Genomic DNA, 57671 nt, shown 5'->3' on the forward strand with positions numbered 1-57671 from the left:
ATAGACCGGGCGGGCGAGCTGGACGAGCGTGCGGCGGTGCGCGGACATGCGACGGGACCCCCTCTTTTCGATATACCTCGAATCGAGGTATATCGAAAAGAGGTAGCATGGGGGCCGGTCCCACGACAAGGGCGGGCGAGGCGAAGGAGGGCGGACGGTGCTGGAGCTGTCGATCCTGGGCTTCCTGTACGAGAAGCCGCTGCACGGGTACGAGCTGAAGGAGCGCATCCAGGGCCTGAGCGGCCACGTCCGCCCAGTCAGCGACGGCGCGCTCTACCCGGCGATCACCCGCCTGGTGAAGAACGGACTGGTCGACAGCCGTACGGAGCCCGGCGCGAGCGCCGCCCCGCGCCGCACGCTCTCGCTCACCCCGGAGGGCCGCCGGGAGCTGCTCGCCCGGCTGCGCACCCCCAAGGACGCCGAGATCACCGACGGCCAGCGCTTCTTCACCGTGCTCACCTTCCTCGGCCAGCTCCCCGACCCGGCGGACCAGGCGGCCGTGCTCCGCCGCCGCCAGGAGTTCCTCTCCGCTCCGGCCAGCTTCTTCTACGAGGGAGGGAAGCCGGTACGCGCCGAGGAGGAGCCGGACCTCTTCCGGCGGGGCATGCTGCGGATCGCCCGCGCGACCGGCACGGAGGAGAAGGCCTGGCTGGCGGAGGCCCTCGCCGAACTCGACGCGCGCCGGCCCGAGCGGGCAAACAGGCCCTAGCGGCCGGACAGGCCCTAGCGGAGCCGCTCCCCCAGGTACGTCCGCCACGCGGCCGTGAACTCCTCGGGGGTGGTGTCCAGGACCTCCTGGAGCGCCTTCTCCACCGCGCCCTCGCGGCCCGGGTGCGCTCCCACCGCCCGGTAGAAGTCCGCGAGCTCCGTCTCGCCCCAGCGCTCCGCGATCAGCTCACAGGCCAGCCAGCCGCCCTCGTAGGCCCGCGCCAGCGCCTCCGCGTCGCCGCCGAAGCCGAAGTCCGCGTCCTCCGGGAGCCGGGCGGGCAGCTCGCCCGCCTGGACCGCGCGGCGCAGCTCGGGGGCCGCCTGGGCGGGGGTCCGGCCGCTGCCCCGGTAGGCGACCCGGTCGGCGAAGCCCTCGGAGAGCCAGACCGGGGTGGCCGGGGAGGTGTGGGCCCGGGTGGCGACGTGGACGGTCTCGTGGGTGAGGACGAGCTGCCGGCCGAAGGAACCGAGGACCCCGTACGCCTCCGGGTTGACGATCACCCGGTCCGCGGGCGCGTCCGCCCCGCCCTCGGTCTCCCCGGTGGTGACGGCCGCTATGCCCCGGTAGGAGGCCCCTGGCCTCCCGAGGAGCCCGCCCATGGCGTCCAGGGAGCCCGGGACGAGGACGACGACCTCGCGGGCCCACTCCGAGGGCCAGGCCGCGCTCACGGCGGGGACCGCCCGGTCGGCGGCCGCGGCGATCTCCCGGAGCCGCTCGGGGTCCTGGCCGACGCCGAGGACGAGCGAGCGGGCGCCCCGTACGGTCCGCACGTCGCCCTGCTCCCACAGCTGCCGGGGCGCGCCCTCCGCGGGCCGGTCACCGGTCACGTACCAGCGTCCGTCCCGTTCGGCCAGGTCCAGGATCCGGCCGCTGGTGACGGGTCCCCTGTCGTGGCCCCGGAGCCGGTACCCCAGCTCGGCGCGGGCGGTGACCCGGTCGTCGCCGGTGCGGTCGACGCCGGTGACCCGGTAGGTCCAGCCGTCGAGCGGCACCTCCGCGAGCCGCCGGTACTCGGTCAGGGCGGTCGGCGCGTACGCGGGGTCGAGGGCGGCCCGGTAGCCGGGCTCGTCGCGGCCGAGGAGGGCCCGGGCGTGCCGGTCGAGGAGCGTCTGTATCTCCCGGACCTCCCGGGACGCCGTGTCGGCGGGCTCGGCCGCCGTGCAGCCGACGAGCCCGGTGAGGACGAGCAGGAGGGCGAGCAGGCAGGCCACGGCCGGTCGCCGCGCTCCACACCCCTGACCTGCCACGCCTTAGATCGTACGGTCGGACCGGCCGGTACCGCGTCCGGTACCGGGGGCCCGGCGGCGGCCCGGCCGTCGCCGAACCCGGCCGGGCCCGCGTCGGCACCGCGTCGGCACCGCGTCGGACCGGCGCCGGGCGACCCGCCCGGCCCGTGCCCGGCCCTTCTCAGACCCGCGTCACCGTCACGTTGGACATCATGTTCACCGGGTCGTAGCGGACCCGCGCACCGGGGTAGGGGGCGTGGATGACCTGCCCGTTGCCCGCGTAGATCCCCACGTGGCTGGCGTCGCCGCGGTAGGTGACCAGGTCACCGGGCTGCGCCTGCGAGAGCGGCACCTGGCGGCCCGCGTACCGCTGCGCCGAGGAGGTGCGCGGCAGGCTGACCCCGGCCTGCCGGTACGACCAGACCATCAGCCCCGAGCAGTCGAAGCCGGAGGGCCCGGTCGCCCCCCACACGTACGGCTTGCCGATCGCGCTGCGGGCGGCGATCACCGCGGCGGAGGCCCGGGAGGAGCCGGGGCCGAGGTCGGCGAGGGGCGGCGGCTCCTCCGCGCGCCCGCCGGAGCGGGAGGCGCGGTCGAAGTCGGCGCGCTCCTCGACGGTGAGGGAGGCGAGCACCCGGCGGGCCTCGGCGAGCTTGCGCTCGACGGTGCGCTTGTGGCGGGCGACGTCGGCCCGGCTGCGCTCCAGCTCCGCGAGGGCGGTGCGTGCCTCGTCCCGCTTCTGGTTCAGCCGGCGCTGCTCCCGCTGGAGTTCGCGGAGCGCGGCGCCCTGGCGGGCGGTGACCCGGTCGAGGGCGGAGGCGCGGTCGAGGTAGCTGTCCGGGTCGGAGGAGAGCAGCAGGGCGAGGGCGGGGTCGATGCCGCCGGAGCGGTACTGGGCCCCGGCGACGGAGCCGAGCGCGCCCCGCATCCGGTTGATGCGGCCCTGGCCGCGGGCGAGTCCGTCCTGTGCCCGGGAGACGGTCCGGCGCAGCGCGTCCGTCTTCTCGTCCGCCTTGTTGTAGCTCTCCGTGGCCTTCTCGGCCTCCTCGAAGAGGCGGTCGACCGTGGCCCGGGTGGACGCCGGGGTGGCCCCGGGGTCGGCGCTCGCGGGGACGACCCCGAGGGATGCGGCCGCGGTGGCCGCGGCGGCTGCGGTCAGGACGGTGACCCTCGCGGGTCGGCGGTGGGACGCCACTAATCGCGCTCCGTTCGGCTCGACGCAGACTGGCGCGGCAGACAGTAGCCGCTGATCACTCCGCGTCCAACGAAGCCGTCGGACACACAAAGTGACGCCCCGCCGGAGACCACAGGTCACCGGCGGGGCGTCAGGTCAGCGAGCGTCCGGGCGAACCACCCGTTTGGGCGGCATACCGGAGCGGGGCGTGTCAGCCTCCGATGCGGACGCCGAACTGGAACGTGCCCATGTAGCTCATCGACTCGTAGCGGACGTTGGCGCCCGGCTTGGGGGCGTGCAGGATCGTGTTGTTGCCCGCGTAGAGGCCCACGTGCGACAGGCCGTTGAAGAAGACCAGGTCGCCCGGCTTGAGCTGGCTGCGGCCGATCTTCGTGCCGTCGTTCTGCTGGGTGTAGGTGGTGCGGCTGAGGCCGGCGCCGGCCTGGCCGTAGGCCCACTGGGTCAGGCCGGAGCAGTCGTACGCGTTGGGACCCTCCGCGCCGGACACATACGGCTTGCCGAGCTGGGTGGCGGCGGCGCTGAGCGCGGCGGCGCCGAGGCCGCTCGCGGGGGCCTCGTTGCCCAGGTCGATCCGCTCGCCGGCGGCGCGGCTGGCGCGCTGCTCCTTGGCCCGCTCCTCCTGCTCCAGCTTGGCCTTCTCGGCCGCCGTGAGGGTGTTGAGGAGCTTCTGCGCCTCGGCGAGCTTGCCCTGGTACTTCTTCTTCTTCGCGCCGAGGGTCTTGCGGACGTCCTCGAGGTCGGCGAGCTTCGTGGTCGCCTCGGCCCGCTGCTGCGCGAGCGTGCGCTGCTTGGCCTGGATCGAGGTGAGGACGTCGGCCTGCTGGGCGCTCAGCTGGTCGATCGCGGACGCCTTGTCGAGGTAGGTGTCCGGGTCGGCGGAGAGGAAGAGCTGGAGCGCCGGGTCGATGCCGCCGGAGCGGTACTGGGCGCTGGCGACGGAACCGATCTGGTCGCGCAGGGTGTTGAGCTCCTGCTGACCGCGGGCGACCTTGTCCTGGAGGTTGCCGATCTCCGTCTGCAGCTTGCCGCGGCGCTCCTCGGCCTGGTTGTACTGCTCCGTGGCCTCTTCGGCCTCGTGGTGGAGCTCGTCGACCTTCGACTTGACCTCGTCGATCTTGGGCTTGGGGGCCGCCTGGGCACCGGTCTGGGCGGAGAGCGCTACGGCGGCGGCCGCAGCCGCGGTGAGCACGGTCACGCGGGTACGGCTCGGCTGCTTGGGTCGACGGTGGGACGCCACGAAGGCGAGCTCCTTCTTCCTCAGAGCCGCCCAACCGGTGAGGGGCAGGCGGTTCCTCCGCCGCCACCCCGGATGGGTGATCAACCGCGCGAAGGTTCGATGCCCGACCCTAGTGACCAAGTTGTGATCAGTTCAAATCCCACCGGCAAAATTATTGCCCGCGAGCCACTTTGTTTACACGTACCGCACGGGCAGTGATGGCCACTTGACGGTCCGCCATCCAGAATTCGGGCATAACGCCCGGGAGTTACGAGACGCTACGAGAGCCGCGAAAGCCGCTTAAGCAACAAGGCGGACGCCACGGGACGCGCACCCGCCTTCGCCACCCCGTCGGCCACCTCGCGGTCGGTCGAGACCACCACGACGGGCCGCCCCGGCGGCTCGGCCCTCACCAGCTGCCGGATCAACTCGTCCGCCGTGACACCGGGCTTCGAGAAGAGCACCCGCACCCCGCGCGGCGGCGCGAGCAGCACCGGGGCCGCCAGCTCCGCCCCGTCGAAGACACAGGTGACCTCGGCGCCCGAACGGGCCGCGAGCGCCGAGAGACCGCCGAGCAGCCGCAGCCGCTGCTTCTCCAACGGCATCGTCGGATAGCCGGTCTTGGTGACGTTGTACCCGTCCACGACGAGATGGGTCTGCGGCAGCGTGAGGAGCTGGTCGAGCAGCGCCGGGTCGGTCTCGGAGAGCGCCCGCGCCGCGATGTCCTTCGGCGACATCCGCCCCGGCTCCACCGCCTCCACGGTGTCCGCCGGATGCACGGAGACCGGTGGCAGCGCGAGTTCGCGGCGCAGCCCCTGGGCCGCGTCGAGGACCGTGTCGAGCAGCAGCCGCAGCCGCATGTCCTCCACCGAACGACCCTCGCGGACGGACCTGCGGCTCGCCTCCAGGGCCGCCTCCACCTCGCCGAGCCGGGCCTTGGTCCGCCGGTTCTCGCTCTCGACGGACGACAGCTGGGCCGCCGCCTCCGCCCGCGCCGTCTCGAACTCGGCCTGCGCGCGGCGGAGCGCGGCCTCGCCGCGCTTCACGTCGCTCTGGGCGCTGCGCAGCTTGCGCTGAAGCGATTCCGCTTCCTTCCGGGCCGCTTCCAGGTCGTGCCGCAGCTGCTCCGTCTCGCCCCGGGAGCGGTCCCGGGCGGCGGCCAGCTCCTCGCGCAGCCGCTCCACCTCGCGTCGCCCGGCCTCGTCGGCCCGCTCGGCGTCCGCCCGCAGGGCCTCCTCGCCGGCGGCGGCCACGAGCTTGACCCAGCCGGCCGGGCGCAGCACGTAGGCGGCCGCGGCCACGTCGACCGGGTCGGCGGCGGCCGGCGGGGTGCCGGTCTCCACGGCCCCGGCCAGCTCGGGCTGGGACTGCTTGAACCGCTCGCCGATCCGCTGCCGGAAGAGCGGGTCGCTCTCCAGGGCGGCCGCCATCGCGTTGCCGGCGAACTTCGCCCGACGGCTCGCGGTGAACCTGGCGTACTGCCGCAGGGGTGCCGGGAGCTCCGCGACGGTCAGCCCGCCGAAGGCGTCCGCGACCAGCGCGACGACCCGCCGACGTACGCCTTCCGTCAGTGGGTGGTCGAGCGTCTCGGCAGCGTCACCTGCCGCGCCGGCCGGCTCTCCACCGTGCGCGGGCTGCTCCACGATCCGTCACCCCAATGTCATCCGCGCCGTCCCTCAGGAGGCGGCGCCCGGCCTGTCCACCAACTCGATCTGGTCCACCGCGTTGCACCAACGACAGCGGACCGACTCGATGGTCTCACTGACCACCTGCCGCTCCTCGACCGTCGGGTCACCGGCGAGGTCCAGATGGACGTACTCCACGACCTTCGAGGAGCGGGTCACGTCGAAGCGGGTCAGGTTGCCGCAGAGCGTGCAGCGCCAGCGGGTCTCGGCGGTCGGCAGGGGAACCGTCGTCATCGGTGCCGTTCCTTCTTCCTGTTGCGTGGTACCAGGTGCGGGAGCCGCGGTGCGCCGTCGAACTGCGGTCGTACTGCCCGTTACCCTACGGCCTCGCCGGTACACCGGGCACGGCGAGGCACTCTGTCCAGTTCGGCCCCGGTAAGCCATGATCTGTCCATGATCGAGTGGCGAGCAGCGGCCCGCGGTGCCTGGCGGGGCACGCGCGGCGGACCCACGGTGACCTACGGACTGATCGCCGCCTGCTGTCTCCTCTTCGTGCTGAGCCCGGTCTCCGGACTCAATCCGGTGTACGGCACGGGGGACGCGCTCCTGGCGGCCCAGGGCACCTACTTCCGCCGCTGGGGCGTGGTCCCCGCCGAGCTGATGAGCGGCGACCCGCGCGCCCTGCTCACCCCGCTCACCGCACTCTTCGTCCACGGCAGCTGGCTCCACCTGCTGGGGAACATGCTCTTCCTCTACGTCTTCGGCGCCATGGCCGAGGAGCGCATGGGCCCCGTCGCGTTCGCCCTCTTCTACCTGGGCACCGGCTACCTCGCCCTCCTCGGGTACGCGGTGGCGCACGCGAACAGCGAGCAGACCCTCGTCGGGGCCTCCGGGGCGATCTCCGGGGTGCTCGGGGCCTTCCTCTTCCTCTTTCCGCGCTCCCGGGTCACCAGCCTCTTCCCCTTCCTCTTCTTCCTGCCGCTGCGCTTCCCCGCCTGGATCGTGCTGATCTTCTGGTTCGTGCTCCAGTGGCTGGCCGCGCGCGCGGCGGGCCCCGGTCCGGGCGTCGCCTATCTCGCCCACGTCGTGGGCTTCTCGGTCGGCTTCCTCTACGCCTGGGGCCGGTACCGGGGTGGGGATAGAGTGAAGGCTCCAACCGCGGCGACCGAGGGAGAAAGCCAGCCGTGATCACCGCGATCGTGCTCATCAAGACCAGCGTGGACCGCATCCCCGAGATCGCCGAGTCGATCGCGGCGCTCGACAGCGTCAGCGAGGTCTTCTCGGTGACCGGGACGTACGACCTGATCGCCATGGTCCGGGTGCCGCGCCACGACGACCTGGCGGACGTGATCCCCGGCAGCATCAGCAAGATCCCGGGAGTCGAGGCGACGGACACCCACGTGGCGTTCCGCACGTACTCCCAGCACGATCTGGAGGCGGCCTTCGCCATCGGGCTGGAGTCCTGACACCGCGCACGCGTCATGGGTGAAGGGGGCCTCCCGATCGGGAGGCCCCCTTCACCCGTACGAGTGAGTGATCAGCCGCGGTCCGGGACGCAGCGGCCGTCCTCGGTGCGGTACTTCCACTGCGCGCCGTCCCGGACGAGCTCCTTCACGGCGCCGACGAACCGCTCCACGTGCTCGTCCGGCGTACCGGCGCCGAAGCTCACCCGGATGGCGTTGAGGGACCGCTCCCCCGGCTCCGCCTCGGGCGCGCCGCACTCGCCCGGGTCCTGCGGGTCGCTGCCGAGCAGGGTGCGGACCAGCGGGTGGGCGCAGAACAGACCGTCGCGGACGCCGATGCCGTACTCGGCGGAGAGCGCGGCGGCGAAGTGGGAGCTGTTCCAGCCCTCCACGACGAAGGAGATGACGCCGACGCGCGGCGCGTCGTCGCCGAAGAGCGAGAGCACCCTGACCTCGGGGACCTCGGCCAGGCCCGCGCGCACCGTCTCGATCAGGTGCTGCTCACGGGCGACCAGCTGGTCGAAGCCGGCCTCGGTGAGCGCCTTGCAGGCGGAGGCGATGGAGTAGACGCCGATGACGTTCGGGGAGCCGGCCTCGTGCCGCGCCGCGGTGGTGTGCCACTCCACGTCCACGCCGCCGTCGGCCCGGCGCGCCACCTTGCGGGAGGCGCCGCCGCCCGCGAGGTAGGGGTCGGCGTCCTGGAGCCAGTCGGAGCGGCCCGCGAGGACGCCCGAGCCGAAGGGCGCGTACAGCTTGTGTCCGGAGAAGGCGACCCAGTCCACGTCCAACTCGCGTACGGAGACGGGGTGGTGGGGCGCGAGCTGGGCGGCGTCGAGGACGATCCGGGCGCCGTGGGCGTGCGCGGCGGCGGCGAGCTCCTTCACCGGCCACAGCTCACCGGTGACGTTCGAGGCGCCGGTGACGCAGACCAGGGCGGGGCCGTAAGGGTCGCGGTCGGCGAGCGCCCGCTCCAGGGTCTCGACGGCCTGGGCCGGGGTGCGGGGCGCGTTGAGGTACGTGACGCGGGCGTCCTTCCACGGAAGGAGCGAGGCGTGGTGCTCGGTCTCGAAGACGAAGACCTGGCAGTCTGCCGGGACCGCGGAGGCGAGCAGGTTGAGCGAGTCGGTGGTGGAGCGGGTGAAGACGACCTGGTCGCCGGGGCGGCAGTCGAGGAACTCGGCGACGGTGACGCGGCTGTTCTCGAAGAGGTCGGTGGAGAGCTGGGAGAGGTAACCGGCGCCGCGGTGGACGCTGCCGTAGTAGGGGGCGTACGCGGCGACGTCGTCCCACACCCGCTGGAGGGCGGGCGCGCTGGCCGCGTAGTCGAGCGCCGCGTAGGTCACTTCGCCGCCGGTGACGAGCGGGACGGTGACGTCACGGCCGAGGACGGGCAGCGGGGCGGCGCAGCAGGGATCGGCGGACTCGGTGGTGACGCACTCGGTGGCGGACCCGGTGGCGACGGTCGCGGCGGCGGTCTCGACGGCGGTGTTCGGGTATGCGGACATGGCGGTATCTCCCGGCGGGCGGTGCGGAATGGCTTCGGTGATCCCGTACGCGGCCGGACACGGCGGGGTACGGGTGATGCCTCGGAAGACATGGGGGTACGCGGAAGCGACCCTGATCCGAGGGTGAAGTGGGGGCGGATTCGCCCTATCGCATTCGCTTGCTCACGGAAAAAGCTCCTCGAGAGACCAGGACCCCTGGTGTGTCGAGGGGCCCGCGCTTGCCGTAGACCTCGCTGCCTACGGCCTGGTCTTCACCCGGGGCACCCCGCCACGGACGGAGGGTTGCCGGACAGCAAGCCGGGGCTTCGTAGCTGTCACTCATGACCTGCCCAGAAGTTATGCCAAGTGATCGCCCGGGCGCAACCCGTGTCCGGATCCCGGGACGCGAAAGGGCCCCGCCGCGGCGGGGCCCTCCGGTCGGAACCGCGTACCGGCTACGCGTTGCTGGCGGCGATCCAGCGCTCCAGCGCCTGGCGGGCGGCGCCGGAGTCGATCGACTCGGCGGCCTTGGCGATGCCGGCGCGCAACTGCTCCACGAGGGTGCCGTCGCCCGGCTCCAGGGCGGTGAGCGCCGCCGCCGAGTTCAGCAGCACGGCGTCCCGCACCGGGCCGGTCTCCCCCGCGAGCAGCCGTCGCGCGACGTCGGCGTTGTACGAGGCGTCCGCGCCGCGCAGCGCCTCCACGGGCACGATGTCGATGCCGACGTCCCGGGGGTCGAAGGCCTCCTCGCGGACGGTTCCGTCCCGGACGATCCAGACCCGCGAGGTGGCCGTGGTGGTCAGCTCGTCCAGGCCGTCGTCCCCGCGGAAGACGAGCGCGGAGGATCCGCGCTCGGCGAGGACGCCGGCGACGATCGGGGCCACCCGGGGGTCGGCCACACCGGTCGCCTGGGCCTTGACCCGGGCGGGGTTGGTGAGCGGGCCCAGGAAGTTGAAGACGGTCCGGATGCCCAGCTCCTTGCGGGCCGTCGCCACGTGCCGCAGCGCCGGGTGGAACTTCACCGCGAAGCAGAAGGTGATCCCCGCCTCCTCCGCGACCTCGACGACCCGCTTCGGGGTCAGCTGCAGATTGACGCCGAGCTTCTCCAGGACGTCGGAGGCGCCGGAGGCGGAGGAGGCCGCCCGGTTGCCGTGCTTGACGACCTTGGCGCCGGTCCCTGCGACGACGATCGCCGACATGGTGGAGATGTTGACGGTCTTGGCGCCGTCGCCGCCGGTGCCGACGATGTCCACGGAGGGGCCGGGGATCTCGATGGTGTTGGCGTGCTCGTACATGGTCCGGACGAGGCCGGTGATCTCCTCGACGGTCTCGCCCTTGGCCCGCAGGGCGACGACGAAGCCGGCGATCTGGGCGTCGGTGGCCTCGCCTCGGAGGATGCGGTCCATCGCCCACGCGGTGTCGTCGGCGCTCTGGTCGCGACCGGTGAGGAGACCGTCCAGGACGACGGGCCAGGAGCGGCCCGCCGCGGTGTCGCCTCCAGCGGGGTGCACAGCGCTCATGGTCGCTCCTCATGGCTGTCGCGTACGTAACAGGTAACTGCCCTCACCCTATCGATCCCCGGGGACGGCGAAGAGCCCCGTCCATCGGATGGACGGGGCTCTCGCTGTGGCGACCTACATCATCGGAAGGTCAGGCGATCAGTGGTGGCCGTGGCCGCTCTGGATCTCCTTGTACTCCTCCGCCGTGGGCTTGGCGACCTGGCTGTCGCCGCCGTAGTAGCCCTTGTTGAGCTTGACCCGGAGCTTCTCCATGGCGCCCACCTTGCGCTCCACGCCGTTCTCGTCGACGGTCGGCGGAAGCTCGGCGGCCTCGTACTGCTCGTGCGCCGTGAGGCGGTGCAGCTCGCCCTGGCTGAGCGGCTCGTGGACCTCGACGAACTCACCGTGCGGCAGGCGCTTGATGATGCCCGACTCGCGGCCGTGCAGCACCTTGTCCTTGTCGCGGCGCTGGAGGCCGAGACAGATCCGCTTGGTGACGATGAACGCGATGACCGGGCCGAGGAAGAAGAAGATCCGCACGAACCAGGTGATCGAGTTGATCGACAGGTTGAAGTGGGTCGCCCAGATGTCGTTTCCACCACCCACGAGCATGATCATGTACGCGGTGATCCAGGCGACACCGAAGCCGGTGCGCGTCGGAGCGTTGCGCGGGCGCTGCGAGATGTGGTGCTCGCGCTTGTCGCCCGTGATCCAGGACTCGATGAACGGGTACACCGCAATCGCGGCGAGCACCGCCGGGAAGATCGCCAGCGGGATCATCACGCCCAGGACCAGCGTGTGGCCCCAGAGGTTGATCTCCCAGCCCGGCATGACACGGATCAGACCCTCGGCGAAGCCCATGTACCAGTCGGGCTGGGCGCCGGTGGACACCTGGTCCGGTCGGTACGGGCCGAGGGCCCAGATCGGGTTGATCGAGGCGATCGCCGAGATGACCGCGATGACACCGAAGACCAGGAAGAAGAAGCCTCCGGCCTTGGCCATGTAGACCGGCAGCAGCGGCATGCCGACGACGTTCTTGTTGGTGCGGCCGGGGCCCTCGTAGTGCGTGTGCTTGTGGACGACCACCAGGATGAGGTGGGCGACCACCAGGCCCAGCATGATGCCGGGCAGCAGCAGCACGTGCGCCGAGTAGAACCGGGCCACGAAGTCGCCGCCGGGGAACTCCCCGCCGAACAGGAACATCGAGAGGTACGTGCCGACGACCGGCACGGACAGGATCGCGCCCTGCATGAAGCGGACACCGGTGCCGGAGAGCAGGTCGTCCGGGAGCGAGTAACCGGTGAAGCCGGTGAACATGCCCAGGAAGAACAGCAGGAAGCCGAACAGCCAGTTGATCTCACGCGGCTTGCGGAACGCGCCGGTGAAGAACACGCGCATCATGTGCACGAACATGCCGGCGAGGAAGATCAGCGCCGCCCAGTGGTGGATCTGCCGGATCAGCAGACCACCGCGCACCTCGAACGAGATGTGCATGGTCGAGTTGAACGCCTCGGACATCAGCTGTCCCTGGAGCGGGACGTACGGTCCGACGTACTCCACCTCGTTCATCGACGGGTGGAAGAACATCGTCAGATAGACGCCCGTCAGGATGATGATGAGGAAGCTGTAGAGGCAGATCTCGCCCAGCATGAAGGACCAGTGGTCCGGGAAGATCTTCCGCATGTTGGCCTTGGCCAGCGTGTAGATCCCCAGGCGACCGTCGGCCCAGTCCGCGACCCGCTCACCGGCGGGCGCCTTCTTCGTCGTATCGGTCACGGTGCTCATCCGCGCTCCCAGAAGGCAGGGCCGACGGGCTCGTCGAAGTCGCCGAGCGCCTCCAGGAAGCCCTTGTCGTTCACACCGATCCGCAGCTGCGGAAGGGCGTGACCGGCCGGGCCGAAGATGACGCGGGCGCCGTCGGAGAGGTCGAAGGTGGACTGGTGGCACGGGCAGAGCACGTGATGCGTCTGCTGCTCGTACAGGGAGATCGGGCAGCCCACGTGGGTGCAGATCTTCGAGAAGGCGACAACGCCGTCGTGCGACCACTCGAGCTCGCGCTTGTCCTTGATGTCCTCCGGCTGAATCCGGACGATCATCAGGGCGGCCTTGGCGATCTGGACCTGGAAGTCGTGGTCGTGCTCCGACATGCCCTCGGGCATCGCGAAGGTCAGCGAACCGACGGCGACGTCCTCGGGACGCAGCGGCTCGTGCGTGTTCATGTTGATGAGCTGCTTGCCCTTGGCCCACTTGGTGGTCCGGAGCTTCTGCTCGGGCAGCGGGCCCATGTCACGCAGCAGCACGACGCCGGAGAGCGGGACGAGCGCCAGCGCACCGAACATCGTGTTGCGGATGAGCTTGCGGCGGCCGAAGCCGGACTCGGCGGCACCGGCCGCGAAGTCCGCCATGACCTGCGCCTTGACCTCGGGCGACGCCGCGATCGGGTGACGCTCGTCGGCGACCTCGACGTCGGACATCAGGGTGCGGGCCCAGTGGACCGCCCCCGCGCCGATGAAGAAGAGGGCGAGGCCGAGGCTCCAGCCCAGGGCGAAGTTGAGCGAGGACACCCGGCCGAAGGGCCAGATGTACACGATCTCGTCGACCGGGAAGATCACGTACGAGGCGATGAAGGCGACCGTGGCCAGCATCGACAGCACGAACATGAAGGCGACCGCGCGCTCGGACCGGCGGGCGGCCCGCTCGTCGATGTCCTGGATGCGCGGCTTGTGGGGCGGGAGGCCCGGGTCGGCGAACGGGTCGTCGGCGACCTTCACCGCGCCGTGCGCGGTGTCCTGCCCTGCCGGCAGGTTCTCTTCTGGAATCTCTTGGCTACTCATGACTTCTTGGCCTTAGCGGTGTGGGCCGCGACCCAGATGGCAACTGCGATCAGCGCACCCAGACCGAAGACCCAGGCGAACAGACCCTCGGAGACGGGGCCGAGGCCACCGAGCTTGAACCCGCCCGGGTTGTCGGCCTTGTCGCTGTTGACGGCCTGGACGTACGCGATGATGTCCTTCTTCTCCTTCTCCGGCATGGTCGTGTCCGGGAAGGAGGGCATGTTCTGCGGGCCGGTCTGCATGGCCTCGTAGAGGTGCTTCGGGCTCACGCCTTCGAGGTTGGGCGCGTACTTGCCGTGCGTCAGCGCGCCGCCCTCACCGGTGAAGTTGTGGCACTGGGCACAGTTGGTGCGGAACAGCTCACCACCCTTGGCGATGTCGGCACCGTCAGGGTTGTACTGCCCCGCAGTCGGCGTGATCGGGCCCGCGCCGAAGGAGGCCACGTACGCCGCGAGCAGATCGATCTCTGCCTGCGTGTAGATGACCTTCTTCTTCGGGACCTGGGCGCCCGGCTGCTGGGCCGGCATACGACCGGTGCCGACCTGGAAGTCGACGGAGGCCGAGCCGACGCCGACGAGGGAGGGGCCGTCAGTGGTGCCCTGACCGCCGGTTCCGTGGCAGCTGGCGCAGCCGACGGAGTAGAGCTTCTTGCCCTCCTCGATTGCGAGGGACTGGGCGGTTTCATCGGCCTTCGCCGTGCCCGCGGGCGCGAACGCGGCGTACAGCCCCCCAGTGGCCGCCAGCGCGAGAAGTAGGACGACGACCGCCGCCAGCGGATGGCGTCGTCGTGCGGAGAGCTTTTTCACGGATTACCCCGGTGTCAGGATCTTCTGCGTCGATGCTTGCTGGATGTCTCGGTCCGCCGTGACGGCGGGACCGATTACTTGATCATGTAGATCGTGGCGAAGAGGCCGATCCAGACGACATCGACGAAGTGCCAGTAGTAGGACACGACGATGGCGGCGGTTGCCTGCTCGTGGGTGAACCTCTTGGCGGCGTACGTCCGGCCGAGGACCAGCAGGAAGGCGATGAGACCGCCCGTCACGTGCAGGCCGTGGAAGCCGGTGGTCAGGTAGAACACGGAGCCGTACGGGTCCGACGAGAGCGAGAGGCCCTCGTGCTTCACCAGCTCGGTGTACTCGAAGACCTGGCCGCCGATGAAGATCGCACCCATCACGAACGTGATGATGAACCACGTCCTGAGCTTCTTCACATCGCCCCGCTCGGCGGCGAAGACGCCGAGCTGGCAGGTGAGGGAGGAGAGCACCAGGATCGTGGTGTTGGTCGCCGAGAACGGGAAGTTCAAGGCCGAGGCCTTTTCCGCCCAGAAGTCGGGACCTGTCACCGATCGCAGGGTGAAGTACATCGCGAAGAGGGCCGCGAAGAACATCAGCTCGGAGCTCAACCAGATGATGGTTCCGACGCTGGTGAGGTTCGGTCGATTGACCGACGGGTGCGCGTGCCCTGTTTCTACTGTCGTTACTGTCGCCACGACCGACATTATGTCGGTCGCTTATCCCGCCCTCACTCCGGGGGGTGCCGTTCGGAGTGTCAGGGGGGCGTGTCCAGCCCGAACGGCCCATCGGATGCCCCTTCGAACAGGTGTTGAACGGGTGTTGACGGGGTGTGGACCGGAGTAGCATCCCGCGCATCGATCGACGACCTTCCCACGGACTTCCCCACGGAGGAACGATGCAGTCGAGTGCCACGGTCCTGGTCTACAGCGACGACGCGAACACCCGCGCTCAGGTGCGCCTCGCCGCGGGGCGCAGGCCTGCGGCGGACGTCCCCCCGGTCGAGTTCGTGGAGTGCGCGACGCTGCCGGCGGTGCTGAAGCACCTGGACGAGGGCGGCATCGACGTGTGCGTCCTGGACGGCGAGGCGGTGCCCGCCGGCGGCATGGGCGTCTGCCGGCAGATCAAGGACGAGATCTTCCACTGCCCGCCGGTGCTGCTGCTCATCGGACGCCCCCAGGACGCCTGGCTGGCCACCTGGAGCCGCGCGGACGCCGCGATCACGCTTCCGGTGGAACCGGTGGAGTTCACAGCGTCCCTGGCCGCCCTGCTGCGTTCCCGCCTCTCCCTGGACGCGTAGCCCCCGGCGGTAAGGGCGTAACCCCGGCGAGGGCATGACCCCCACCCCCGGCGAGTGAGCCGAAGGGGCGCGGCCGGGGGAACAGCCCCGAGCGCGCGGAGCCTCCTGAGGAACGAAGGAGGCGAGCACGGTCGGGGCTGTGAGCCCGGCTGGAGCGCCCCGGAGGCGAACCGAGCCCTCAAAAAAGGGGGAGGCGAGCACGGTCGGGGCTGTGAGCCCGGCTGAAGCGCCCCGGAGGCGAACCGAGCCCTCAAAAAAGGGGGAGGCGAGCACGGTCGGGGCTGTGAGCCCGGCTGAAGCGCCCCGGAGGCGAACCGAGCCCTCAAAAAAGGGGGAGGCGAGCACGGTCGGGGCTGTGAGCCCGGCTGAAGCGCCCCGGAGGCGAACCGAGCCCTTAAAGAGGCAGCGGCCGGAGGCGGGCTTTGGCGTCCTCCGTGGCGGTCGGGTCTCCCGACTCCTCCACCAGGGCGCTGCCCTGGCGCCACTTGTCCCACGGCAGGTTCCAGTCGCCGAAGCCGTTGCCGAAGGTGTCCATCGTGTTGCCGATGCTGTTGACGGTCTTGACGATGTCGCCGGGGCGGACGGTCTCGAAGAACCAGGCCGCGTTCCCCGTCGACATGCCGACACAGCCGTGGCTGACGTTCGCCACGCCCTGCGAGCCGACGGACCACGGCGCGGCGTGGACGTATTCACCGCTCCATGTCACCCGGGTGGCGTAGTAGACCGGCAGGTCGTACGACTCGGAGCTGCCCTCGGCTATGCCGACGCTGGTGCCGCGCATCCGGACGAAGTACTCCTTGCCGAGCACGACCTTGATGCCGTTGCGGGTGGAGAAGCCGGGCTTGCCGGTGGTCACCGGAATGGTGTTGATCACTTCTCCGTTGCGCCGCACGGTCATGTAGTGCGACCCGGCGTCCGCGACGGCCTCGACGCGGTCGCCGATGGAGAGCTTCAGCGGCTTGGACGCGCCGCCGTAGAGCTTGTCGCCCACCTTGAGGCCGTCCAGGTTGGCGGTGGCCGTGACGAGCGCGCCGGCGGGCCAGTACTCCTTCGGGCGGAAGTGCAGCTTCTTGTCGTCCACCCAGTACCAGGAGCCCTGCACGGCGGGTGTGGAGCGGACCTTGAGGGCCCGCTCGACGACGGCGCGGGCCGCCCGGTCCTTGACGGGGAGGGTGAGGTCCGCGGTGATCGGCTGTCCGACGCCGTAGGTGCCCGCCTCAGGCCCGAAGGTGACGGTCAGGGCCCGTTTGGCCGGGGCAGTCTCGAACGTGTACGTACGGGCGCCTGGAGCGCCGTCCTCGTCCTCGGTGGCCACCCGGACGGTGTAGAGGGTGCCGGCGGCCAGGGCGGCCGTGGAGCGCCAGCGCTGCCCGTCCGCGGTGAGTTCACCGGCCAGGTGGCGTCCGGCGGCGTCGGTGGCGGTGACGTCGGTGATGCGGCCGTCCTCGCCCTTGGCGGAGATCTCGAGGGGCTTCTCGGGGTCCGCCTTGGCGCCGCCGACCGCGGTGCTTATCGCGAGGTCGTCCGCGGCGTCGTAGGGCTTCGTCGACAGCGGGTGGCCGTCGGAGCCCGCGCACGCCGTGGCGGCTGCGGTGACGGTGACGGCCAGAAGAGTGCAGCTCAGAACAGTCCGTATGCGCGGCGTGTCGTTCATGACTTCACGCTAAGGACAATGCTCGCGACCAGCGCGCCGAGTGCTGCAAAAGAGGGGCCCGGACACTTCGATGACGAAGTGTCCGGGCCCCTCTGTGTGCTCCGGTGCGGAGCGGGGTACCGCTACTGGTTCTGGTTCTCGCCGCGGTAGAACTCGAAGACCCAGCCGAAGAGGCCGACCAGGATCAGCGGGGCGGAGAAGTACAGGATCCACCAGCCCATCGCGACACCGAGGAAGGCGAGCGCTCCGCCGACGGCCAGCGAGAGCGGCTGCCAGCTGTGCGGGGCGAAGAAGCCCACTTCACCGGCCTCGTCCGCGACGTCGGCCTCCTTGTTGTCCTGCGCCATCGCGTCGACACGCCTGGCCGTGAAGGCCAGGTAGTAGCCGATCATGATGCACAGGCCGAAGGCCAGGAAGAGCGCCGTCGTACCGACCGCTTCCTTGGACCAGACGCCGTAGAGGATCGCCATGGCAAGGATGAAGACGCTCAGCCAGATGAACATCTTGCCCTGGATCTTCACTTGCCGACCTCCTTGCTGCCCACGAGGGCCTCGGCAGAGTGCCCCTTGTTCTCGAGCTGGTCGAGAGCGGCGATCTCAGGGTGGTGCAGGTCGAACGCCGGGGATTCGGAACGGATCCGCGGCAGGGTGAGGAAGTTGTGCCGCGGCGGCGGGCAGGAGGTCGCCCACTCGAGCGAGCGGCCGTAGCCCCACGGGTCGTCGACCTCGATCTTCTTGCCGTACTTGGCGGTCTTCCAGACGTTGTAGAAGAACGGCAGGATCGACAGACCGAGCAGGAAGGAGGAGATCGTCGAGATCGTGTTCAGCGCGGTGAAGCCGTCGGCGTCGAGGTAGTCCGCGTAACGACGCGGCATGCCCTCGGCACCGAGCCAGTGCTGCACCAGGAAGGTGCCGTGGAAGCCGATGAACAGCGTCCAGAACGTCATCTTGCCGAGCCGCTCGTCCAGCATCTTGCCCGTGAACTTCGGCCACCAGAAGTGGAACCCGGCGAACATCGCGAAGACCACGGTGCCGAAGACGACGTAGTGGAAGTGCGCGACGACGAAGTACGAGTCGGAGACGTGGAAGTCCATCGGCGGCGAGGCCAGGATGACGCCCGTCAGACCACCGAAGGTGAAGGTGATCAGGAAGCCGATCGTCCAGAGCATCGGTGTCTCGAACGACAACGAGCCCTTCCACATCGTTCCGATCCAGTTGAAGAACTTCACGCCGGTCGGTACGGCGATGAGGAACGTCATGAAGGAGAAGAACGGCAGGAGCACGCCGCCTGTGACGTACATGTGGTGCGCCCACACGGTCACGGACAGGCCGGCGATCGCGATGGTCGCGGCCACCAGACCGATGTAGCCGAACATCGGCTTGCGGCTGAAGACCGGGATGACCTCGGAGACGATGCCGAAGAACGGCAGCGCGATGATGTACACCTCCGGATGGCCGAAGAACCAGAAGAGGTGCTGCCAGAGCAGCGCTCCACCGTTGGCCGCGTCGAAGATGTGCGAGCCGAACTTGCGGTCCGCCTCCAGGGCGAACAGCGCGGCCGCCAGGACCGGGAAGGCGAGCAGGACCAGGACACCGGTCAGCAGCACGTTCCAGGTGAAGATCGGCATACGGAACATCGTCATGCCCGGAGCGCGCATGCAGATGATCGTGGTGATGAAGTTGACCGAACCGAGGATCGTGCCGAAGCCGGAGAAGGCCAGACCCATGATCCACATGTCGGCGCCGACACCCGGCGAGCGGACGGCGTCCGACAGCGGGGAGTAGGCGAACCAGCCGAAGTCGGCCGCACCCTGCGGGGTGAGGAAGCCGGCCACCGCGATGATCGAGCCGAAGAGGTACAGCCAGTACGCGAACATGTTCAGCCGCGGGAACGCCACGTCGGGCGCGCCGATCTGCAGCGGCATGATCCAGTTCGCGAATCCGGCGAACAGCGGCGTCGCGAACATCAGCAGCATGATCGTGCCGTGCATCGTGAACGCCTGGTTGAACTGCTCGTTCGACATGATCTGCGTACCCGGACGGGCCAGCTCGGCGCGCATGAAGAGCGCCATGAGTCCGCCGATGCAGAAGAAGGCGAACGATGTGACCAGGTACATCGTCCCGATCGTCTTGTGGTCAGTGGTGGTGAGCCACTTGATCACGACGTTGCCGGGCTGCTTGCGCCGTACGGGCAGCTCGTTCTCGTACGAGTCCTCAGCTGCGGCGGCACCCTGGGTTTCGTTGTGGATGCTCACAGTTGGTTCTTCTCCGCATTCCTGGCCGGGTCCGTCTGCTCGATGCCAGACGGGATGTAGCCGGTCTGCCCCTTCTCGGCCAGCTCCTTCAGGTGCTGCTGGTAGCGCTCCGGAGAGACCACCTTGACGTTGAAGAGCATCCGGGAGTGGTCGACACCGCACAGCTCGGCGCACTTGCCGAGGAAGGTGCCTTCCTGCGACGGGGTGACCTCGAAGGCGTTCGTGTGACCCGGGATGACGTCCTGCTTCATGAGGAAGGGGACGACCCAGAACGAGTGGATGACGTCACGCGAGGTCAGGACGAACCGGACCTTCTCGCCCTTCGGCAGCCACAGGGTCGGGCCCGGGTTGCCGGTCTGCGGGTTCCGGTCGCCGGGGATGCCGGCGTCGTAGACACCGCCGGCGTTGGCCGGGAACTGGTCCTGGAACTTGTCCGGGATGGCGTCGAGGTTCGGGGCCGTCTTGGCGTCACCCGTCACACCCGGCACGTTCTCGACGTAGTTGAAGCCCCAGCTCCACTGGTAGCCGACCACGTTGATGGTGTGGGCGGGCTTGTCAGCGAGCGACAGGAGCTTCGACTCGTCGCGTGCGGTGAAGTAGAAGAGCACCGACACGATGATGAGTGGAGTGACCGTGTACAGCGCCTCGATGGGCATGTTGTACCGCGTCTGCGGAGGTACCTCGACCTTGGTGCGGCTGCGCCGGTGGAACATGACGGACCACAGGATCAGCCCCCAGACCAGGACGCCCGTGACGAGCGCGGCCGCCCACGATCCCTGCCAGAGGGAGAGGATCGTAGGCGCCTCTTCCGTGACAGGAGTGGGCATACCAAGGCGGGGGAAGTCTTCCCAGTTGTACGAGCAGCCGGTGGCTGTCGCCAGGATCAGGCCCGCAGTCAGCACCTGCGGCAGCTTCCGCCGCATCGGGCGCCGCGACGAGCGGTCGGAGCCGTTGGGACTCACGTAGCGCCTTCCCGAGAGTCTCGGCCCGCGTTGGTCGGCCACGGCCGTCCGTCTCGCTGGTCGGTCGCCGCCCCGTGCCGCGGGCAGGGGTTTGGATGTTTATGCGGACCAAACCCTACTGGACGCTATTTGGGGTCGCGCGGGGAGGGTGCCCAACGCGCCGTCCGAGTCCCCGAAGGGGTGGACTCCGCGGTTCCGGAGGGGGGTCCCGGGCGCCCGCTCGGCGGTCTGACGGCCTACCGGGGCGGAGTTCTGACGGGGGCTCACGAGAAGCGGACAGGCGTACGGGCCGGGTGCACGGGCCGGGCGTGTCGGGCGTGTCGGCCGGGGTGCGGCGGCAGGGCCTACCGTGGACGGATGCCGTACTTCGACGCCGCGTCCGCCGCCCCCCTGCACCCTGTCGCCCGCCAGGCGCTGCTCGCCTCCCTGGACGAGGGCTGGGCCGATCCGGCCCGGCTGTACCGGGAGGGGAGGCGGGCCCGGCTGCTGCTCGACGCGGCGCGGGAGGCCGCGGCGGAGGCGGTGGGGTGCCGCCCGGACGAGCTGGTGTTCACTCCTTCGGGGACGCGCGCGGTTCACGCCGGAATCTCCGGGGCTCTCGCGGGGCGTCGGCGTGTCGGGCAGGGCCTGGTCGTCTCGGCGGTCGAGCACTCCTCCGTCCTGCACGCGGCCGAGCGGCACGCGGCGTCGGGCGGCTCGGTCACCGAGGTGCCGGTGGACCGGTCCGGCGCGGTGGACGCGGCTGCCTTCGCGACGGCGCTCGCGGCCGGGGACTCCGGTACGGCCCTGGCGTGCCTCCAGTCGGCCAACCACGAGGTGGGGACCGAGCAGCCGGTCGCGGAGGTCGCCGAGGCCTGCCGGGCGGCGGGCGTGCCGCTGCTCGTGGACGCGGCCCAGTCGCTGGGCTGGGGGCCGGTGGAGGGCGGCTGGTCGCTGCTCGCGGCGAGCGCGCACAAGTGGGGCGGCCCGGCGGGCGTGGGCCTCCTCGCCGTACGGAAGGGGGTCCGGTTCGCCCCGCAAGGCCCTTCGGACGAGCGGGAGTCGGGGCGGGCGCCCGGCTTCGAGAACCTGCCGGCGATCGTGGCGGCGGCGGCCTCGCTCCGCGCGGTCCGGGCGGAGGCGGTGGCCGAGGCGGCGCGGCTGCGGGTTCTGGTGGACCGGATCCGGGCGCGGGTGCCGGAGCTGGTGCCGGACGTGGAGGTGGTGGGCGACCCGGTGCGCCGGCTCCCCCATCTGGTCACCTTCTCCTGTCTCTATGTCGACGGAGAGACCTTGCTGCACGAGCTGGATCGGGAGGGTTTCTCCGTTTCGTCCGGTTCGTCGTGTACGAGTTCGACGCTGACGCCCAGCCATGTGCTGCGTGCGATGGGGGTGCTGAGCGAGGGGAACGTCCGGGTGTCCCTGCCCGCCGGCACCGCGGAGGAGGACGTGGACCGCTTCCTCGACGTGCTGCCGGGCGTGGTCGCGGGTGTACGGGAGCGGCTCGGCGCCCCCGCCGCCCCGGCCGCGGCCACGGAGGCCGCCGCCGGCTCGCTCGTGGTGGACGCGCTCGGCCGGCGCTGTCCGATCCCGGTCATCGAGCTGGCGAAGGTGATCGGCGACGTGCCGGTGGGCGGAACGGTCACCGTCCTCGCCGACGACGCGGCGGCCCGGCTCGACATCCCGGCCTGGTGCGAGATGCGCGGCCAGGAGTACGTGGGCGAGGAGCCGTCCGCGCGGGGCGGCGTCGCGTACGTGGTGCGGCGGGTGGCCTGAACCACCCGCCGCGCACCCGCTGGGGGTGTCCTGCCCCGAGGGGTGTCAGGCCAGGTGGGACCGGACCTCGGTGGCGGCCTCGTCGCCGTACGCCTTGGTGAAGCGGTCCATGAAGTTGGCGCGGCGCAGGGTGTACTCCTGGGTGCCGAGGGTCTCGATCACCAGGGTGGCGAGCATGCAGCCGATCTGCGCGGCGCGCTCCAGGCCGACGCCCCAGGACAGACCGGTCAGGAAGCCGGCGCGGAAGGCGTCGCCGACGCCGGTCGGGTCGACCTTCGCCGTCTCCTCGGGGCAGCCGACCTCGATGGGGGTCTCGCCGACGCGCTCGATGCGCACACCGCGCGAGCCGAGGGTGGTGACGCGGTGGCCGACGCGGGAGAGGATCTCCGCCTCGGTCCAGCCCGTCTTGGACTCGATGAGGCCCTTCTCGTACTCGTTGGAGAAGAGGTAGGTGGAGCCGTCGAGGAGGGTGCGGATCTCCTCGCCGTCCATGCGCGCGATCTGCTGCGAGAAGTCGGCGGCGAAGGGGATCGACCGGGAGCGGCACTCCTCGGTGTGGCGGAGCATCGCCTCGGGGTCGTCGGCGCCGATCAGGACCAGGTCGAGGCCGCCCACGCGGTCGGCGACGGCCTTGAGCTCGATCAGCCGGGCCTCGCTCATGGCGCCCGTGTAGAAGGAGCCGATCTGGTTGTGGTCCTTGTCCGTGGTGCAGACGAAGCGGGCGGTGTGGAGGACCTCGGAGATCCGCACCGAGTCGGTGTCGACGCCGTGCCGGTCGAGCCAGCCGCGGTACTCGTCGAAGTCGAAGCCCGCGGCGCCCACGAGGAGCGGGCGGCTGCCGAGCTGGCCCATGCCGAAGCAGATGTTGGCCGCGACGCCTCCCCTGCGCACGTCCAGGTTGTCCACGAGGAACGAGAGGGACACCGTGTGGAGCTGGTCGGCCACGAGCTGGTCGGCGAACCGGCCGGGGAAGGTCATGAGGTGGTCGGTGGCGATGGAGCCGGTGACTGCGATACGCACGGCGGGCGCTCCTGCGGGAAGGCGGTAATGACAGTTCACGCTACCGGGTGGGGGGCCCGCTGCCGAACAGGGGAAACTACCCCAGAGTAGGCCTTTTCCCCGGAGCACCGGGATGCATACGGTGCGCCCATGAGCCTGCACCCCGCTCCCAGTGAGCGTCACGAGTCCGAGCTGAGCCTCGCCCAGCTGCGCGGCGACAGCGCGCGGATGGTCCCGCACTGGGTGACCCCGGCCCCTCCCTCCCCCGCTCCGGTCTCCCCCGCACTGATCCACGGGGTGGTCGTACCGGCCGCCTCGGCCCGGCTGATCGACGCCACGGCCGAGTACGGCGGCTGACGGACGGGAACCGTCCGCGCGCCCGCTCCGTCCCACCGGTGTCTTCCACAGGGATGCCAGGGGCCGAAGGAGCGATGCCGTGAGCGGTACGGAGAACGGTCGGAGGCGGCGGAGGCTGCTCACCGCCTCGGTGGCGGCGGGCGTCCTGCTCGCCGGAGGCGGCGGTGTCTACCTCGCCGTCGCCGCGACGGGGCCCGGCGAGTCCACGCCGGGCGGGACGGGCAGCCGGTCCGCCGACGCGGCCGCGCCACCACTGCTCGGCCTGGAGGTCGGGAGCGGCGGCACGGACGGCGGTACGGGCGCCGGTACGGGCGACAGTCCCGGCATCGCGCCCGGCGAGCCCGATCCGGGCGGCGGTCCCAACGGGACCGTCTACACAGCCAAGGGCCCACTCCCCCAGGGGCCCTCCTCGGCCGCGGTCCACCGGCCCGAGGGCCTGGTCACCTCGGCGGAGGTGACCAGGCTGGCCGAAGCGCTGGGCATCTCCGGGAGCCCCGCGCTGGTGGGCGAGGTCTGGACGATCCGGCCCGAGAAGGACGGTTCGGGAGCGCTCCTCGACGTGGCGCGGAAGGCGCCGGGGAACTGGACCTACTCCTGGTACGACGGCGGCCCGGCCGGAGACGCCTGCCTCAAGGGCAAGGCGTGCCCTCCGCCGGGCGAGACGAAGCCCTCCCAGGGTGGTTCGCCGGTGAGCGAGGCGGCGGCGAAGGCGGCGGCCGCGCCCGTCCTGAAGGCGATCGGCCAGGACGACGCCAAGGTGTCGGCGACGCAGGTGATGAACGGCTCGGTCCGGGTGGTCAACGCCGATCCCGTGGTGGGCGGACTGCCGACGTACGGCTGGTCGACGGGGCTGCACATCGGACCGGACGGCCGGCCGGTCGCGGGGAGCGGGATGCTCAAGGAGCCGGCGAAGGGCGCCACGTACCCGGTGATCGGGGCGGAGAAGGCGCTCGCCGAGCTGAACGAGGCCTCGAAGGGCACCGGTCCGATCGGCATCGGCGGCTGCGCCACCGACCCGCCGGCCGGGGGGCCGGAGGCGGGGAAGCCGCGGACCGGGATGCCGGACTCCGGGAAGCCGACCGCCGACGGAAGGCCGGACCTGGGAGAGCCGAACGCCGGGTCGAGCGCTCCCGGCGCGCCCTGCCAGACGATCGTGGACATGGCGCCGCCGGACCAGGTGCCGGTGACGCGCGCGGTGTTCGGCCTGGCCGCGCAGGACGTGGACGGCGAGCGGCTGCTCGTACCGACGTGGCTGTTCACGGCGGACCCGGCGGACGCGGCGCCGTACACGGTGACGCAGACGGCGGTGGCCCCGGAATACCTGGCGCCGCCGGCGAAGCCGTCACCGACGCCGGTGCCGACGCCCGACGAGGGCACGTCTCCGGCGCGGCAGGTCGAGTCGTTCCGCACCGAGGGGGACGGCCGGACGCTGTCCGTCACCTTCTGGGGCGGGGTGTGCAGCGAGTACACGGTGACGGCGCAGGAGACCGCGGACCGGGTCACGGTCCGGGTGAAGGAGACGCCCACCGACCCGGACAGGGTGTGCATCGCCATCGCGGTCGAGGTGACGAAGACGGTGACGCTCGACTCGCCGCTGGGCGACCGGCCCGTGGTCGACGGGGCGAGCGGGGAGTCCGTGCCGCGCCGCTGATCCCCAGGCCCCTCGGGGCCTCGGGAGGCCCCTCGGGGCCTCGGGCGCATGCGCGAGGGCGGCGGCCCGGGTGTCCCGGACCGCCGCCCTCGCGTTTTTACGACCTAGCTCGACCTGCCCGACTCAGCGGACTCAGCTGAACGAGTCGCCGCAGGCGCAGGAGCCCGTGGCGTTCGGGTTGTCGATGGTGAAGCCCTGCTTCTCGATGGTGTCGACGAAGTCGATCGACGCACCGCCGAGGTACGGGGCGCTCATGCGGTCGGTGACGACCTTGACGCCGTCGAAGTCCTTCACGACATCGCCGTCGAGCGAACGCTCGTCGAAGAACAGCTGGTAACGCAGGCCGGAGCAGCCACCGGGCTGTACGGCGACGCGCAGGGCCAGGTCCTCGCGGCCTTCCTGGTCGAGGAGGGCCTTGACCTTGGCCGCGGCGGCGTCGGACAGGAGGATGCCGTCGCTGACAGTGGTCTTCTCGTCCGATACGGACATCTGCTTCTCTCCCGGTGTGTACGGAGACTGCTTGCCGACGGTTGCAACCGTCGGTGCCCCGGATTCATTCCGGGCCGAGTGGGGTCTTTCTTCTTTCATGCTCGCACACCCTGTCCAGGAGCGCGGACAGCGAATTCGTCACATCGACACTATGGACATCGTCAACGTGACGTGAAGCGGTTATGATAGATAACGTCATTTCGACGAAAAGGTTCCCCGAAGAAAGGGTGCGTGACGTGACCACCGCCCAGCCCCTGGATGTCCAGCCGACGCCGCTCGCCCTCCTCCTGCTCGGCCGCGAGGCCGACCCGAAGAGCGAGCGCGGCGTGGAGTGTCCGGGCGATCTGCCGTCGCCCTCCGACCCGGACCTCGTGGAGCGCGCCCGCGCCGCCAAGGAGAAGCTCGGGGACAAGGTCTTCGTGCTCGGCCACCACTACCAGCGCGACGAGGTCATCCAGTTCGCCGACGTCACCGGCGACTCGTTCAAGCTCGCGCGCGACGCGGCGGCCAAGCCGGAGGCCGAGTACATCGTCTTCTGCGGTGTGCACTTCATGGCCGAGTCGGCCGACATCCTCACCACCGACGACCAGAAGGTCGTCCTGCCCGACCTCGCGGCCGGCTGCTCGATGGCCGACATGGCCACCGCCGAGCAGGTCGCCGAGTGCTGGGACGTGCTGACCGAGGCCGGCGTCGCCGAGCAGGTCGTGCCCGTCTCGTACATGAACTCCTCGGCCGACATCAAGGCCTTCACCGGCAAGCACGGGGGCACGATCTGCACCTCGTCGAACGCCAAGCGGGCGCTGGACTGGGCCTTCGAGCAGGGCGAGAAGATCCTGTTCCTGCCGGACCAGCACCTGGGCCGCAACACCGCCGTCCGCGACATGGGCATGTCCCTGGACGACTGCGTGCTCTACAACCCGCACAAGCCCAACGGCGGGCTCACCGTCGAGGAGCTGCGCGCCGCCAAGATGATCCTGTGGCGGGGTCACTGCTCGGTGCACGGCCGCTTCTCGCTGGACTCGGTCAACGACGTCCGCGAGCGCATCCCGGGCGTGAACGTGCTGGTCCACCCGGAGTGCAAGCACGAGGTCGTCGCCGCCGCGGACTACGTGGGCTCGACCGAGTACATCATCAACACCCTGGACGCGGCCCCGGCCGGCTCGAAGTGGGCGATCGGCACCGAGCTGAACCTGGTCCGGCGCGTGGCCAACGCGCACCCGGACAAGGAGATCGTCTTCCTCGACAAGACGGTCTGCTTCTGCTCGACCATGAACCGGATCGACCTGCCGCACCTGGTGTGGACGCTGGAGTCCCTGGCCGAGGGCAACCTCGTCAACCAGATCCAGGTCGACAAGGAGACGGAGAGCTTCGCCAAGCTCGCCCTGGAGCGGATGCTGGCGCTGCCGTAACGGTTCCTCGGATACGGGAGAAGGGGCGCCCCGCGTGATCGCGGGGCGCCCCTTCCTCATTCCGTACGGGTCGGACCAGGTCAGACCGCAGCCGGCTCCTTCGCCTGCGGCGGGACCGTCACGTCGCCGGCCTTCGCGCCCTTCTTCGCCGCCTTCTTCTTCGCGCGGCGCTCCTTGCGGAGCTCCACCATCGCGTAGAGCGTCGGGACGAGGAGCAGGGTCAGCAGCGTCGAGGTGACGAGACCGCCGATCACGACCACGGCGAGCGGCTGGGCGATGAAGCCGCCCTCGCCGGTGATGCCGAGGGCCATCGGCAGCAGGGCGAAGATCGTCGCCAGGGCGGTCATCAGGATCGGGCGGAGCCGGTGCCGGCCGCCCTCGATCACCGCTTCGACGACGCCCAGGCCCTGGGCCCGGTACTGGTTGATCAGGTCGATCAGGACGATCGCGTTGGTCACGACGATGCCGATGAGCATCAGCATGCCGATCATCGCCGGGACGCCCATCGCCGTGTCCGTGGCCACGAGCAGACCGATCGCGCCGGTGGCCGCGAACGGGATCGAGACCAGCAGGATCAGCGGCTGGATCAGCGACCGGAAGGTCGCCACCAGCAGCATGAAGACGATCGCGACGGCCGCGAGCATCGCCAGGAACAGGTTGGTGAAGGCCTCGGTCTGGTCCTCGGAGACACCGCCGATGGTGGCGGTGGCACCCGCGGGCAGGTCGAGCGCGGCGATCTTCGACTGGAGCGAGGCGCTCACCGCGCCGGTGTTGTCACCGGTCGGCTTGGCCGAGATCGTCGCCGCGCGCGCCCCGTCGATCCGGGTCATGGAGACCGGACCGGGGACGAGCTCGACGGTGGCGATGTCGCCCAGCTTCACCGGGCCCAGCGGCAGGGCCTTCAGCTCGGCGAGGGTGGTGGCGGGCTTCGCCGAGGTGATGAGGACGTCCCGCTCGCTGTCGTCGAGGATCGCCTTGGCGGCCGGGGTGCCCCGGACGGCCTGGGCGACGATCATGCCGAGCGAACCGGCGTCGAAGCCCGCGTCGGCCGCCTTGGCGTTGGCCTTGACGGAGATGCGCGGGACGGACTGGGACAGGTCGCTCTGGACGTCGGTGACGTCCTTCATCCCGGCGATCGCCGTACGGACCTGCTCGGAGGCCTGCTTGAGGACCTCCGGGTCGGCGGCCTTCACGACCACGCTCAGGTCCTGGCTGCCGAAGCCGTCACCGGCCGCGATGGTGGTGTCGCCGATGCCGTCGAGGCCCGCGAGGGCCTTCTCGATGGAGGCGCGGGTCTTCTCGTACGCGTCGGCGTCGTCCAGGCTGATCTTGTACGAGGCCTGGTTGGAGCCGGTGCCGCCGCCGAAGGCCGCCATGAAGCCGGAGGAGCCGACGGTGACCTGGTAGTCCTTGACGCCCTCGGTCTCCGCGAGGACCTTCTCGATCTTCTTCGCGGCCTCGTCGGAGGCGCTCAGGCTGGTGCCGGGCGCCAGCTCCTGCTGGATGCTGAACACCTCCTGCTCGCCCTGGTCGAAGAAGTTCGTCTTCAGGAGCGGGGCCATGCCGAAGGTGACCACGAGGACGACGAGCGCGATGGCGAGGCTCGTGAGCCGGCGCCGGGTCGCGAACCGAAGGACGGGAACGTAGAGGCGCTGGAGGCGGCTCTTCTCCTCTCGCTCCTCGGCCAGCCTGCGGGCCTCCTCCAGGTCCTCCGAGGTGCCCTTGGGGGCGCGGAGGAACCAGTACGAGAGGACGGGGACCACGGTCAGGGAGACGAGCAGCGAGGCCAGCAGCGCCGCCGTGACCGTCAGCGAGAACGAGCCGAACAGCTCGCCGATCATGCCGCCGGTCAGACCGATCGGCAGGAAGACGGCGACGGTGGTGAGGGTGGAGGAGGTGACCGCGCCGGCCACCTCGCGGACCGCGGTGATGATCGCGCTCTGGCGCTCCTCGCCGTAGCCCAGGTGACGCTTGATGTTCTCCAGGACCACGATCGAGTCGTCGACGACCCGGCCGATGGCGATCGTGAGCGCGCCCAGCGTCAGCATGTTGAGCGAGAGGTCGCGGGTCCACAGCACGATCAGGGCCAGGACGACCGAGAGCGGGATGGAGACCGCGGTCACCAGGGTCGAGCGGATCGAGGTCAGGAAGACCAGGATCACCAGGACGGCCATGACGAGGCCGAGGGCGCCCTCCGTGGTGAGGCCCGAGATGGCCTTGGCGACGGCCGGACCCTGGTCCGACACGACGGTCAGCTCGGCGCCCGCGCCGAGGTCGCGGCGCAGGTCGGGCAGCTTCTCCTCGACGGCGTCGGAGATGGCGACGGCGCTGCCGTCCTTGTCCATGGTCGCCATGACGGCGAGGCTGGGCTTGCCGTTGGTGCGGGTGAGGGAGACGCTCGGCGACTCCTCCTGGCGGACGGTGGCGACGTCACCGAGGCGGACCGCCTTGCCCTTGCCGGGGGTGGCCGAGGGGATGCGCAGGTCCTCGATCTGCTTGAGCGAGGTGTAGCCGCCGCCGACCTGGATCGTGCGGCTCTTGCCGGCCTCCGAGAAGGAGCCGGCCGGGACCGTGGCACCGCCGGAGCGGAGGGCCTCGGCGAGCTTCATGGAGCCGAGTCCGGCCGCGGCGAGCTTCCGCTCGTCCGGGACGACGGAGATCTGGAGGTCCTGGACACCGCTGACGGAAACCTGGCCGACGCCCTCGATCCCTTCGAGGGCGGGCACGACGGTCCGCTCCAGGAGGTCGGCGAGAGCCTGCGGGTCCTTGTCCGAGGCGGCGGCGAGGACGACGGTCGGCATGTCGTCCGTCGAGCCGGCCACGACCTGCGGGTCGACGGAGTCGGGCAGCTGGGTGCGGGCCCGGTTCACGGCCTGCTGGACGTCGGCGACGAGCTGCTTCGTCGACTCGTCGCCGTAGTCGAAGGAGGCCATGACGACGGCCATGCCCTCGGAGGCGGTGGAGGTGACGCCCTTCAGTCCGTCGACGGCCTTGAGGTTGTTCTCCAGGGGTTCGACGACCTGCTTCTCGACCACATCGGGAGAGGCGCCCTGGTACGGGGCGAGGATCGAGACCATGGGCAGCTCGATCGAGGGGAACAACTGCTGCTTCAGCTGCGGTATCGCGATCGCCCCGAACACGATCGCGACGATGGACATCAGCCCGATCAGGGCCCGTTGCGCGAGGCTGAATCTGGACAGCCAGGACATGGGGTCTCTCTTCTGTGGCGTACTCGTCGACGGGCGGGAGCAGCCAAGACCCCGGCCTTGATCCGCCGGAGGCGCCCCCCGCCTATACGATCTGCCATCCGCGGCCGGAAATCCTCGGCCCCCGGGTCCACTTCCTTATCCCGCGCATACCGCGTCTGGAGTACGCCGGAGCCCGCGGTCACTCCACCCTCGGCCGTACCAGTCCCGATTCGTAGGCAGTGACCACCAGCTGAGCCCGGTCACGGGCGCCGAGCTTGGCCATGGCCCGGTTGACATGCGTCTTCACGGTGAGCGGGCTGACGTCGAGCCGCTCGGCGATCTCGTCGTTGGAGAGACCGCCGCCGACGAGGACGAGGACCTCCCGCTCGCGGGCGGTGAGCGCGGCGAGCCGCTCCGAGTAGGACCCGCCGCCGTCCCCCGCGGGGGACGTGCCGCCGCCCTGCGCGAGGAAGGTGGCGATGAGGCCCTTGGTGGCGGCCGGGGAGAGCAGCGCCTCGCCCGCGTGGGCGATCCGGATCGCGCCGAGCAGCTCCTCCGGCTCCGCGCCCTTGCCGAGGAAGCCGGAGGCCCCCGCGCGCAGCGACTGCACGACGTACTCGTCGACCTCGAAGGTCGTCAGCATGACGATCCGCACGGCGGACAGCGCGGGGTCGGCGCTGATCTCCCGGGTCGCGGCGAGACCGTCGGTGCCCGGCATCCGGATGTCCATCAGGACGACGTCCGGCCGCTCGGAGCGGGCCAGGGCGACGGCCTGGGCGCCGTCGGCGGCCTCGCCGATCACCTGCATGTCCGGTTCGGAGTCGACCAGGACCTTGAAGGCGCTGCGGAGCAGGGCCTGGTCGTCGGCGAGCAGCACCCGGATCGTCATGTGTCCTCCCCCGTACGGGTCGTCACGGGCAGTATCGCCTGCACCCGGAAGCCGCCTCCGTAGCGGGGTGCGGCGGTCAGGGTGCCGCCGAGCGCGCCGACCCGCTCGCGCATGCCGAGCAGGCCGTGGCCGCCGGAGCCGGCGGGGGCCTCTGCCTGCGGGGCGCCGTTGTCGAGGACGGTGATCTCGACCGTACGGCCCACCCTGACGACGCTCACCTCCGCCTCGGCGTCCGGTCCCGCGTGCTTGCGGACGTTGGTGAGGGCCTCCTGCACGATCCGGTACGCGGCCAGGTCGACGGTCGAGGGCAGCGCCGGGTCGCCGCCGGCGCGGGCCAGGGCGACCGGGAGGCCGGCCTTCCGGAAGCTGTCGAGGAGTCCGTCGAGGACGGCGAGGCCGGGGGCGGGCTCTGTGGGTGCCTCGGGGTCGCCGGACTGGCGCAGCAGCCCGACGGTGGCGCGGAGCTCGTCGAGGGCGGAGCGGCTGGCCTCGCGGACGTGCGCGAGGGCCTCCTTGGCCTGGTCGGGGCGCTTGTCCATGACGTGGGCGGCGACCCCGGCCTGGACGTTCACCAGGGCGATGTGGTGGGCGACGACGTCGTGGAGGTCGCGGGCGATCCGCAGCCGCTCCTCGGCGACCCGGCGCCCCGCCTCCTCCTCGCGGGTGCGCTCGGCCCGCTCGGCGCGCTCGCGTATGGCGTCGACGAAGGCCCGGCGGCTGCGGACGGCGTCCCCGGCCGCGGCGGCCATGCCGGTCCAGGCGAAGACGCCGAGGTTCTCCTGCGCGTACCAGTTGGTCGGGCCGAAGATCATGGCGGCGGCGGTGAGCAGCGCCATCGTGACGAGTCCGACGCGCCAGGTGGTGGGGCGGTCGGTTCGGGAGGCGACCGTGTAGAGGGCGACGACGGCGCTCATGGCGATCGGCGCGGGCCGGTTGTCGTTGACGAGCTCGAAGAGGCAGATCGTGACGGTGAAGCAGAGCACCGCGAAGGGGCGCCGGCGGCGCAGCACCAGCGCGGCGGCCCCGGCGATCATGATCAGCACGCTCCACAGGTCGGGCGCGTGGTCGCCGAAGGTCGGCCCCTCCGGGCTGCCGTGCGGGTTGGTGAAGGACCCGGCGATCATGCAGACGAGCGTGCCGAACGCGATCGTCGCGTCGAAGGCGAGCGGATGGGCGCGGAACCAGTCGCTGAGGCGGACGTAGAGGGTGCCGGTGGCGGGGCCGGTGGGGGTCACGTCGAAGAACGGTACGGGGAAAGCGGCGGCGGCGGGAACGCGCGGTGCCCTCGCCGCGGCCGGGGGAAGCGCGGGCGCCCCACGCCACGGCCAGGGTGAAGCACGGCGCCCCACGCCACGGCCGGGGGAAGCGCGGCGCCCTCGCCACGGCCGAGGGGAGAAGCGCGGTACCGCTGCCACGGCCGGGGGAGGAAGCGTGGTACCGCTCGCCCCGGCGGCCGGGGGCCCGTCGCCACGGCCGGGAACAGCACGGTGCCCCCTCGCCCCGGTGGGGGCGGAGGGGGCACCGGTGGTCGTCAGACCGGGATCAGCCCGGGATCAGGCCGTCGTCGGAGAGCATCTCCCGGACCTCGTCCAGGCTCGCGTCCGGGGCCGGGAGGATCAGCTCCGAGGGCTCCAGGGTCTCGTCCGCGAGCGGCTCGCCGAGCCGGCGGACGGCTTCGAGCAAGGCGCCCAGCGTACGGCGGAAGCCCTCGGTGTCCCCCGACTCCATCTCTGCGAGCAGCTCGTCGTCGAGCCTGTTCAGCTCCACGAGGTGGCTGTCGGCCAGCTTCCACTGGCCCTCCCCCATGATCCGTACGATCATGACGCGTCCTGTCTGTCGCCTACTTCTCGAAACGCGGGTGGGACTGCTGCTGCGACTGGTCCTGCGGCGCGGCCGCGCCGCCGCCCTCGATCGCCTGCTTCTGCGCCGAGGGGCCGCCCGCCAGCTCGGCCTTCATCCGCTGGAGCTCCAGCTCGACGTCCGTACCGCCCGAGAGCCGGTCCAGCTCCGCCTGGATGTCGTCCTTGGCGAGCCCCGACTGGTCGTCGAGGGCGCCCGAGGCGAGCAGCTCGTCGATCGCGCCCGCGCGCGCCTGGAGCTGGGCGGTCTTGTCCTCGGCCCGCTGGATCGCGAGACCGACGTCGCTCATCTCCTCCGAGATGCCGGAGAACGACTCGGCGATCCGGGTCTGGGCCTGGGCGGCCGTGTAGGTCGCCTTGATCGTCTCCTTCTTCGTACGGAAGGCGTCGACCTTGGCCTGGAGCCGCTGCGACGCGAGGGTCAGCTTCTCCTCCTCGCCCTGCAGCGTCTGGTGCTGCACCTCCAGGTCGCTGACCTGCTGCTGGAGCGCGGCCCGCCGGGACAGCGCCTCGCGCGCCAGGTCCTCGCGGCCGAGCGCCAGCGCCTTGCGGCCCTGGTCCTCCAGCTTGGCGGACTGGCCCTGCAACTGGTTCAGCTGGAGTTCGAGCCGCTTGCGGGAGGTGGCGACGTCGGCCACGCCGCGCCGCACCTTCTGCAGCAGCTCCAGCTGCTTCTGGTAGGAGTAATCGAGCGTCTCGCGCGGATCCTCGGCCCGGTCAAGGGCCTTGTTCGCCTTCGCGCGGAAGATCATCCCCATACGCTTCATGACACCGCTCATGGGCTTCGCGCGCCCCCTTCTGACGGACTTCGGCTCCAGCTCTCCAACAGGATCCACAGTACGGGCCCTGCCTCTATTACCGCACTGTTCGGAGCGGGATGCGCTCCTCCCCAAGGACGACTACGAGACTTTCTCCTCCCGCCCAGGGTGTAGAGCGATCTCCGGGAAAACCCCGCCCCGTCCTCCGTACGTACCGCCGTAGACGCAGTCCGTTAGCGGATCGTTCCCGCCCGGGCTGGGGTCCATGCCCACCACCCCGTACCCTTGGGTTTTGTGTTCCGTAGCCGTTCGAAGGACGAGAAGGCCCCCACCGACAAGGTGACGGCGGACCTCTCCACCAAGCAGCCCCGCGACCCCGAGGCCCCCAAGGGCCGCCCGACACCGAAGCGGAGTGAAGCGCAGACCCAGCGTCGGCGCGCCGCGACGGTGCCGACCGACCGCAAGGAGGCCGCCAAGCGCCAGCGCGAGGCGCGTCGCTCGGACCTGGCCCGGCAGCGCGAGGCGCTGGCGAGCGGCGACGAGCGCTATCTGCCGGCCCGTGACAAGGGTCCGGTGCGCAAGTTCGTGCGCGACTTCGTCGACTCGCGCTTCGCGATCGCCGAGTTCTTCCTGCCGATGGCCGTGGTGATCCTCGTGCTGTCGCTGTTCGGGAACGCCAACCGCTCCCTGCAGAACATCTCCCTGCTGCTCTGGCTCGGCGTGATCATCCTGATCGTGATCGACTCGATCGGCATCTGGCTCCGGCTGCGGAAGCAGCTGGCCGAGCGCTTCCCGGACGAGCCGAAGCGTGGCGCGGTGGCCTACGGCCTGATGCGCACGCTCCAGATGCGCCGACTGCGACTGCCGAAGCCGCAGGTCAAGCGCGGAGAGCGGCCCTGAGCGCCGAGAGCTCGGACCTCGGCGGGCGCGCTTTCGACGAGCGGGCCTTCGGCCTCGACGGGTCGGCGACGGGCGGCGCCGTGTTGCCCGCCGTCGTGCACTGGCCCGCCGGACACGGCGGGCTGCGCGACACCATCCGGCAGGAGGTCATCGCCCGCCAGCTGGACGAGCAGATATCCGCCCGCTACCCCGTGGGGCAGCGGCTGCGGATCCTCGACGCGGGGATGGGGCAGGGCACGCAGGCACTGCGCCTGGCCCGCGCCGGACACACCGTGACCGGCCTGGAGGCCGATCCGGAGCTGCTGAAGTCGGCGCGCGAGTCGCTGGCGACGGAGCCCGCCGGGATCCGCGAGCGGGTCCGGATGATCGAGGGCGACGGGCGCGAGACCGGCGTCCACTTCCTGCCCGGCAGTTTCGACGTCGTCCTCTGTCACGGCGTGCTCATGTACGCGGACGAGCCGGACGCCCTGCTCGCGGGTCTGGCCCGGATGCTGGCCCCCGGTGGCCTGCTCTCCCTCGTCGTGCGGAACGCGGAGGCGCTGGCCATGCGGCCGGGGCTCGCCGGCGACTGGTCGGGGGCTCTCGCGGGCTTCGACAGCGATGTCTACACGGACGACAACGGCGTGAAGGTGCGGGCCGACCGGCTGGACGCCCTGACGTCGACGCTCGCGGGGATCGCGGCGCCGCTGCACGCCTGGTACGGGGTGCGGGTCTTCACGGACGGCGTCCCTCCCGAGACGGGCCTGCCGGCCGCCGAGGAGCTGGACCGGCTGCTCGCCGCCGAGGAGCGCGCGGGCCGCACGGAGCCGTACCGGCGGATCGCGGCCCTGCTGCACCTTTGCGGTGTGCGGGGCTGAAACCCCGGGATCCGCACCTCTGTCCGTACCCCCGATCGACCCCCTGACACCCGTTCCCGACGGGGGACGGGGGCGTCCGTCGTCCACGACGACGAGGAGCACATCGTCACCGACGCGCACGTGGTCGGCGAGGTCGTGGTCGGCGAGGTCGGCGAGAGAAGACCTTCACATCAGGGCGGGCCGAGGGGGTGCGGAGGCCGTGGCCCCCGCATCCCCCGGCCGCCGGGCGCTCTAGCCCTCCGCGTCCAAGGGCATCGGGCCGTAGATCTTGGTGCCGTCCTCCGAGAGCGTCACCTGGGCCGCGCCGCCGCCCAGCAGGTCACGCCAGTGCTCGCCGATCCAGCTCTCGGCGTCGCCCTGGGTGGTGAACTCCTCGGGAGTCACCACCGGCTCGACCTCCGTGCCGTCGGACTTCTCGAACCGCCACGTCCATGCCATGTAAGCCTCCTGGCGCTCACCGGATGATCGGTTTCCTGCCCGCAGCGTAGCCGGGCGCGCACGCCTCGCGGTGGCGCGGGAGGATCTGAGGGTGGAACTGACTCTGCTCGGCACCGGCGCCCCCCTCGGGCTCCCCCGCCCCGACTGCCCCTGCGCCGTCTGCGCACTCTCCCGCGGTACCCGGGCCAGGGCCGCGACCGCGCTGCTCGTGGACGGGGCCCTGCTGCTCGACCTCACCCCGGGAGCCGCGCTGGCGGCGGCCCGTTCGGGCCATTCGCTCGTGGGCGTGCGGCAGGTGCTGCTCACGCATCCGCACGACGGACCGGCCGTGGAGGTGCCGGCGGGGCTGCCGACGGCGGGCCGGGTGCCGGACGGCCGGGAGTTGACGCTGATCAGCGGGCACCGGGTGCGGGCCGTGCCGATGGACTCCCCCGGCACCGGGTACGAGGTGACCTCCGCGGACGGCGAGCGGGTGCTCTACCTGCCGCCGGGCGGGGCGGCGGCGGGGCTGCCGGAGGACCAAGGAGTGCCGTACGACATGGTCATCGCCGATGTGACGGGCCGTCCTGACGGGCTCGCCCGGCTGCGGGCGACCGGGGCGGTCGGCCCGGCCACCGAGGTGATCGCGGTCCACCTCGACCACGACATGCCGACGGGGGCCGCGCTGGACCGGCGGCTCGCGGCTGCGGGGGCGCGGGCGGTGCCGGACGGGACGACGCTGTACGTGGGCGACTACCACGAGGTGCCGGACGTGCCCCGGCGGACGCTGGTGACCGGCGGGGCGCGTTCGGGGAAGTCCGTGGAGGCCGAGCGGCGCCTGGAGACCTTCCCCGAGGTGCTGTACGTGGCGACGGGCGGGACGCGGGAGGGCGACCCGGACTGGGCGCAGCGGGTGGGCCTCCACCGGGAGCGGCGGCCGGGTGCCTGGCGTACCGCCGAGACCTGTGACCTCGTACCGCTGCTCGCGGAGGACGGGCCCGCGCTGCTCGTCGACTGTCTGTCGCTGTGGCTGACGGACGCCATGGACCGGGTGGGCGCCTGGGACGACGAGCGGTGGGCGGACGGCGGGCAGGCCGCGCTGCGGAAGCGGACGGCGGAGCTGGTCGCGGCGGTACGGGCCACGCGCCGCACGGTCGTCGCGGTGACGAACGAGGTCGGCTCGGGGGTCGTGCCGGGCACGGCGTCGGGCCGCCGGTTCCGGGATGAGCTGGGCCGGCTGAACGCCGCCTTCGCCGAGGAGTGCGAGGAGGTCCTCCTCGTGGTCGCCGGTCAGGCGCTGGTGCTGCGCGGGTAGGGTGCCAACACCGATGGCCCTCGCCGATTGTCACAAGGACGAACCCGTGAACCTGGACGACTTCTCCGATCTGATCGAGCGCCCCGACGGCGGGATCCGGCGGGACGCCGAGGAGCGCCGTGAGCGGCTGTCCGTGCCGCCGGGAGCGCTCGGGCGCCTCGATGAGCTGGGCGAATGGCTGTCGGCTGCGCAGGCCTCGGTCAAGGTGCGGGCGATCGAGGCGCCGAAGGCGGTGCTCTTCGCGGGCGACCACGGGGTGGCCTCGCTCGACGTGTCGGGGCGTACGCCCGGCACCGCGCACGAGCTGGTGCGCGCGGTCCTGGACGGGGCGAGCCCGATCGCCGTGCTGGCCCGCTCGATGAGCGTGCCGGTGCGGGTGGTGGACGCGGGTCTGGACTGCGAGCCGGAGCTGCTGCCCGCCGAGGTGGTACGCCACCGGGTGCGGCGGGGCAGCGGCCGGATCGACGTGGAGGACGCGCTGACGGTCGAGGAGACCGAGGCGGCGGTCCGGCTCGGGATCGCGATCGCCGACGAGGAGGCGGACTCGGGCACCGATCTGGTGGTGCTCGGGGATCTGAGCGTGGGCGGCACGACCCCGGCGTCGACGCTGATCGCCGCCCTGTGCGGGACGGACGCCTCCGTGGTGACGGGCCGGGGCGGCGCGGGGATCGACGACCTCGCGTGGATGCGCAAGTGCGCGGCGATCCGGGACGCGCTGCGGCGGGCCCGGCCGGTCCTCGGTGACCAGCTGGAGCTGCTCGCGGCGGTCGGCGGCGCGGACCTGGCGGCGATGACGGGCTTCCTGCTCCAGGCCTCGGTGCGGCGGATGCCGGTGATCCTGGACGGTGTGGTGGGGGCGGCCTGCGCGCTGGTGGCGCAGCGGGCGGCGTTCCGCGCGCCGGACTGGTGGCTGGCGGGTCAGGTGAGCGGGGAGCCGGCGCAGGCGAAGGCGCTCGACCGGATGGCGCTCAACCCGCTGCTCGACCACGGCGTCCATGTGGGTGAGGGAACCGGGGCACTGCTCGCACTTCCCCTCGTCACGGCCGCGGCGGCCTTCGCCGCGGAGCTGCCCGAACGACCGGATCCGACCACTCCGGACGCCGAGGGCGCTCCGGAGGCCTGACGGGGAGAACCGAGGAAAGACGGATCGTCGACTCCGGGGCGGCCACGCGCGACGCGCGCGTGGCCGCCTCCGGCGTCTCCGCACGGCAAGCGATGCCCCATATGATCGCTTTTCATGGGAGAGGTCCGTTTGTCCGCCGAAGCAACGCCCCGAGGTACCACCGTCCGTTCGCGGCGCGCCGCCGCGTTCGCCGTCTGGTATCTGCGCGTCGTCACGTTCATCAACTTCCTGAGCGCCGTCTGGGTCTCGTTCGGACAGGACCTGCGCCGCCACAACGAGGACGACTACTTCACCCCGTACATGCTCACCGCGGGCTTCGCCTCGGGCGTCTTCACGCTCTTCCTGGCGATCACCATGCGCCGCCGCAAGCGGGCCGCGTGGATCCTCAACCTGGTGCTCGGCGGGCTGTTCCTGCTGCTCTTCGCCGTCGTGATGATCTTCCCGGAGATCCGGCAGCACGCCCAGAACTGGATCTCGCTCGCCCTGACCGCCGCCTTCGTCCTGGCGCTGCTGCTCGGACGCAAGGAGTTCTACGCGAAGGGCGACCGCTCCAACCCGCTCCTCGCCTCGATCGTCGCGGTCGGCGGACTGCTCGTCACCTCACTGCTCGCCGCCGCCCTGGTCACCGTCACCAACACCTCCACCGCCCCCTCCACCTTCCTGGAGCGCTGGCGGTACGGCGTGATGCGACTGGTGACCCTGGCCAGCGACGACTCGCGCTTCGCCGGGATCACCACCCCCGGCTGGGTCGACGTCACCATCAACGTCCTCTCCACCCTGCTGCTCTTCGCGGTGCTCTTCGCGGCCTTCCGCTCCCGGCGGGCCGTCGACCCGCTGACCGAGGAGGACGAGGAGCGGCTGCGGATCCTCCTCGACAAGAACGGGGACCGCGACTCGCTCGGCTACTTCGCGCTGCGCCGCGAGAAGAGCGTCGTGTGGTCGCCGAGCGAGAAGGCCGCCATCACCTACCGGGTGGTCGGCGGGGTCTCGCTCGCCTCGGGCGACCCGATCGGCGACCCGGAGGCCTGGCCGGGCGCCATCGAGCCCTGGCTCGCCGAGGCCCGCGAACACGGCTGGATCCCGGCCGTGACGGGCGCGAGCGAGGAGGCCGGGGTCATCTACGCCCGGCACGGTCTGGACGCCCTGGAGCTGGGCGACGAGGCGATCGTGGAGACGGACGAGTTCACCCTGGACGGCCGGGCCATGCGGACGGTCCGGCAGGCCTTCAACCGGGTCAAGCGGGCCGGTTACGAGGTCCGCATCCGGCGCCACGAGTCCATTCCGGCCGAGGAGATGGACGAGCTGCTCCGCAAGGCGGACGACTGGCGGGACGGGGCGACCGAGCGGGGCTTCTCGATGGCGCTCGGCCGGCTCGGCGACCCGCGCGACGGCCGCTGCGTGATGCTGGAGTGCACGGACGGGCAGGGTGAGCTGCGGGCGCTGCTCTCCTTCGTGCCCTGGGGGCCGAAGGGGCTCTCCCTCGACCTGATGCGCCGTGACCGGGACTCCGAGAACGGCCTGATGGAGTTCATGGTCATCGAACTGCTCCAGCGCGCCGAGGAGATCGGGATCACGCAGGTCTCGCTCAACTTCGCGATGTTCCGCTCCGTCTTCGAACGTGGCTCGAAGCTCGGGGCGGGACCCGTGCTGCGCATGTGGCGTTCGCTGCTCAGCTTCTTCTCCCGCTGGTGGCAGATCGAGTCGCTGTACCGCGCCAACGCCAAGTACCGACCGATCTGGGAGCCCCGATTCATGCTCTTCGAGAAGAGCGCCGACCTGCTGCGCATCGGCCTCGCCGCCGGCCGGGCCGAGGGCTTCCTGGAGGCCCCGGGACTGCCGAAGTGGCTGCACCGCAAGCACCTGGAGAGCGGGCGTTGAGCGGAGGGCGGGCGGTACGCGGAGAGAGGGCGGTGCGCGGAGAGAGAGCGGTGCGCGGTCCCGTCGCCCGATTCGCGCGCCGCGAGTGGGGGCCGCTGTTCGGCACCGTACGGGCGGGGCTCGTCGCGCGGAAGTGGCGCGCGGTGCCGATGACGCTGGCCGCCGTCTGTCTGACGGCCCTCTTCCAGCTCGTACAGAACCAGGACCGGGGCTACCAGCCGGTCCAGAACATCGGCTCCGTACGGGCCGAGGACCCGCTCTGGCTCGCGCTGCTCCGGACCCCGCTCTCGCTCTTCGTCCCCGCGCTCGACCTGCCCGTCTGGGGCGCCCTGGCGCAGGTCCTGCTGGTGTTCGGGATCGCCGAGATCTGTCTCGGGCGGTGGCGGACGCTCGCCGTCGCCTTTCTGGCCACGCTCTCCGGGACGCTGTACGCGCGGGTCGGCATCGCGCTCGGCCCCGACGGACCGCTCGGGCCGCTGGGACTGCCCGCCGCCGACGCGCGGGTGGTCGACACCGGCCCTTCGGCGGCGGTGGTGGGCCTCGCCGTCTACGTCTGCTGGCGCTACCGGGCGTGGTGGACGGGCGGCGCGGTGGTCGCGGCCATGGTCGTCGAGGTGATCGTCAAGCCGAACCTGGCGGGCAAGGAGCACCTCGCGGCCATCGCGGGCGTCCTCGTCCTCATCGCGATCCAGGCCGGGCGGGAGCGGGGCCGGGGGCAGGGCCGGGGCCGGGGTCAGGTTCAGGGCCGGGGTCAGGGCCGGGGCCGGGGTCAGGGCCGGGGTCAGGACGGAGGGTCCGAGGGGGGCGAGCCCCGTCCGGGGACCCGCTCCTGGAAGCCGCCGATCACGTCCTGAACGCGGCGCCGCACCTTGGTCCAGCGCTTGTCGTGGCGGTACGTACGGAGATGGGCGCGGGCGCGGGCCCGGTGGCGGCGGCCGTAGAAGCGCCGGGACCACCAGGAGTCGGGGCGGGCGAGGCGTACGGCCCCGATGATCGCCACGAACGGGATCAGGGTGCCGATCACCGCCATCCGGAACTTCCCCTTCACCAGGGCGATCAGGATGAAGAGGAAGTTCACCGCCAGGGTGAGCAGGAAGGTGGCCCGGTCCTGGCGTTCGTCGGCGGTCATGTCGTCGACGCCGAGCGGGGAGAAGCCGCTCAGGACGAGCCCGACCAGGGCCGCCGTGAGCACGACCACCTCGACGCTCTTGCGGCCCTCGTCCGTCCAGTACACGTCGTCGAGATGGAGGATCAGCGCGAACTCGTCCAGGACGAGCCCCGCGCCGATCCCGAAGACGACGGCGAAGGCCGCCGCGCCGACGCCGTGCCGGCCGCTGGCCACCGCGCCGAAGCCGCCGATGACGGCCAGGACGACGCCGGGCACGACGTGATGAATATGGAGTCCGCCCGACGAGACGTTCCCGAAGGGCCCCTTCCCCGCCCTGATGAGCCGGGTGACGGTACGGGTGACCAGGAATGTCAGGACGAACGAGGTCAGAGCGAGCAGCATCGGGAGCTTGCCCGGCTCGACGATGTTCCGGGTGAACCAGTGACCCATGCCACCTCGTTCCGATTTGCGCGTAATGCGTAATCTACCGCCCAGGGGCGGCGATTACCCTGCCCGGATGGACGGCCTGCGTTTCGCCTTCGGCACCCTCACGGTGCTCCCCGCCCGCATCACCCGCTGGGACCGGGACGCGGCGCGCGCAGGCATGCTCTGCGCCCCGCTCGCCGGCCTGGTCGTCGGCCTCGCCTCCGCGGCGCTCGGCGGGACGTTCCTGCTGCTCGGCTCGGGGCCGCTGCTCGCGGCCGTCGTCACCACCGCCGTCCCCGCCCTGCTCACCCGCGGACTCCACCTCGACGGCCTCGCGGACACGGCGGACGGCCTCGGCAGCGCCAAGCCCGCCGAGGACGCGCTGCGCATCATGAAGCAGTCGGACATCGGCCCGTTCGGCGTCATCACGATGCTCCTCGTCCTGCTCGCCCAGGTCGCCGCCCTCACCCGGCTGTACGAGGAGGGCTGGGCGCACGGCACGATCGCCGCCGTCCTCGCCGCCACCGTCGCCCGCCTCGCCCTCACCCACGCCTCCCGCCAAGGCGTTCCGGCGGCCCGCCCCGAGGGCCTCGGGGCGATCGTCGCGGCGACCGTCCCGGTCCGCTCCGCGACCCTCACGACCGCACTCGTCCTGGTGGCCTGCGCGGCCGCGGGCCTCCTCCTCTCCCCCTACGACGCGGTACGGAACGTGCTGGCCGCCGGCGCGGCCCTGGGCGCGGCGGCGCTGCTGCTGCGCCGGTGCGTACGGCGGTTCGGCGGGGTGACCGGGGACGTGTTCGGCGCCGTGGAGGAGACGGCGGCGACGGCGGCGCTGATGGCGCTGACCGTGGGGGGATCCTCCTAGGGCACCCCCGGGCACCCCCTAGCAGGCCCGGCGCCACGCCCCGAGCTCGTACCGCTTCTGCATCGAGCTGAGGCCCAGCTTCCGGGTCTGGGGGCAGAACTCCCGGGCCTCCAGCTCGTACTCGACGTGGAAGACGGCCTTGCCCGCCGCCACGAACGGGGCCAGACGGCCGCACTCGTCGTACTCGGCGCACTGCTCGTTGACCGCGAAGTCGAAGTCCGGGAGCAGCCGGGGGATCTGGTCCAGGTCGTTCTTGAGGCCGACCGCGAGGCCCCGGTCGTGGGCCAGGCGGGCGATGAGGCGGTTGTAGCGGAGCTGGTCGGCGGCGGTGAGGGGGAAGCCGGTACGGTTCCGGTAGCCGTCCATGTTGTCGGGTTCGACGGCGTCGAAGCCCTTGTCCCGGCACATGTCGAGCCGCTTCGCCATGAGCGGTTCGAGGACGTCGGTGCGGCGGATGTCGAGCCAGCGCTCGCCCTCCCAGCCGTTGCCCGTGCCGAGGACGGACTTCGGGAAGCGGCCGGCGTCCGGGCGGAACTCCTCCCAGGCGCCGGTGGAGAGATAGCAGATGACCTTGCGGCCCCGGGCGTGCAGGTCCTTCACCGTGGACGCCGGGTGGTCGAAGCCGTCGATGTCGTAGACGGGGACGTCGACCGTCGGGTCGAGACGCCCGCTGAGCTGCCACTGCCAGGCCAGGCCCGGCTTCGGCCGCCAGCGGTCCGGAGCGGGCGTCGGATCGGGCTTTGGATCGGGAGTGGGCCCGGGACCCGGGCCGGGGGCCGTCGTACAGGCCGTGGCCAGGAGCAACAGCCCCGCGAGCAGGGGCAGCAGACGTCTCATCGGGCGGGCTCCAGGAGGTGCGGAAGGGTGCCCCAGGGGTGCGCACCCGCACCGGGGACGGCGCAGTGCACCCAGGTCGCCGGACGGACGCCGGGCGGGGCCCCGTAGACGAGGTGGCAGTAGTGCGGGGCGGCCGGGAGGTCGAGCGTCCGGTACGTGTCCCAGGGGCCCTCGAAGGTGACGAGGAGGTCGGCGAGCTCCTCGTACCCCGGGTCCGGGTGGGCGCCGTGGTTGAGGACGAGGGTCGCGGCCCCGGCTGCCCGGGCCGCGACCGCGATCCGCCGGTAGTGGGCGAGGGCGCCGGGCGCGGTCGACACCTGGTCGAGGAAGGCCCCGTCGGCGGCGTACCAGTCCCGGTGCCGGAGCAGGTCGGTGACGACCTCGGCCTGTGGGCGGCGGCCGTAGTCGGTGTCGACGTAGCCGAGGACGCGGACACCGGCGGCCCGCAGCCGCGCGGACACCTCGGCGAACGCGGGGTCGGGGGCCTCCCCCGCGCCGCTCGCCGGGTTGAGGACGACGCCGTGGAGGGAGTCCGCGGCGTCGACGAGGGCCGACCAGGCCTCGGGGCGGTCGGCGGGGTGCTCGTAGTACGGCACCAGGAGAGAAGGCGTCACGGTCACCCTCTACGCGCGGTGGGCGGTCGGTCGTACCAGCAGAACACAGGCGAGGACGGCCAGCAGCGCCGCCGCTCCCCCGGTCGCCACCGGGCCCGCCGCGGGCACCGCGGTCTGCGCCGCCGCCGCGAGCAGGCAGACGGCCGCCGCGCTCAGCACCGCCCCGAAGGCCTGGAGCAGCAGCCCCAGCCAGAGCACGGTCCCGATGACGAGCAGGGTGACCAGCCGCGGCAGTGTCGGCCAGGGCACCCCCGGCCAGGCCAGCGTCGCGGCGAGGGTGAGGGCGACGAGCACGGTGAGGTAGCCGCCGAGGCAGAGGACGAGGGTGCCGGTGACCGCCCGGCGGAACTCGCGGGCCGTGGTCAGGGTCCGCAGCCGGGTGAGGCTCTCGCCCCGGAAGCGGTGCAGCAGCCATTCGGCCGGCCCCATGGAGAGGGTGAGCGCGACGACCGCCCCGGCGCCGCTCACGAGGGTGTCGCCGATGCCCGCGTGGAGGACGAGCAGGCCGCTGCCGAGGCCGAAGAGTCCGTACGGGAGGGAGGCGGCCCGCGGCGGCCCGCCCCGGCCCGCCGCCCCGCGCCGCACGCCCGGCCGGAGCACGAGCGCCGCGAAGGCGACCGCGGCGGTCAGTGAGGTGAGGAGGAGACCGGCGCGCAGGAGGTCGGGCAGGTCCCAGCGGAAGGCGGGGATCGCTCCGGCCAGCGGCAGCAGGGCGCAGAGCAGGGCCCGTTCGCGGCCGAGGACCAGGAGGACGGTCGCGGCGGCGAGGTAGAGCGACTGACCGGCGGCGAACAGGGCGGCCGGCGTCTCACCCGGTGCGGCGGTCGCGAGCGCCACGGCCGATCCGATGAGGGCGCCCGCCGGGGCGCCGGTGAGCAGGGCGCGGGCGGCGGCGGGCCGGTCGCCGAGGCCGAGCCAGGTGTAGGCGCGGTGGGCGATGGCCTGGTTCCACACCCAGCCGGTGACGGCCCCGGCGAGGAGGGGGACGGTTCCGGCGGGGAGCCCGAACCGGCCGTGCTCCCCGGCGAGGAGCGGCGCGGCGAGTACGTACGCGAGGCCGGGCAGCGCGAAGACGAGCCCGCGCAGGAGGCAGCCCGCGAGTGCGCTGTGCCAGGGGCCGGTGGGCGGCGCCTCCGGTGCGGGGTGGTGCCGCTCCACGCGCGCGTAGAGGTCCTCCGCGAGCGCGAAGGAGTCGGCGCGGCCGTAGGTGAGGCGTATGTGGTCGTCGGTCATGCCGTCGGACTCGAGGAGCGCGGCGATCTCGTCCGGATGCACGGCGACGGCGACGAAGCCTTCGAGCCGCGCGGCGAGTTCGTCGAGCGGGTCGGCGGCGAGCTCACCGCCGGCGGGGCCGGTCTTGCCGGCGGTGGCGCCGGGGCCGGTCTCGCATGCGGTGGAGCCCGGGCCCGTCCCACCGGCGGTGGAGCCGGGGGCGCGGCTCTCCCCGCGGGGGCGGGGGATCGACGGGAGCGGGGTCGCCGTGGTCGGGGGTCTGAGCCAGAGGGAGCCGCTCATGCCGGGGTGCCTCCCGCCACGAGCGCCGCGGGCGTGCGGCGGGGAGCGGGGAGGCGGATCGTCCACGCCCTCGGGGCGAGGCGGGGGCGCGGGCGGGGGGCGGGCCGTTCGCCCGCCAGTTCGCGGTAGATCTGGCGGAAGCCGTCCACCGAGCGGTTCAGGGTGAACCGGTCGATGACCCGCCGGCGCGCCAGACGGCCGAGTTCGGCGCGCCTGGCCCCGTCCCTGAGCAGTGCGGTGACGGCGGCGGCCATGACGGCCGGTTCGCGGGGCGGGACGACGATCCCGGTGTCGCCGACGGCCTCCCGTACCCCGCCGACGTCCGTCGACACGGTCGCCCGGCCGCAGGACATGGCCTCGATGAGGGAGAAGGGGAAGCCCTCGCTGATGGAGGAGAGCATGACCACGCTGCCGGCGGCGTAGGCGCGCGGCACCTCGGAGACCCGGCCCTCGAAGGTGATGCCGTCGGTGACGCCCAGTTCGGCGGCGAGCTTCTCCAGGCGGGTGAGGTAGTCCTCGTTCCCGGCGGGGACCGGTCCGAACAACCGGAGCCGCAGTTCGGGGAGTTCGGCGCGGCAGATCGCGTAGGCCCGGATCAGTGTCTCCAGGTCCTTGATGGGGTCGACCCGCCCGCACCAGCTGAGGGTGGGGGTCTCGGGTTCCGGTCCGGCCTCCGGGAAGAGGGCCGGGTCGACGCCGTTGTAGACGGTGCGGATGCGGTCGGCGGGGGCGCCGCCGCGCTCCTCCCAGCGCCGGTTGTACTGGTTGCAGGGGGTGATGAGGTCGGCCTTGCGGTAGCCGAGCGTGTTGAGCTCGCGGTAGAAGCCGAGCATGAGGGCCTTGACGGGCCAGCGCTGTGCCTCGGTGCGGTAGCCGAGATAGCGCTCGCGGAGGTAGATGCCGTGTTCGGTGAGCAGGAAGGGCACCCCTTCGAAGTGCTGCGCGGCGAGCGCGGGCAGCGTGGCGAGGCCGCTGGAGACGGCGTGCGCCACACTGCCGGCGGCTATCCGGGCGGCGAGCGGGCGCAGGGCGTGTTCCAGCAGGTCGGTGACGGTGAGCGCGTCGTGGACGGTGGGCCGGGCCGCAAGCGTCGGCAGGTGCGGCATGGTCCAGATCCACATCAGGGAGCGCAGGGCCGGTTCGGAGCGCAGGGCGGCCGTCAGCCGCCCCTGCCGGGCGAGTTCGGCCAGCTCGTACAGGCTCCCGCCGAAGTCGCAGCCCGCCTCCGGGTCGAGGAGGGCGAGCAGCAGGCGTTCGTACGTGTCGAGGAAGCGGCGGCGTTCCCGCCCCCGCAGGGGCCGGCGCGCTCCGGCGAACAGGCCGGGCGCGGCAGGCCCCTGCGGGTGGCCCCAGAGGGGGAACGCGGTGTGCCGGGTGATGTTGGGCGGCAGCTCCCAGGTGACGGGTTCGCGGCCGCTGCCGGTGAGGGCGAGGATCTCGAAGTCGACCTCAGGCATGCCGCGGACGAGCTGGTCGCACCAGGTGCTGACGCCGCCGTGGACGTGCGGATAGGTGCCTTCGGTGAGCATGGTGACATGACGGCCACTGCTCGGCATGTGCGTTTCCCCCCAGGACGTGCTGGTCAGGCGGTCGGGAGCGTGAGTGTGACGGCGGTCTGGAGCAGTTCGGGCGTGGTCCAGGCCGAGCGGGTCCCCGCGTAGGCCGAGCCGAAGGCGGTCGAGCCGAGCAGGAGCTGCTTGCGGGTGCCCTCGGGTGCGGTGACGGGCACGGTGAGGCCGGACGGGGCCTTGACGACGACCGTGGTGCCGATGCGGTAGGCGGTGACCTTTCCTGCGGCGATCGCCTGGTCCCAGGCGGCGCGGCGGTTCAGCTCGGTGCCGACGTCCTTCTGACGCGGGTTCACCAGCGGTGTGGTGGGCGCGAACAGGGCCCGGTAGTCGGAGAGTACGCGGTCGAGTACGGGGTAGAGGAGCCGTTCCTCGGCCAGGTTGGACTGGTGCACGTAGTGCGGGCGGGGGTCGTTGCCCAGCACGTGGGAGAGGGCCGTGCGGGCCTCCTGCGGGACGATCCGCTCGGCGTAGCCGGTGGTGGTGGGGAGCGGGGCGGGCAGGCAGGTGGACAGGGGGTTGTCCTCGCAGATGCCGCTGCCGCCGTCGGCGCGGGAGGTGTAGATCCAGTTGTACTCGTCGGTCATCTCGGCGGCCGTGCCCACGTTGTAGTACACGTTCATGGGGTGGCGGGGCACGGTCTTCGCGGCGCCGGCGGAGGTGCCGATCGAACGCTGCTGCGGCTCGCGGGAGTTGTCGCTGCCGGTCCACTTCACGCCGTTGTCGGCGAGGGCGCCGGCGAGGTTCGGATTGTCGACGGGCTGCTGGGGCAGGGTCTTCAGACCGGAGTGCTCGCCGGTGACGAGTTCGGAGCGGTCGACGGAGATGCCCTTGCCCACGGCCCAGTTGTGGTTGTTCCGGATCTGGCCGGAGAGCTCGGAGCGGCTGACCCACAGGGTGTTGCCCGAGATGTCCTTGGCGCACTGCCAGGGGACGGTGGTGTTGTCCTGGACGCAGCCGAGGAAGGGGTGGGTGTAGGTGTGGTTGATCCACCGGTACTGGGCGCGGTCCGCGACCAGCCGGTCGGTGAGCGGGTCGCTGCCGCCGTGCTCGGTCTTCCACTGCTCGCCCTGGCCGCCGTTGTAGACCATGTCGAGGGTGAAGCCGGAGGACTTCTGCCAGGCGGCCGCGTACTGGGCGTCGGCGACGGTCATCCGGATGGGGTTGACGCCCTCGCCGTCGTCGCCGACGCAGTCGAAGTCGCCGGGGGTGCAGTTGAGGGCGGTGTCCCAGCGGGCGTCGGGGGCGAAGACGTCGTCGACGTGGACGGAGAGGTAGTTGCGGCTCTGTCCGAGGTGGACGCCCTGGGTGAGCCATTCGACGATGCCGCGCGCGAGGGCCCGGTACTGCCGCTGGTACTGGTTGTAGGCGAAGGTGACGACGAGCTCGCGGCGCCCGTCGGCGGTGTACTCGCCGATGAGGCTGGCCCGGCCGCCCGCACCGTCGACGGGGATGTCGAGGTAGCTGGTGAAGCCGGCGCGGGGGCGGCCCGCGTAGCCGTAGCTCTCGGCGATCGCCGGGTCGTTGTCCTCGAAGGTGAGCGCCCCCGCGAGGTAGCGGAAGGGGCCCGTCTTCCCGGCGGCGGTGACGCCGGCCGTGGTCCCGTCGAGGACGCCGGACCAGCCGCCCTCGTTGGTGTAGTCGAGCCCGACGCCGGGGTGCGACCAGGTGTAGGCGTCGACCTGCGGGATCCCGAAGGTCCGCTCGTACGTCTGGAGGGCGGTGTGCTCGGCGGAGTCGGGGCCGAAGGCGCTCTCGTGGGGCAGGACGACGCCCTGGTACTTGGCGCGGGGGCGCCCGTCGAGCGTGTCGCTGAGGAAGGCCGTGTCGAGGACCGGACGGTTCGGGTCGTTGAGGTCGATCCGGCGGTACGGGACGCCGGAGCCCTTCAGCTCCGCGGTGATCGCCCCGACGGCGCTGCCCCCGTCGTCGACGACGAGGACCGTCAGGTCGACGCGGGGCACCGGCGCGGCCACGGCCTGCGCGGACGGGACGACGGTGGCGAGCAGCGCGGCGGCGGCGAGGGCCGCGACCTTGGCGGTACGGGGCGCGGTGCGGGTGGCGCGGGTGGTTCGGGCGGTGCCCGCTGTGGCGCCCCGCGCGGTGCGGCGAGCGGTTCTGGGCGTACGGATTCGGCCGGAGTCCATCGTTGGTGTCCCCCCTCGGCAGGCCCGCCGGGCCCGGAACCGGACCGGTGGAACCTGTGGAGATGATGCAGATGACGCGAAGGCGAGTGCGTCGCCTTGCAGGAATGAGGCGAGTGTGGACGAGCGCTCCGAGCCTGAACGGTAAACATGAAAGAGACACCACGGATGAGTGAATCACTGCCGCCGTGAGCGAACGCGGTGAGCGAGCGTAGGCTCGTTCTCGGCGCTCTCCGGGCCGAAATACGATGCGGCGGGCACGGTCGGCCCATCCCTCGACCGCTACAGAACTCAATGGAAGCGAGAATTCACCACCGTGACTGCTCTCACTCTCAGCACTGCCGGTGCGGCGACGCTGCGCGCCGACGCCCTCGTGGTCGGCGTCGCGAAGTCCGGGAAGACGCTCGTCGTCGCCTCGGGCGCCGAGGCCGTCGACAAGGCCTTCGACGGCCGGCTCGCCGCCGTCCTGGAGACCCTGGGCGCTTCGGGTACCGAGGGTGAGGCGACCAAGCTGCCCGCGCCCGCCGGTCTCAAGGCCCCGGTCGTCCTGGCCGTCGGCCTGGGCACCGCCCCCGAGGACGGCGAGTCGTACGCCGCGGAGACCCTCCGCCGCGCCGCCGGCACCGCCGCCCGCACCCTGACCGGCGCCAAGAAGGCCGCCTTCGCGCTGCCGATCGCCTCCGCCGAGGACGCCGCCGCCGTCGCCGAGGGCGCGCTGCTCGGTGCGTACGCCTTCGACGCGTACAGGACGGCGAATGAGGCCAAGGACGCGAAGAAGCCGCTCGCCGAGGTCGCCCTGCTCGGTGCCAAGCCGCGCGACAAGGCCCACAAGGCCGCCGCCGAGCGCGCGCAGGCCGTCGCCGAGGAGATCAACCGCGCCCGCGACCTGATCAACATGCCGCCGAACGACCTCTACCCCGAGTCGTTCGCCGCCATCGTCACGGTCGCGGGCAAGGAGCACGGCCTCAAGGTGCAGGTGCTCGACGAGAAGGCGCTCGACAAGGGCGGCTACGGCGGCATCCTCGGCGTCGGCAAGGGCGCCGTCCGCGGCCCGCGCCTGGTCCGGGTCGCCTACACCCACCCGAAGGCGGAGAAGACCCTCGCCCTCGTCGGCAAGGGCATCACCTACGACTCGGGCGGCATCTCCCTGAAGCCGGCCGGCCACAACGAGACGATGAAGTGCGACATGAGCGGCGCCGCCGCCGTGTTCGCCGCCGTCGTGGCCGCCTCCCGCATCGGTCTCGCCGTCAACGTCACCGGCTGGCTCGCCCTCGCCGAGAACATGCCGTCCGGCAACGCCACCCGCCCGGGTGACGTGCTGCGCATGTACAGCGGCAAGACCGTCGAGGTCCTGAACACCGACGCCGAGGGCCGTCTCGTCCTCGCCGACGCGCTGACCAAGGCCTCCGAGGAGCACCCGGACGCGATCGTCGACGTGGCGACCCTGACCGGCGCCATGGTCCTGGCCCTGGGCAACCGCACCTTCGGCATCATGGCCAACGACGACGACTACCGCACCGCGATCCACGAGGTCGCGGAGGAGGTCGGCGAGGCGTCCTGGCCGATGCCGCTCCCGGCGGACCTGCGCAAGGGCATGGACTCCCCCACCGCCGACATCGCCAACATGGGCGAGCGGATGGGCGGCGGCCTGGTCGCCGGTCTCTTCCTCCAGGAGTTCGTGGGCGAGGGCATCACCTGGGCCCACCTGGACATCGCGGGCCCGGCCTTCCACGAGGGCGCCCCGTACGGGTACACCCCGAAGGGCGGCACCGGCTCCTCGGTGCGCACCCTGGTGAAGCTGGCCGAGCGCACGGCGGCCGGCCAGCTCTGAGCTCCCCTTCTTCAGGGCTCGGCTCGCCTCCGGGGCGCTTGAGCCGCTGTCGACGGTCGAACGTGCTCGGTCGCCACGCGACCTCCGCGCGTTCTCCCTCTCGACAGCGGCGCGCCCCTTCGGCTCGCTCGTGCTCGTAGCGAAGGCCCTGGGTAACGCACCCGGGGCCTTCGTGGTTGTCCGCTCGCGACGAAATCCGTAGGTTCGTACGCTGGGGCGATCCCTCCGTACGGACGATCGGCCGTCTCAGAGCGCGGCCCCGCGTCCCGCCATCCGTCAACAAGTGCGAAGATGGGTTCTCGGCAGGACAGGGCCCCCACCACAGGGCCGAAATAAAGCGGCCGAACACCAGCCGCCGCCCGGTCACTGAAGACCGGCGACGAGCGCACATGCATGGAGGACGTGACGTGGCGAACGACGCCAGCACCGTTTTCGACCTAGTGATCCTCGGCGGCGGTAGCGGCGGTTACGCCGCGGCGCTGCGCGGAGCGCAGCTGGGCCTGGACGTCGCACTGATCGAGAAGAACAAGCTCGGCGGCACCTGCCTGCACAACGGCTGCATCCCGACGAAGGCCCTGCTCCACGCCGGCGAGGTCGCCGACCAGGCTCGCGAGGCGGAGCAGTTCGGTGTCAAGGCCTCCTTCGAGGGCATCGACATCAAGGGCGTGCACAAGTACAAGGACGACGTGATCTCGGGCCTGTACAAGGGTCTGCAGGGTCTCGTCGCCTCCCGCAAGGTGACCTACATCGAGGGGACGGGTCACCTCTCCTCCCCGACCTCCGTCGACGTGGACGGCCGTCGCGTCGAGGGCCGTCACGTCCTCCTCGCCACGGGCTCCGTGCCGAAGTCGCTCCCCGGTCTGGAGATCGACGGCAACCGGATCATCACCTCGGACCACGCGCTGACCCTGGACCGGGTCCCGGAGTCCGCGATCATCCTCGGCGGCGGCGTCATCGGCGTCGAGTTCGCCTCCGCGTGGAAGTCCTTCGGGACCGACGTGACGGTCATCGAGGGCATGAAGCACCTCGTCCCCGTCGAGGACGAGAACAGCTCGAAGCTTCTTGAGCGCGCGTTCCGCAAGCGCGGCATCAAGTTCAACCTCGGCACCTTCTTCCAGTCCGCCGAGTACACGGACAACGGCGTCAAGGTCACCCTCGCCGACGGCAAGACCTTCGAGGCCGAGGTGCTGCTCGTCGCGATCGGCCGCGGCCCGGTCTCCGCCGGTCTCGGCTACGAGGAGCAGGGCGTCGCGATGGACCGCGGCTACGTCCTGGTCGACGAGTACATGCGTACCAACGTGCCGACGATCTCGGCCGTGGGCGACCTCGTCCCGACGCTCCAGCTCGCGCACGTCGGCTTCGCCGAGGGCATCCTCGTCGCGGAGCGCATCGCGGGCCTGAAGGCCGTGCCGATCGACTACGACGGCGTGCCGCGGGTGACGTACTGCCACCCCGAGGTCGCCTCCGTCGGCATCACCGAGGCCAAGGCCAAGGAGATCTACGGCGCGGACAAGGTCGTCGCCCTGAAGTACAACCTCGCGGGCAACGGCAAGAGCAAGATCCTCAAGACCGCGGGCGAGATCAAGCTCGTCCAGGTCAAGGACGGTGCCGTGGTCGGCGTCCACATGGTCGGTGACCGCATGGGCGAGCAGGTCGGCGAAGCGCAGCTGATCTACAACTGGGAGGCGCTGCCGGCCGAGGTCGCGCAGCTCATCCACGCCCACCCGACGCAGAACGAGGCGCTCGGCGAGGCCCACCTGGCCCTGGCCGGCAAGCCGCTGCACTCCCACGACTGACGCTGACGTCATCACAGGGCGCGACGACCACTTTCCGCAATTCGTTAGGAGCAACTGAAACCATGTCGGTTTCCGTAACCCTGCCGGCGCTCGGCGAGAGCGTCACCGAGGGCACCGTCACCCGCTGGCTCAAGGCCGAGGGTGAGCGTGTCGAGGCCGACGAGCCGCTGCTCGAGGTCTCGACCGACAAGGTCGACACCGAGATCCCCGCCCCCGCCTCGGGCATCCTGGCCTCCATCAAGGTCGCCGAGGACGAGACGGTGGAGGTCGGCGCCGAGCTGGCCATCATCGACGACGGCACCGGCGCCCCGGCCGCGGCTCCGGCTCCGGCCGCCGAGCCCGTCGCCGCCCCGGCCCCCGTGGCCGAGGCCCCGGCCGCTCCGGCGCCGGTCGCCGAGGCCCCCGCCGCGGCTCCGGCGGGCGGTGCCGCCGGCACCGACGTCGTGCTGCCCGCGCTGGGCGAGTCCGTCACCGAGGGCACCGTGACCCGCTGGCTGAAGTCGGTCGGCGAGACCGTCGAGGCCGACGAGCCGCTGCTCGAGGTCTCCACGGACAAGGTCGACACCGAGATCCCGGCCCCGGTCTCGGGTGTCCTCCTGGAGATCGTCGTCGCCGAGGACGAGTCCGCCGAGGTCGGCGCCAAGCTGGCCGTCATCGGCGCCGCGGGTGCCGCTCCGGCCGCCCCGGCTCCGGCTGCCCCGGCCGCCCCCGCCGCCGCTCCGGCTCCGGCCGCCGCTCCGGCCCCGGCGGCTCCGGCCGCCCCGGTCGCCGCTCCGGCTCCGGTCGCGCCCGCCGCCCCCGTCGCCGCTCCGGCTCCGGTCGCGCCGGCCGCCCCGTCCATCGCTCCGGCGCTGGTCACCCCGGTTCCGGCTCCGGCCGAGGACGGCGCGTACGTGACTCCGCTCGTCCGCAAGCTCGCCACCGAGAACGGTGTCGACCTGACGGCCGTCAAGGGTTCCGGCGTCGGCGGTCGTATCCGCAAGCAGGACGTCCTCGCGGCCGCCGAGGCCAAGAAGGCCGCCCCGGCCCCCGTCGCCGCCGCTCCGGCCGCGGCGCCGAAGGCCCCGGCCCTCGAGGCCTCCCCGCTGCGCGGCCAGACCGTCAAGATGACCCGCATGCGCAAGGTCATCGGCGACAACATGATGAAGGCGCTGCACGGCCAGGCCCAGCTGACCTCGGTCGTCGAGGTCGACATCACGAAGCTGATGAAGCTGCGCGCCCGCGCCAAGGACGCCTTCGCCGCCCGTGAGGGCGTCAAGCTCTCCCCGATGCCGTTCTTCGTGAAGGCGGCGGCCCAGGCGCTGAAGGCCTACCCGGTCATCAACGCCCGGATCAACGAGGACGAGGGCACGATCACCTACTTCGACACCGAGAACATCGGTATCGCGGTGGACTCCGAGAAGGGTCTGATGACCCCGGTCATCAAGGGTGCGGGCGACCTCAACATCGCCGGCATCTCGAAGAAGACCGCGGAGCTGGCCGGCGCCGTGCGCGCCAGCAAGATCACGCCGGACGACCTGGCCGGTGCGACCTTCACCATCTCCAACACCGGTTCGCGCGGTGCGCTGTTCGACACGATCATCGTGCCCCCGAACCAGGTCGCCATCCTGGGCATCGGCGCCACCGTGCGCCGTCCGGTCGTCATCAACCACCCGGACCTGGGTGAGACGATCGCGATCCGCGACATGACCTACGTCGCCCTGTCCTACGACCACCGTCTGGTGGACGGCGCCGACGCCGCCCGCTACCTGACGGCCGTCAAGGCGATCCTGGAGGCCGGCGAGTTCGAGGTCGACCTCGGCCTGTGAGACCCCGGCCTGTGAGACCCCGGTCTCTGAGGCATCGGTCCGCAACAGGCATACGGGGCTCGGTCCGTACGGCAACGTAACGAGCCTCACCTGCGGCGCCCCCGCCCGGAAGTGTTTCCGGACGGGGGCGCCGCCGTATTGTCTAAGGGTCAACACTCCCCAAGGAGCCTTCATGACCGTCCCCGTCGTCCACTCGCTGCGCGAACAGATCCGCGAGCACATCGTGGAGGGGATCGTCAGCGGCCGCTGGAAGCCGGGCGAGCGCATCGTGGAGCGCCGGATCGCGACCGAGCTCGAGGTCAGCCAGACCCCGGTCCGCGAGGCCCTGCGCGAGCTGGAGTCGCTGCGACTGATCGAGTCCGCCCCCAACAAGGGCGTCCGGGTCCGCAACCTGACCGCGGCCGATCTGGAGGAGAGCTACCCCGTACGGGCCGGTCTGGAGCAGATCGCGGCCGAGCTGGCGGCCGGGCGGCTCGCGACGGACTGCTCGGCCCTGGAGCCGCACGTGACGGCGTTGTACGAGGCGGACGCGACCTCCGACGGCACGGCCCAGGTGCGGCACACGGTGGCCTTCCACCGGGAGCTGGTGAAGGCGGCGGGCAACGGCGTACTGCTGCACACCTGGGAGACGCTGGGCATCGAGGTCTTCACGGCCCTGTCGATCCGCTGGCTCGGCACGGTCCAGAAGTCGTACGCGGAGGAGCACCAGGAGCTCGTGGAGGCCTTCCGCCGGGGCGACCCGAACATCGGGGCGCTCGTGAAGGCCCACGTCCTGGGCTGCGCACCCCGAGCCTGACCCCCCTGCTTGTACGCACAGTGAGCGGGCTCACCCCGGGGTGGACCCGCTCATTCGTGCGAGCACCCCCTCATACAGCGGCTCCCACCTGCGAAAACGAGACGAAAACGCGGCACCCGGTGCCCCATTACGCGGCACCCTGTGCCGACTTTCTCGATCTGAAGAGGTTTTCCCCTTCAACCCTTTGATCGATCATCGATCGCTGGCTTACAGTCTTCGGCGGGCCACACCCGGCCCTTCGCCCTGTCCTGCCAGACATGGCCACCATCTCCACCCCCACCTGTCCGGAAGGCGGCGATCATGACCGATCCCGTAGGCAAGATTCCGAGCGAGCTCGACCAGCTCCCGGACCGTGACACCGAGGAGACCGCCGAATGGGCGGCCTCCCTGGACGCCGTCACCAAGGCCGCCGGCCCCCACCGGGCCGCCTACCTGATGCGCCGCACGCTCCAGCACGCCGAGGGCGCGGGCCTCGCCCTGCCCAAGCTGCTGGAGACGGACTACGTCAACACCATCCCCACCTCCGCGGAGCCGTCCATCGGCGAGTTCGGCGGCGACGAGGAGATGGAACGGAAGATCACCGCCTGGAACCGCTGGAACGCGGCCGCGATGGTCACCCGCGGCTCCAAGTACGGCGTCGGCGGCCACATCGCCACCTTCGCCTCCGCGGCCTGGCTCTACGAGACCGGCTTCAACCACTTCTTCAAGGGCAAGGAAGCCGACGGTTCCGGCGACCAGCTCTACATCCAGGGCCACGCCTCCCCCGGCATCTACGCCCGCGCCTTCCTCGACGGGCGCCTCGGCGAGGCCCAGCTCGACAACTTCCGGCAGGAGTCCGGCGGCAACGGCCTGCCCTCCTACCCGCACCCGCGCCGACTGCCCTGGCTGTGGGAGTTCCCCACCGTCTCCATGGGTCTCGGCCCGCTCTCGGCGATCTACCAGGCGCGCTTCAACCGCTACCTGACGAACCGTGCCATCAAGGACGTCTCCGCCTCCCACGTGTGGGCCTTCCTCGGTGACGGCGAGATGGACGAGCCCGAGTCGACGGCAGCCCTCGCGCTCGCCGCCCGCGAGGGTCTGGACAACCTGACCTTCGTCATCAACTGCAACCTGCAGCGCCTCGACGGCCCGGTCCGCGCCAACTTCAAGATCGTCCAGGAGCTGGAGGCCCAGTTCCGCGGCGCCGGCTGGAACGTCGTGAAGTCGCTGTGGGGCAACGCCTGGGACGAGCTGTTCGCGCTCGACACCACCGGCGCCCTCGTCCGCCGCCTCCGCGAGGTGCCGGACGCGCAGGTCCAGACGTACCAGACCCGCGACGCCGCCTACATCCGCCAGGACTTCTTCGGCAAGGACCCGGCGCTCGTCGCGATGGCGCAGCTGCTGAGCGACGACAAGATCCTGGAGTGTTTCCACCTCTCCCGCGGTGGCCACGAGCCGCGCAAGGTGTACGCCGCGTACAAGGCCGCCCTGGAGTTCAAGGGCGCGCCGACGGTCATCCTCGCGCAGACCGTCAAGGGCTTCACCCTCGGTGAGGGCTTCGCGTCGAAGAACGCGAACCACCAGATGAAGAAGCTGTCGACCGACGAGTTCAAGAACATGCGTGACCTTCTCGAACTGCCGATCTCGGACGCGCAGTTCGTCGACGGCCAGGTGCCCTACGGTCACCCCGGCGCCGACTCCCCCGAGGTCCGCTACCTCCAGGAGCGCCGCGCGTCCCTCGGCGGCCCGGCCCCGGCCCGCCGCACCCACGCGCTCGCCCCGCTGCCGGCTCCGGCCGAGAAGGCCTTCGCCGCCTTCGACAAGGGCTCCGGCTCGCAGTCGATGGCGACGACGATGGCGTTCGTGCGACTGATCAAGGATCTGATCCGCGACAAGGAGACCGGCAAGCGCTGGGTCCCGATCGTCCCGGACGAGGCCCGTACCTTCGGTATGGAGTCGCTCTTCCCGTCGCTCGGCATCTACTCGCCGAAGGGCCAGACGTACGAGCCGGTCGACCGCGACCAGCTGATGTACTACAAGGAGGCCGTCAACGGCCAGATCCTCAACGAGGGGATCACCGAGGCCGGTTCGATGGCCGACTTCATCGCCGCGTCCACCGCGTACTCCACGCACGGCGAAGCGATGATCCCGTTCTACATCTTCTACTCGATGTTCGGCTGGCAGCGGACCGCCGACCAGATGTGGCAGCTCGGCGACCAGCTCGGCCGCGGCTTCCTCGTCGGCGCGACCGCCGGCCGCACCACCCTGACCGGTGAGGGCCTCCAGCACGCCGACGGCCACTCCCCGGTGATCGCGGCCACCAAC

The 57671-nt window shown here is 71.5% G+C and carries 50 protein-coding genes and 1 riboswitch (2 of these 51 cut by a window edge); of the genes, 20 read left to right on the top strand and 30 right to left on the bottom strand.

Annotated features, from left to right (window positions below):
• Positions 1-48, bottom strand: the beginning of a protein-coding gene (locus OG361_RS11105) for an MATE family efflux transporter (protein ID WP_405853171.1). Its footprint begins 1305 nt before the window's first position; only the first 48 of its 1353 coding nucleotides appear in the window; its start codon is at positions 46-48; its stop codon lies beyond the left edge, outside the window.
• Between the two features lie 109 nt (positions 49-157).
• On the opposite strand from OG361_RS11105, the gene OG361_RS11110 reads away from it, so the two are divergent.
• On the top strand, positions 158-709 hold the full coding sequence (locus OG361_RS11110) for a PadR family transcriptional regulator (RefSeq protein WP_405853172.1): 552 nt from the start codon (positions 158-160) through the stop codon (positions 707-709).
• A 14-nt stretch (positions 710-723) separates the two neighbouring features.
• On the opposite strand, the gene OG361_RS11115 is transcribed toward OG361_RS11110, so the two are convergent.
• The 5 genes from OG361_RS11115 to OG361_RS11135 all read right to left on the bottom strand — a co-directional run bounded on the left by OG361_RS11115 (position 724) and on the right by OG361_RS11135 (position 6265).
• Positions 724-1956: a hypothetical protein gene (locus OG361_RS11115; RefSeq protein ID WP_405853173.1), complete on the bottom strand. Its 1233-nt coding sequence runs from the start codon at positions 1954-1956 to the stop codon at positions 724-726.
• Between the two features lie 160 nt (positions 1957-2116).
• Positions 2117-3130: an NlpC/P60 family protein gene (locus OG361_RS11120; protein WP_405853174.1), complete on the bottom strand. Its 1014-nt coding sequence runs from the start codon at positions 3128-3130 to the stop codon at positions 2117-2119.
• A gap of 190 nt (positions 3131-3320) precedes the next feature.
• Positions 3321-4367, bottom strand: a complete 1047-nt coding sequence (locus OG361_RS11125) for an NlpC/P60 family protein (protein ID WP_405853175.1) — start codon at positions 4365-4367, stop codon at positions 3321-3323.
• Between the two features lie 257 nt (positions 4368-4624).
• Positions 4625-5989 (bottom strand): NYN domain-containing protein, encoded by a 1365-nt coding sequence (locus OG361_RS11130; protein ID WP_405853176.1) that lies wholly within the window; start codon positions 5987-5989, stop codon positions 4625-4627.
• A 33-nt stretch (positions 5990-6022) separates the two neighbouring features.
• A complete protein-coding gene (locus tag OG361_RS11135; protein WP_017238847.1) occupies positions 6023-6265 on the bottom strand; it encodes a hypothetical protein in 243 nt (80 codons plus the stop codon).
• Between the two features lie 159 nt (positions 6266-6424).
• Here OG361_RS11135 and OG361_RS11140 point away from each other — a divergent pair, with 159 nt between their 5' ends.
• Together OG361_RS11140 and OG361_RS11145 are read left to right on the top strand one after the other, a co-directional pair.
• A complete protein-coding gene (locus OG361_RS11140) occupies positions 6425-7159 on the top strand; it encodes a rhomboid family intramembrane serine protease (RefSeq protein ID WP_384565973.1) in 735 nt (244 codons plus the stop codon).
• Entirely contained in the window at positions 7156-7437 is a 282-nt protein-coding gene (locus tag OG361_RS11145) for an Lrp/AsnC family transcriptional regulator (RefSeq protein WP_030205672.1), read from the top strand. Before OG361_RS11140 ends, OG361_RS11145 begins: the two co-directional genes overlap by 4 nt.
• Before the next feature lie 71 nt (positions 7438-7508).
• Here OG361_RS11145 and OG361_RS11150 read toward each other — a convergent pair whose 3' ends face one another.
• The 6 genes from OG361_RS11150 to OG361_RS11175 form a co-directional block, all read right to left on the bottom strand.
• Entirely contained in the window at positions 7509-8939 is a 1431-nt protein-coding gene (locus OG361_RS11150; RefSeq protein ID WP_405853177.1) for an aminotransferase class V-fold PLP-dependent enzyme, read from the bottom strand.
• A 209-nt stretch (positions 8940-9148) separates the two neighbouring features.
• A riboswitch (SAM riboswitch) is annotated at positions 9149-9265 on the bottom strand.
• 108 nt (positions 9266-9373) lie between these two features.
• Positions 9374-10438: an anthranilate phosphoribosyltransferase gene (gene trpD / locus OG361_RS11155; RefSeq protein WP_405853178.1), complete on the bottom strand. Its 1065-nt coding sequence runs from the start codon at positions 10436-10438 to the stop codon at positions 9374-9376.
• Between the two features lie 138 nt (positions 10439-10576).
• Entirely contained in the window at positions 10577-12202 is a 1626-nt protein-coding gene (locus OG361_RS11160; protein ID WP_384565981.1) for a cytochrome bc complex cytochrome b subunit, read from the bottom strand.
• On the bottom strand, positions 12199-13251 hold the full coding sequence (locus OG361_RS11165; protein WP_384565983.1) for a Rieske 2Fe-2S domain-containing protein: 1053 nt from the start codon (positions 13249-13251) through the stop codon (positions 12199-12201). The genes OG361_RS11160 and OG361_RS11165 overlap by 4 nt, the downstream gene beginning before the upstream one ends.
• Entirely contained in the window at positions 13248-14057 is an 810-nt protein-coding gene (locus OG361_RS11170; protein ID WP_405853179.1) for a c-type cytochrome, read from the bottom strand. Before OG361_RS11170 ends, OG361_RS11165 begins: the two co-directional genes overlap by 4 nt.
• Before the next feature lie 74 nt (positions 14058-14131).
• Positions 14132-14752 carry a heme-copper oxidase subunit III gene (locus OG361_RS11175; RefSeq protein ID WP_384565989.1) on the bottom strand — a complete coding sequence of 207 codons (621 nt, stop codon included), beginning with the start codon at positions 14750-14752 and terminating at the stop codon, positions 14132-14134.
• A 191-nt stretch (positions 14753-14943) separates the two neighbouring features.
• Between OG361_RS11175 and OG361_RS11180 the strand changes: the two genes are divergently transcribed.
• A complete protein-coding gene (locus OG361_RS11180; protein ID WP_405853180.1) occupies positions 14944-15345 on the top strand; it encodes a hypothetical protein in 402 nt (133 codons plus the stop codon).
• A gap of 394 nt (positions 15346-15739) precedes the next feature.
• Here the strand turns inward: OG361_RS11180 and OG361_RS11185 are convergent, their stop codons facing one another.
• The 4 genes from OG361_RS11185 to coxB form a co-directional block, all read right to left on the bottom strand.
• Positions 15740-16999 (bottom strand): Ig-like domain-containing protein, encoded by a 1260-nt coding sequence (locus OG361_RS11185; RefSeq protein ID WP_405853181.1) that lies wholly within the window; start codon positions 16997-16999, stop codon positions 15740-15742.
• A 122-nt stretch (positions 17000-17121) separates the two neighbouring features.
• Positions 17122-17520 (bottom strand): cytochrome c oxidase subunit 4, encoded by a 399-nt coding sequence (locus tag OG361_RS11190; protein WP_384565997.1) that lies wholly within the window; start codon positions 17518-17520, stop codon positions 17122-17124.
• Positions 17517-19253: a cytochrome c oxidase subunit I gene (gene ctaD / locus OG361_RS11195; protein WP_405853182.1), complete on the bottom strand. Its 1737-nt coding sequence runs from the start codon at positions 19251-19253 to the stop codon at positions 17517-17519. Before ctaD ends, OG361_RS11190 begins: the two co-directional genes overlap by 4 nt.
• Positions 19250-20215, bottom strand: a complete 966-nt coding sequence (gene coxB / locus OG361_RS11200; protein WP_384566002.1) for a cytochrome c oxidase subunit II — start codon at positions 20213-20215, stop codon at positions 19250-19252. Before coxB ends, ctaD begins: the two co-directional genes overlap by 4 nt.
• 357 nt (positions 20216-20572) lie before the next feature.
• Here coxB and OG361_RS11205 point away from each other — a divergent pair, with 357 nt between their 5' ends.
• Positions 20573-21970 carry a cysteine desulfurase/sulfurtransferase TusA family protein gene (locus OG361_RS11205; protein WP_405853183.1) on the top strand — a complete coding sequence of 466 codons (1398 nt, stop codon included), beginning with the start codon at positions 20573-20575 and terminating at the stop codon, positions 21968-21970.
• A 45-nt stretch (positions 21971-22015) separates the two neighbouring features.
• Here OG361_RS11205 and OG361_RS11210 read toward each other — a convergent pair whose 3' ends face one another.
• Positions 22016-22990, bottom strand: a complete 975-nt coding sequence (locus OG361_RS11210; RefSeq protein WP_405853184.1) for a carbohydrate kinase family protein — start codon at positions 22988-22990, stop codon at positions 22016-22018.
• Between the two features lie 129 nt (positions 22991-23119).
• On the opposite strand from OG361_RS11210, the gene OG361_RS11215 reads away from it, so the two are divergent.
• Complete coding sequence (locus OG361_RS11215) at positions 23120-23326, top strand: hypothetical protein (RefSeq protein WP_384566011.1); 207 nt, start codon at positions 23120-23122, stop codon at positions 23324-23326.
• Between the two features lie 79 nt (positions 23327-23405).
• The gene (locus OG361_RS11220) at positions 23406-24977 is read left to right on the top strand and encodes a hypothetical protein (protein WP_405853185.1); all 1572 of its coding nucleotides are present in this window, start codon (positions 23406-23408) and stop codon (positions 24975-24977) included.
• 132 nt (positions 24978-25109) lie between these two features.
• Here the strand turns inward: OG361_RS11220 and OG361_RS11225 are convergent, their stop codons facing one another.
• Positions 25110-25466, bottom strand: a complete 357-nt coding sequence (locus tag OG361_RS11225; RefSeq protein WP_015033024.1) for an iron-sulfur cluster assembly accessory protein — start codon at positions 25464-25466, stop codon at positions 25110-25112.
• 227 nt (positions 25467-25693) lie between these two features.
• Between OG361_RS11225 and nadA the strand changes: the two genes are divergently transcribed.
• Positions 25694-26875, top strand: a complete 1182-nt coding sequence (nadA, locus tag OG361_RS11230; RefSeq protein ID WP_405853186.1) for a quinolinate synthase NadA — start codon at positions 25694-25696, stop codon at positions 26873-26875.
• An 80-nt stretch (positions 26876-26955) separates the two neighbouring features.
• Here nadA and OG361_RS11235 read toward each other — a convergent pair whose 3' ends face one another.
• From OG361_RS11235 to OG361_RS11255, 5 genes are all read right to left on the bottom strand, one after another.
• Complete coding sequence (locus tag OG361_RS11235; RefSeq protein WP_405853187.1) at positions 26956-30084, bottom strand: efflux RND transporter permease subunit; 3129 nt, start codon at positions 30082-30084, stop codon at positions 26956-26958.
• A 178-nt stretch (positions 30085-30262) separates the two neighbouring features.
• Positions 30263-30952 (bottom strand): response regulator, encoded by a 690-nt coding sequence (locus OG361_RS11240; RefSeq protein WP_384566023.1) that lies wholly within the window; start codon positions 30950-30952, stop codon positions 30263-30265.
• Positions 30949-32187: a sensor histidine kinase gene (locus tag OG361_RS11245; RefSeq protein ID WP_405853188.1), complete on the bottom strand. Its 1239-nt coding sequence runs from the start codon at positions 32185-32187 to the stop codon at positions 30949-30951. The genes OG361_RS11240 and OG361_RS11245 overlap by 4 nt, the downstream gene beginning before the upstream one ends.
• A 307-nt stretch (positions 32188-32494) precedes the next feature.
• On the bottom strand, positions 32495-32773 hold the full coding sequence (locus OG361_RS11250; RefSeq protein ID WP_384566029.1) for a PspA-associated protein PspAA: 279 nt from the start codon (positions 32771-32773) through the stop codon (positions 32495-32497).
• 19 nt (positions 32774-32792) lie between these two features.
• Positions 32793-33590 carry a PspA/IM30 family protein gene (locus OG361_RS11255; protein WP_384566032.1) on the bottom strand — a complete coding sequence of 266 codons (798 nt, stop codon included), beginning with the start codon at positions 33588-33590 and terminating at the stop codon, positions 32793-32795.
• A gap of 273 nt (positions 33591-33863) precedes the next feature.
• Between OG361_RS11255 and OG361_RS11260 the strand changes: the two genes are divergently transcribed.
• Together OG361_RS11260 and OG361_RS11265 are read left to right on the top strand one after the other, a co-directional pair.
• Positions 33864-34469, top strand: a complete 606-nt coding sequence (locus OG361_RS11260; protein ID WP_405853189.1) for a DUF3043 domain-containing protein — start codon at positions 33864-33866, stop codon at positions 34467-34469.
• 80 nt (positions 34470-34549) lie between these two features.
• Positions 34550-35326: a class I SAM-dependent methyltransferase gene (locus OG361_RS11265; protein ID WP_405853190.1), complete on the top strand. Its 777-nt coding sequence runs from the start codon at positions 34550-34552 to the stop codon at positions 35324-35326.
• Between the two features lie 231 nt (positions 35327-35557).
• On the opposite strand, the gene OG361_RS11270 is transcribed toward OG361_RS11265, so the two are convergent.
• Entirely contained in the window at positions 35558-35764 is a 207-nt protein-coding gene (locus OG361_RS11270; RefSeq protein ID WP_030208345.1) for a hypothetical protein, read from the bottom strand.
• 91 nt (positions 35765-35855) lie between these two features.
• On the opposite strand from OG361_RS11270, the gene OG361_RS11275 reads away from it, so the two are divergent.
• The 4 genes from OG361_RS11275 to OG361_RS11290 all read left to right on the top strand — a co-directional run bounded on the left by OG361_RS11275 (position 35856) and on the right by OG361_RS11290 (position 40913).
• Positions 35856-37058: a bifunctional adenosylcobinamide kinase/adenosylcobinamide-phosphate guanylyltransferase gene (locus tag OG361_RS11275; protein ID WP_405853191.1), complete on the top strand. Its 1203-nt coding sequence runs from the start codon at positions 35856-35858 to the stop codon at positions 37056-37058.
• A 46-nt stretch (positions 37059-37104) separates the two neighbouring features.
• Positions 37105-38181, top strand: a complete 1077-nt coding sequence (gene cobT, locus OG361_RS11280) for a nicotinate-nucleotide--dimethylbenzimidazole phosphoribosyltransferase (protein ID WP_405853192.1) — start codon at positions 37105-37107, stop codon at positions 38179-38181.
• A gap of 114 nt (positions 38182-38295) precedes the next feature.
• Entirely contained in the window at positions 38296-40059 is a 1764-nt protein-coding gene (locus OG361_RS11285) for a phosphatidylglycerol lysyltransferase domain-containing protein (RefSeq protein ID WP_405853193.1), read from the top strand.
• A gap of 32 nt (positions 40060-40091) precedes the next feature.
• On the top strand, positions 40092-40913 hold the full coding sequence (locus tag OG361_RS11290) for a hypothetical protein (RefSeq protein WP_405853194.1): 822 nt from the start codon (positions 40092-40094) through the stop codon (positions 40911-40913).
• Here the strand turns inward: OG361_RS11290 and OG361_RS11295 are convergent.
• Complete coding sequence (locus tag OG361_RS11295; RefSeq protein ID WP_405853195.1) at positions 40841-41617, bottom strand: hypothetical protein; 777 nt, start codon at positions 41615-41617, stop codon at positions 40841-40843. The genes OG361_RS11290 and OG361_RS11295 overlap by 73 nt on opposite strands.
• Before the next feature lie 25 nt (positions 41618-41642).
• On the opposite strand from OG361_RS11295, the gene cobS reads away from it, so the two are divergent.
• Complete coding sequence (cobS, locus tag OG361_RS11300; protein ID WP_405853196.1) at positions 41643-42458, top strand: adenosylcobinamide-GDP ribazoletransferase; 816 nt, start codon at positions 41643-41645, stop codon at positions 42456-42458.
• Between the two features lie 18 nt (positions 42459-42476).
• Here the strand turns inward: cobS and OG361_RS11305 are convergent, their stop codons facing one another.
• From OG361_RS11305 to OG361_RS11325, 5 genes are read right to left on the bottom strand one after another with little or no spacing between them, the layout of a single operon-like run.
• The gene (locus OG361_RS11305) at positions 42477-43295 is read right to left on the bottom strand and encodes an endo alpha-1,4 polygalactosaminidase (protein WP_405853197.1); all 819 of its coding nucleotides are present in this window, start codon (positions 43293-43295) and stop codon (positions 42477-42479) included.
• Positions 43292-43909, bottom strand: a complete 618-nt coding sequence (locus OG361_RS11310) for a spherulation-specific family 4 protein (RefSeq protein ID WP_405853198.1) — start codon at positions 43907-43909, stop codon at positions 43292-43294. Before OG361_RS11310 ends, OG361_RS11305 begins: the two co-directional genes overlap by 4 nt.
• A 9-nt stretch (positions 43910-43918) precedes the next feature.
• A complete protein-coding gene (locus OG361_RS11315; protein ID WP_405853199.1) occupies positions 43919-45424 on the bottom strand; it encodes a hypothetical protein in 1506 nt (501 codons plus the stop codon).
• On the bottom strand, positions 45421-46980 hold the full coding sequence (gene pelF / locus OG361_RS11320) for a GT4 family glycosyltransferase PelF (RefSeq protein ID WP_405853200.1): 1560 nt from the start codon (positions 46978-46980) through the stop codon (positions 45421-45423). The genes OG361_RS11315 and pelF overlap by 4 nt, the downstream gene beginning before the upstream one ends.
• A 26-nt stretch (positions 46981-47006) precedes the next feature.
• Positions 47007-49139, bottom strand: coding sequence for a hypothetical protein (locus tag OG361_RS11325; protein WP_405853201.1), 2133 nt, complete (start codon positions 49137-49139; stop codon positions 47007-47009).
• Positions 49140-49452: 313 nt separating this feature from the next.
• Here OG361_RS11325 and OG361_RS11330 point away from each other — a divergent pair, with 313 nt between their 5' ends.
• The 5 genes from OG361_RS11330 to aceE form a co-directional block, all read left to right on the top strand.
• Positions 49453-50967, top strand: a complete 1515-nt coding sequence (locus OG361_RS11330) for a leucyl aminopeptidase (protein ID WP_405853202.1) — start codon at positions 49453-49455, stop codon at positions 50965-50967.
• Between the two features lie 407 nt (positions 50968-51374).
• Positions 51375-52763, top strand: coding sequence for a dihydrolipoyl dehydrogenase (gene lpdA, locus OG361_RS11335; RefSeq protein ID WP_384566075.1), 1389 nt, complete (start codon positions 51375-51377; stop codon positions 52761-52763).
• A 62-nt stretch (positions 52764-52825) separates the two neighbouring features.
• Positions 52826-54571 carry a 2-oxoglutarate dehydrogenase, E2 component, dihydrolipoamide succinyltransferase gene (gene sucB / locus OG361_RS11340; protein WP_405853203.1) on the top strand — a complete coding sequence of 582 codons (1746 nt, stop codon included), beginning with the start codon at positions 52826-52828 and terminating at the stop codon, positions 54569-54571.
• A 172-nt stretch (positions 54572-54743) separates the two neighbouring features.
• Positions 54744-55367 (top strand): GntR family transcriptional regulator, encoded by a 624-nt coding sequence (locus OG361_RS11345; RefSeq protein ID WP_384566081.1) that lies wholly within the window; start codon positions 54744-54746, stop codon positions 55365-55367.
• A gap of 300 nt (positions 55368-55667) precedes the next feature.
• On the top strand, positions 55668-57671 hold the 5' portion of the coding sequence (aceE, locus tag OG361_RS11350) for a pyruvate dehydrogenase (acetyl-transferring), homodimeric type (RefSeq protein WP_405853204.1). 702 nt of this gene lie beyond the right edge of the window; only the first 2004 of its 2706 coding nucleotides appear in the window; its start codon is at positions 55668-55670; the stop codon falls past the right edge of the window.

The sequence above is a fragment of the Streptomyces sp. NBC_00090 genome, from assembly GCF_045160815.1.
In the GTDB taxonomy this organism is placed as follows: domain Bacteria; phylum Actinomycetota; class Actinomycetes; order Streptomycetales; family Streptomycetaceae; genus Streptomyces.

Excerpts from the sequence above, each read along its gene's own strand:
- OG361_RS11135 (WP_017238847.1), bottom strand. The coding sequence starts at position 6,265 with ATGACGACGGTTCCCCTGCCGACCGCCGAGACCCGCTGGCGCTGCACG.
- OG361_RS11140 (WP_384565973.1), top strand. The coding sequence starts at position 6,425 with ATGATCGAGTGGCGAGCAGCGGCCCGCGGTGCCTGGCGGGGCACGCGC.
- OG361_RS11150 (WP_405853177.1), bottom strand. The coding sequence starts at position 8,939 with ATGTCCGCATACCCGAACACCGCCGTCGAGACCGCCGCCGCGACCGTC.
- trpD (WP_405853178.1), bottom strand. The coding sequence starts at position 10,438 with ATGAGCGCTGTGCACCCCGCTGGAGGCGACACCGCGGCGGGCCGCTCC.
- OG361_RS11160 (WP_384565981.1), bottom strand. The coding sequence starts at position 12,202 with ATGAGCACCGTGACCGATACGACGAAGAAGGCGCCCGCCGGTGAGCGG.
- OG361_RS11165 (WP_384565983.1), bottom strand. The coding sequence starts at position 13,251 with ATGAGTAGCCAAGAGATTCCAGAAGAGAACCTGCCGGCAGGGCAGGAC.
- OG361_RS11175 (WP_384565989.1), bottom strand. The coding sequence starts at position 14,752 with ATGTCGGTCGTGGCGACAGTAACGACAGTAGAAACAGGGCACGCGCAC.
- OG361_RS11180 (WP_405853180.1), top strand. The coding sequence starts at position 14,944 with ATGCAGTCGAGTGCCACGGTCCTGGTCTACAGCGACGACGCGAACACC.
- OG361_RS11185 (WP_405853181.1), bottom strand. The coding sequence starts at position 16,999 with ATGAACGACACGCCGCGCATACGGACTGTTCTGAGCTGCACTCTTCTG.
- OG361_RS11205 (WP_405853183.1), top strand. The coding sequence starts at position 20,573 with ATGCCGTACTTCGACGCCGCGTCCGCCGCCCCCCTGCACCCTGTCGCC.
- OG361_RS11215 (WP_384566011.1), top strand. The coding sequence starts at position 23,120 with ATGAGCCTGCACCCCGCTCCCAGTGAGCGTCACGAGTCCGAGCTGAGC.
- OG361_RS11225 (WP_015033024.1), bottom strand. The coding sequence starts at position 25,466 with ATGTCCGTATCGGACGAGAAGACCACTGTCAGCGACGGCATCCTCCTG.
- OG361_RS11235 (WP_405853187.1), bottom strand. The coding sequence starts at position 30,084 with ATGTCCTGGCTGTCCAGATTCAGCCTCGCGCAACGGGCCCTGATCGGG.
- OG361_RS11240 (WP_384566023.1), bottom strand. The coding sequence starts at position 30,952 with ATGACGATCCGGGTGCTGCTCGCCGACGACCAGGCCCTGCTCCGCAGC.
- OG361_RS11250 (WP_384566029.1), bottom strand. The coding sequence starts at position 32,773 with ATGATCGTACGGATCATGGGGGAGGGCCAGTGGAAGCTGGCCGACAGC.
- OG361_RS11255 (WP_384566032.1), bottom strand. The coding sequence starts at position 33,590 with ATGAGCGGTGTCATGAAGCGTATGGGGATGATCTTCCGCGCGAAGGCG.
- OG361_RS11270 (WP_030208345.1), bottom strand. The coding sequence starts at position 35,764 with ATGGCATGGACGTGGCGGTTCGAGAAGTCCGACGGCACGGAGGTCGAG.
- OG361_RS11285 (WP_405853193.1), top strand. The coding sequence starts at position 38,296 with ATGGGAGAGGTCCGTTTGTCCGCCGAAGCAACGCCCCGAGGTACCACC.
- OG361_RS11295 (WP_405853195.1), bottom strand. The coding sequence starts at position 41,617 with ATGGGTCACTGGTTCACCCGGAACATCGTCGAGCCGGGCAAGCTCCCG.
- cobS (WP_405853196.1), top strand. The coding sequence starts at position 41,643 with ATGCGTAATCTACCGCCCAGGGGCGGCGATTACCCTGCCCGGATGGAC.
- OG361_RS11305 (WP_405853197.1), bottom strand. The coding sequence starts at position 43,295 with ATGAGACGTCTGCTGCCCCTGCTCGCGGGGCTGTTGCTCCTGGCCACG.
- OG361_RS11315 (WP_405853199.1), bottom strand. The coding sequence starts at position 45,424 with ATGAGCGGCTCCCTCTGGCTCAGACCCCCGACCACGGCGACCCCGCTC.
- pelF (WP_405853200.1), bottom strand. The coding sequence starts at position 46,980 with ATGCCGAGCAGTGGCCGTCATGTCACCATGCTCACCGAAGGCACCTAT.
- OG361_RS11325 (WP_405853201.1), bottom strand. The coding sequence starts at position 49,139 with ATGGACTCCGGCCGAATCCGTACGCCCAGAACCGCTCGCCGCACCGCG.
- sucB (WP_405853203.1), top strand. The coding sequence starts at position 52,826 with ATGTCGGTTTCCGTAACCCTGCCGGCGCTCGGCGAGAGCGTCACCGAG.
- OG361_RS11345 (WP_384566081.1), top strand. The coding sequence starts at position 54,744 with ATGACCGTCCCCGTCGTCCACTCGCTGCGCGAACAGATCCGCGAGCAC.